Raw genomic sequence first — 57,671 nt, 5'->3', positions numbered from 1 at the left:
TGCGTAACTTCGGAGCCATCGCCCGCTCGGCCGAATGTGCCGGAGCGCACGGACTGATCGTACCGCTGAAGAATGCCGCTCCCGTCAATTCGGAGGCGATTCGTTCGTCGGCGGGTGCACTGACCGCCATTCCCGTCTGCCGCGTCGGTTCGATCCGCAACACGCTCAAAGCGCTCCAGGCAGAAGGCTACCAGGTGGTAGGTGCTACGGAAAAAAGCCGCAAGCTGCTCTACGACGCGGATTTCCGCAAGCCTACGGCACTCGTTATGGGCGCCGAGGATACGGGCATTTCGAAAGAGGTGCTGAAGCTCTGCGACGAACAGCTGGCGATCCCGATGATCGGCAAGATCGAGTCGCTCAACGTCTCGGCGGCAGCGGCAGTACTGCTGTTCGAAATCGTACGTCAGCGAATCGGTTAATCCTGCCCTCCAACCTCTCGACACGATGTCCCTGCTGCGCGACTTATTCGACCTGTTCCGCTCCGAGCCGGATCATCCGGCAACCCGGAATCCAAAATCGAAGCCCGCGACCAGAAAACCCGCCCGCAGGCAAAAGACGATCGTCCATCCGATAGTCGGAGAGGTGACCCTCTCGCAAAGCCGCCGGGCACGGCGGATCTCACTCTGCGTAAGGCCTTCCGGCCCCGTCCGGCTCTCCTACCCTTACGGCGTCTCGACCGCCCGGGCTTTGGAATTTCTGGAAAGCCGCATCGAATGGATTCAGACAGCCAGGGATCGAATAGCCGAACGGCTCGCCCAGCAACCTCCACGCCCCACCCTTTCGCCCGAAGAAGAACTCCGCCGGCGGGAACAGTTGCGGCGCGAAGCGATGGTTGTACTACCGTCCCGCGTAGCGGAACTCGCAGTGCGAACCGGTCTGCAATACCGTTCGGTAACGATCCGGGCCACCCGCTCCAAATGGGGCTCCTGCAACGGGCGCAACGACCTGTCGCTGAGCCTGTACCTGATGACGCTGCCCGAACATCTGCGCGACTTCGTCATCCTCCACGAACTCTGCCACACCGTCCACCACGACCATTCCCCCCGCTTCCATGCGCTGCTCGACCGGCTGGTCGGGGGTAAAGAAAAACTCCTCAACAAGGAGCTGAGGAGTTACAGGGCCTATTGAGTAAAAATTCACGATCGAATCTTCAACCGCTCTTTTTCTCTTCTCATCCGAAGCAGAAATTCGATATAAAGCCACTCGCACACAAATACAAAAGAAATAAGAGGAACCGCAGGCAGCTCCTCATAATGACGGGTAAAAAGCTGACAGATCATCCAACCGACAAGGTAATCTCCGAAAAGAAACAGTCCTATCCAAAATATCAGATCAAAAATCGAAGGGCTATTCTCCCGAATATACTCCCGTTTCAGCCGCAGACACTTCGCGTAATCGATCTTCAGTATTTTTACTTTCAATATCTCGCCGAAGTGCAGATAGTCGAGTTCTCTCAATTCATAATATTTTCCGGCCTTTGCCCGGCTAAATTTATATGGATGACCCGATAGGCAAACGAAAGCCCTTTCCCACAGAATTTTACAAAAACCTCGATACAGCCGATCTCTTCGGCCGCGATCCGCTTTCGGACAAAAAGCAACGGATAAGATACGGTAAAACCCGCCTCATCGAACGTGAACGTACGAATACGAAGAAATGCGAAGATAATAGCGGCCCAGAGAACGACAGGCATTAAACCAAAACACCAGTCTGCCCCCGAAAGCAGATCCTCACCTTGCGCGAGATCCGAATAACAAAGAGCGAATATAACGATCAGGCTCCAAAGCAGAGTGATATAGGCCATAAAAATATAAGACCCGATCGTTATTCTACGCAACCGGGTACGCATTCCCTTCTATAATTCAGAATAACTTCTTTTTCGACCGGGTGACGACGAAATCCTTCAGGTAGAAAGGCTCGAAGTACGCGATATCCTCCGTGCGGCCCGCATCGAGCGCCTCCTGTGCCAGCCGCGCAAGCCCTCGGGCAGAAGGCGCCACCTGGATCAGCGTCGCATCGGGCAGCAATCCGGCACATTTGGCCGCACCGTTTCCGAAAATCACGAAAGGACGTCCGTCTCCGCGCCATGCCGCGAAACTCTCCGCCGTAACGACCTCGGCGGATACGTCCGAAAGAGGAGTTCCCGCAGCATCGAATACCCGGGTATAAACCTCCATGCGGCGGGCGTCCACCATCGGGCAGAGGCACGCCTCCTCCCAGCGATCGACCGAGAGAATCCCCGCTTCGTAATCCTCTTTCGCAACTTCGGTCAGGGCATCCAGGGAACCGATCGCCACCAGCGGGATCCGCAACCCGTAGCACAGTCCCTTAGCGAACGAAACGCCGATACGCAGCCCCGTATAGGAGCCGGGCCCCTTGCCGACAGCGACGGCATCCAGCTCTTCGGGAGCGATCCCGGTCTGCGACAGCAATTCATCGACGAAAACTCCGACCTGGCGGGCGTGGTCGCGCCCCTGATCGCTCTCCCGGAGCGAGATCAACTCCCCGTCCCGGGCCAAACCGACCGAACAGATGTCCGTGCCGGTTTCGATACATAGAATAAGTGACATATCTTTTTTCTTTCGTTTTTCAATCCAAACACCTCCGGCAGACCTTCGCACCGACATTGTCGCCCCCTCCCTGAAGCGAACGGGAAGCGGAATGATCGCCGAAGTCCGCCCCTCGGGATGCGAACCGTTTCTCCGATCCGAAAAGCCGCCGCAGGGAAACCGCTCCCTGCAAAGCGTTTCGAATAGCCGTACGATCCGATTCCACCCGACAGCAGGCAGCGGCAGGACGATCGGCCCCGGGATGCTCTCCGAGGTTACGCCCGATATTTCTTCATCGCCTTGTCCATCTCGCGCTTGGCGTCGTTCTCCTTGAGGTACTCGCGCTTATCGTAGGCCTTGCGCCCCCGGGCCAGACCTACGACGACCTTGGCCAGCCCCCGCTCGTTGAGAAAGAGCCGCAAGCCCACCACGGTCAATCCCCTGTCCTGCAATGCCCGCTGAATCTTGTTCAACTCCTTGCGGTTGAGCAGCAGTTTGCGGTCGCGGCGGGGAACATGATTGTTGCAGGTCCCCCAACCGTACTCGGCGATATTCACGCCCCGAATCCAGAGTTCGCCCTTGTCGAAATAACAGTAGCTGTCCGTGATCGACGCCTTGCCCAGCCGTACGGACTTGATCTCCGTACCCACAAGCACGATGCCCGCGATCCACTCCTCGATAATTTCGTAATCGAAGGTCGCGCGTTTGTTCCGTATGTTAATATTCTTATAATCGGCCATATCCAATTTCTCTGTTTTTCCGCCGGAACCTCTGTTCGGGAACCGACGATCCGGCACCATATTTGATTAATCAACCGCAGAGGGTGTCCGGGAAAGATAACTAATTCTTTTATCTTTGTAGAAGATAGGATGCGGCTCGGCAATCTTTGCGTGCAAACGCGCATGACTGCTCTCGCCTTTGACTATCTTTGATATGTTTTACACATCTTTCTGTTTATTTTCTGTTTGCACACGGTATGCATAGTGATACGTGTACGCCCGGACCCCTCTTTTTACAGAATCAACCGATGCAATTTCCGGGCAATCGAAACCTTTCCCCTGTTCAGGTTCGACAGCCGCTGCATAATGTCCTGCATCTCGTCGTCCGTAAGATTCTCGTCCTGAAGTTTTTCACGAAGCTCCCGCGACATCCGCTCGATCACCTTCGACTTGTAGAGCGTCACGGCCTTCGGCACTCCGACAGCCAGCATCTCGGCATCGCTCTCGACATGGACCTCCTTGCGCCGCCACAATTCGCTCGGAACGTAATGATCCTCCGAAGTAAGGATATCCACCGACACGTTACACACCTCCGGATCGGAGTGATTGATAAAGTGGTGGATCGGCACCTCGACCCCCAATCCCAAAGCGCACCACTGTTCGCGGTAAACCCGCAGAATCTCATTGAAGACCCGGTTCTGGAACTCCAAACCGTCGGCGTCCAACTCCCCGAAAATTACCTCGGCGACATTATATTGAACGACATTCCGGCCCTCCTTGAAATCGAACGAACAATGACCGTACTTGAGCAGATAACGCGTCAGCTCCCGTTCGAGCGCTTCGGCACTGCTGCCCCCGGTCACCTGTCCCGCAAAAACCGTTTCAGGGCGCTGCGCAGTCTGCTCGGCACGAAAACGGGCGCTCTGACGCCGCACGAACTCCTCGGCTTCGCGGTCGCCCGTGGAAGCCATACGCTTGCGCCCCACTTCGGCAATCAGCAGGTTCTCGTCGATGTCCATGATCCGTGCGCACTCCTTGATATAGACCGAGCGCTGGATCGGGTCGGGAATCTGCACAATGGATTGCACCATGTCGTTAATCAACGCCGCCTTCTTGATCGGGTCGCCGGCAGCATCCTTCAACAGTAGCTTGGCCTTGAACGTCAGGAAATCCTCCTCGTTGGCCCGGATATACTCCTGCACCTCCGCAGCCGTATGGGTTCGGGCGAACGAATCGGGATCGTCTTCCGGCGGAAGCAGCACCACACGGACATTCATCCCCTCGCGCAGAATCATGTCGATTCCCCGCAGCGAAGCGTGAATACCCGCCGAATCACCGTCGTAGATCACCGTGATATTCCTGGTAAAACGTCCGAGCAGGCGAATCTGTTCGGTCGTAAGGGATGTACCGGACGAAGCCACCACATTCTCCACCCCCGCCTGGTGCATCGAAATCACGTCGGTATATCCCTCGACCATGATCGCGAAATCATACTGCTGGATCGCTTTCTTGGCGAAAAACAGGCCGTACAGCTCGCGTTTCTTGCTGTAAATCTCGCTTTCGGGCGAATTTTGGTACTTCGCAACCGACTTGTCTGTACGCAGCGTGCGACCTCCGAAAGCCACCACGCGGCCGGAAATGTTATGCACGGGGAACATCACCCGCTCCCGGAAACGGTCGAAGAGCGAACCGTCGTCGCGCTTGATCGAAAGTCCGGTCGAAACCAGAAACTCCTCCTTATAACCGGCAGCCAAAGCCGCCCAGCTCATTCGGTCGCCCCTGGCGGGACAGAATCCGAGCCCGAACTTCTTGATCGTCGCATCGGAAAATCCCCTCTTCTGCCGGAAATAGGTCATGCCGACACTCATCCCTTCGGTTTCATGGAGCAGGTAATTCGAAAAATACTCCGCCGCCCAACTGTTCACGACGAACATACTCTCGCGGTTGTCGTTGCGGGCGACCTCCTCGGGCGTCATCTCCTTCTCCCGCACTTCGATACCGTAACGCTTGGCCACGGCTTTCAACGCCTCGGGATAAGTCATATTCTCGTGCTCCATCAGGAAAGTGACGGCATTGCCGCCCTTGCCGCAGCCGAAACACTTGTAAACCCCCTTCGAAGGCGATACGACGAACGACGGGGTCTTCTCGTTGTGGAACGGACAACACGCCTGATAATTGACACCCTTTCGTTTGAGCGTCACGTATTCGCCGATAATATCCACGATATTCGCAGCGGCGTAAATCCTATCTATTGTTTCCCGGTCGATCATCTTTGCAAAGGTACGAATAATTCAATTATTACGGATTACATCAAGTACTTATTCGCCTCTTCGAGGCGATACTCAGGAGAACATTCGAATAGATAGTTCAGTAAATTCAGATGCCCCGCTCCGAAAATAACGAGGATCCTGTCGGACGGCCCCGTTTCGATCCGTTGAATATTCCGGAATATCCGCAAATTCCGGTTAAACCACCTTCCCGTTTCAAAATCTACACCGATATAATCGTTCGAGAAGAATTCATATTTGAAATGACCGATCAAGTAATTACCCAGACTACGCCGAATATGCTCCGGGTCGTTCAGCTCGATAAGTTCGGCAATAATTCCCTGCTCCTTGAAAACAGCTTCGGGCACAAACCTTTTAATAGAATCCGGATGGTCGTAAAAACTGGTTTCGAAACGGATATACTCCTTACTGTTTTCATCGCGTAATAACTCATCGATTTCGTCATAGTGCTTTCCCCATTCATCTACGCAGTAAATCCGGTCTATCCCCAGCCGTTTTGCCAGCCGGAATCCGATCTGCTCGTCTTCTCCTCGCTGCAAATCATAACAGTCCGCCAAATATCGACGGAACAGAGAGTCCGTCTCGAACTGCATTTTAACCGGCCGTTCGATAACGATAATCGTTGGGGCAAACTTCTCCAACAAACCGACCAATGTTTCGATCTCATTCTGGTAAACCGGGTTCAGGACATCTATTTGCTCGCTTTCGGCATACTGCACCTGATCCAGATTGGGAAAATCGAAATGAAAGGTACCTAAAGTGAGTACCGGAACAGGCTCTTGTGCAGCGGCAAAACAAGCCGACAAAACACAAACGATCAAAATAATTATTTTTTTCATGTCGTATATTTTTTCCGCCGCAGGAAAGATTGTTCGCAAAACTGAATTTATACAAAAATACATGTTTTACATAAAACATATTCTATTACACTCCTGAAAAAACAGAGGCAAAATATATTCTGTTTTTGAACGTTAATTTTCAATTATCGTTATCTTTGCCTTATGGACTTCAAATTGGTATCCGACTATGCCCCGACGGGCGATCAGCCCGAAGCGATCGCACAGCTATTGGCCTCGATCCGGCACGGCTCGAAGCACAATACGCTGCTGGGCGTGACCGGTTCGGGCAAAACTTTCACGGTGGCCAACGTCATCAGCCAGCTCAACCGGCCGACCCTCGTATTGAGTCACAACAAGACCCTCGCGGCACAGCTCTACGGGGAGTTCAAGAACTTTTTCCCGGAAAATGCGGTCGAATACTTCGTTTCCTACTACGACTATTATCAGCCCGAAGCCTACCTACCTTCGACGGATACCTATATCGAAAAGGACCTTTCGATCAACGACGAAATCGAAAAGATGCGTTTGAGTACGACCGCCACCCTGCTCTCGGGGCGGCGGGACGTCATCGTCGTTTCCAGCGTATCGTGTCTGTACGGCTGCGGCAATCCGAGCGATTTCCACTCGATGGCCATTCATATCGAAGTCGGCGAAATCCTCAACTACAAGCAGTTCCTCTACAAACTGGTCGAAGCGCTCTATACCCGGACCGAACGGGAACTGACCCCCGCGACATTCCGCGTGACGGGCGACACGATCGACATCATGGCGGCTTTCGGCGAATTCGGCAACCAGTGTTTCCGCGTCACCTTTTTCGACAACGAAGTCGAGAGCATCCAGAGCATCGACCCCGTAACCGGCCAGCGGATCCAAACGCTCGACGCACTCACCCTTTACCCAGTGAGCCTGTTTGTCACGACCAAGGAGCGCATACACACGGCCGTGCAGCAGATCTACCTCGACCTGGGCAAGCAAATCGCCTTCTTCGAGCAAGCGGGACGTCCGGCCGAAGCGCAGCGGATCAAGCAGCGGGTGGAGTACGACCTGGAGATGATCAAGGAGTTGGGTTACTGTCCCGGCATCGAGAACTACTCCCGCTATTTCGACGGACGTGCAGAAGGGACGCGACCCTTCTGCCTGCTGGACTATTTTCCGCAGGATTACCTGATGGTGATCGACGAGAGCCACGTCACGCTCCCCCAGGTGCACGCCATGTTCGGCGGCGACCGCGCCCGCAAGGAGAACCTCGTGGAGTACGGGTTCCGTCTTCCCGCAGCCAAAGACAACCGGCCGCTCCGCTTCGAGGAGTTCGAACAACTGGTCGGCACCACGATCTACGTGAGCGCCACACCGGCCGACTACGAACTGATGAAGAGCGAAGGAGTGATCGTCGAACAGTTGATCCGGCCGACAGGACTGGTTGATCCTCCACTCGAAGTGCGGATCACGGACAACCAGATCGATGACCTGCTGGAGGAGATCGACAAGCGGGTACGCAACGACGACAAGATACTCGTCACGACCATCACCAAACGCATGGCCGAGGAGCTCTCCAAATATTTCGACCGAGTGGGGGTCCGCAACCGCTACATCCATTCGGACATCGACACGCTGGAACGGGTGCAGATCCTCGAAGACCTGCGGGCCGGCATGTTCGACGTGCTGATCGGCGTCAATCTGCTGCGCGAAGGACTCGACCTGCCGGAAGTGGCCCTCGTGGCGATCCTCGATGCCGACAAGGAGGGATTCCTGCGCAACGTGCGTTCGATCACCCAGATCGCGGGCCGTGCGGCGCGGCATTCGAACGGCAACGTCATCCTCTATGCCGACCACTGCACCGACTCGATGCGCTACGCCATCGAACAGAGCAACCGCCGCCGCGAAAAACAGATGCGCTACAACATGGAGCACGAAATGCTCCCCCGACAGGCGCAGAAAAGCGGCTCGGGACAGAGCACCCTGCTGGCAAATACGGTTCAGACACCCGTCACGGATGGAATTCTCTACCCTCTGCCCGACAACCGGCAGACGCTGGCCGCAGACGTTACGTCGGCCTACTCGACCGAGAGCATCGACACGCAGATCGCCCGGGCCCGGGAAGAGATGGAGCGTGCGGCCAAGTCGTTGGACTTTCTGGCCGCTACCAAATTCCGCGACCGCATGTACGAACTGCAAAAGCTGAAAGAATCCGAGTACAAACGGTAGCGCGAAAATGCGGCATAAAATATGAAGCTTGAAACAATGCTTTCAACCCGACGAAAAGAACCTTGCGGCAATTCGTCGGGAAAACAAACAGAATAAACGAGAAACGTATGAACAACTTCACTTTCCAAAATCCGGTCAAGTTGATCTTCGGCAAAGGCTCCATCGCCAAGCTGGCGAAAGAGATTCCGGCCGACAAGAAGATCATGGTTACTTTCGGCGGCGGCTCCGTCAAGAAAAACGGCGTGTACGACCAGGTGGTCGCAGCGCTCAAAGGCCGCGACTTCGTAGAGTTCTGGGGCATCGAGCCTAATCCCAAAATCGAAACCCTGCGCAAAGCCATTGCCCAGGGCAAAGCCGAAAAGGTCGATTTTCTGCTCTCGGTGGGCGGCGGCTCGGTACTCGACGGTACCAAGCTCATCGCTGCGGGCATTCCCTACGACGGCGATGCCTGGGAGCTGGTGCTCGATGAAGACAAAATCGGCGAAGTCGTTCCGTTCGGCGACGTGATGACCCTGCCGGCCACCGGCTCCGAAATGAACGCCGGGGCGGTGATCTCCAACCTCGCCACGCAGGAGAAGTTCGCGTTCCACCACTCGTTCCCGCAATTCTCGATCCTCGATCCCGAAGCCACCTTCTCGCTGCCGCCGTTCCAGGTAGCCTGCGGTATCGCAGACACTTTCGTACACGTCATGGAGCAATACCTGACCGTCACGGGCGTTTCGCCGCTGATGGACCGCTGGGCGGAAGGTATTCTGCAAACGCTGATCGAAATCGCCCCCAAAATCCGAGCGAATCAGCACGATTACGACCAGATGGCCAACTTCATGCTCTGCGCGACGATGGGACTGAACGGCTTCATCGCCATGGGCGTGCCGCAGGACTGGGCGACCCACATGATCGGACACGAACTGACGGCCCTGCACGGCGTTACGCACGGACAGACCCTCGTGGTCGTACTCCCGGCCCTGATGAGCGTAATGCGAGAACAGAAGAAGGGAAAAATCCTGCAATACGGCGAGCGGGTGTTCGGTATCCGTGAAGGCTCGGAGGACGAGCGCATCGACCGGACGATCCGCGCCACCGAAGAGTTCTTCCGCTCGCTGGGACTGGCTACTCGCCTGCACGAATTGCAGATCGGGCAAGATACGATCGACGAGATCGTCCGTCGCTTCAACGAGCGCGGCTCCCGGCTGGGCGAAGCGGGCAACATCACGGGCGACGTGACCCGCCGTATCCTCGAACTCTGCAAATAAGGGTAGGAACCGAAACAGGCGAAGCGGGTTTGAAAACCCGCTTCGCCTGTTTACTTCGTAATCATCCCCAATCCATGCCATCTGCACCGAATTATGCTCACACCTGATTCACGAACAGCACAAAAGTATTTCCGGAAAAATCCGGACTGCAAACACCCGAAAACTGCGAGCAACGACAACTCCGAGCCAAATGTCGAAGAGCAAGGCCTATAAATCGAGTACAGATCCCTTCTATTTTACCGAAGAAATTCCCTTGAACGTATAATAACGGGCCGCCAGGTAGCTGTAAAGAGCTACGGCGAGCGATGTGATACACTTGGAAGGAGTCGGCCACAGACCGCACACCTCGACCAAAAATTTCATACAGGCGTAATTGAGCAAAATAGATCCTACGACTGTCAATAGATAGCGCCCCAACTGTTTGCCCGCCGCAACAGGCAGCGTGCGGAACGCGACATAGCGGTTCAGCCAGAAGCCGGTGAAGAACGTAATGGGAAAAACCAGTACCAAAGAGGCGATATGCGGCGACATAACCACGAATCCCAGGTCGAAATAACGGCCTGCAACCAGAAAATGATAGATCAGGGCATAGCTGACCGCATCCACGGACAGCGTGATCGCACCGCAGGCCCCGTAACGGAAAACCGTTTCGGATATCACACAAGAAAAAGGGCGCCGATAAAACCAGTCGATCGCACGCCGCAGGATCAGTGCAAAAGTCATCGTTTTTTCGTATAGGGCCACACTTCCTTCAGACCGGCCCCCGCATTTCTCATAAAGTCACGGCACTCCGCAGCAGAATCGCTTTCGAAAACGGAAACCATCCACTTCTTCCCGAAAAAGTAAATCCGGAAGTTTGTGTCCGACAGGCGGGCCCGGGCTTCGGCGACGGCTCGCCGGGCATTCTCCTCGGTGCTGTAAACGCCCCAAACCACATACGTTCTGCCGGGAATCATCCTGGCGACCTCGGGAACCGGCGCTTCGTAGTCGGCGTCAAGATCGGCGCGGCCCGCACCCGTCGCGCCCTCGGAAAGGGTTTCGACGCCAGCCGCCTCATCATCCTGCGACGTTTCGACGGGACGGCTCTCAGCAACCGGCTCGGAGTCTATCGCACCGGATTCGGCATCACCTCCGGTGGCTTCGGGAGTTCCGCTCCCGGTTCTTGCCGGGACGGATGAAACGACCTCGGCAACGGGAAGGACCTCCTGCTTTTCAGAATCGCCCACGAACGGCAGCCGCATCCACTCTCCGTACTGCCAGATTCCGTAACCGACAGCCGCCGTACAAAACAAGGCGATCCCCAGATAAAGGGGTAGCCGGGAATATCGGCGTTTCAGCGGCAGCGGATCGTGTCCGAGAGGATTGAGAACGGCATCGAGCTGCGAATCGAGCCGAAAGTAGCGGTGATTGAGCTCCCCGACTCCCGGAATGGAGATTCCGTCCTCCACCCGGGCTTTGTCGAGCCACCGGGAATAGATATCTTCGGCCGCAGCAACATCGCAAGCCCCCGCCCGAGCAATCAGGTCTATCACGGAAACGCCCCGCTGCTCGGAGAGGAGAAAGGCAATGCGCCGGGAAGGACGTTCCAACTGCCGAGCCGATGCACGCCAGGCACTCCGAAATTCGGGAACGAGCGAGCCGACTCCCGGAAACCAAATTTCCCGTCCGTCGGCCAGCGCATTGAAAACAATCTTATTTACCTCGTCCTGCATCATTTCATACGACGATGTTTACGTGGCTTGGAACTGCCGCCCTGCTGCCGGACAGTCTGCTGTCGAACCACCCGCACCGTATCGGGATCTACCGGAGAGCGGTGCATGCCCCGGTAAATCATATAAATCCCCACCAGAATGAACGGAATACTCAACAACTGTCCCATATTCAACAGCATACCCTGCTCGAAAGCCTCCTGATCCAACTTGATGAACTCGATAAAAAAACGAGTCAGGAAAATCCCGATCAGCCCCACGCCGAACATCACGCCCGGACGACGCCGGCCCAGGTCACGTCCGTAATAGAGCCAGCAAAGGATTCCGAAAATCACCAGGTAGCATAACGCTTCGTAAAGCTGGGTCGGGTGTTGCACGGGGATGGAGTCGATGGGAACATTCGGATAAAGCCGAACGAACTTGAACCCCCAGGAAACATCGGTCACCGCCCCCACGATCTCCGAATTGAACAGATTACCCAGACGGACGATGGCGCCGCCGATAGCGACCGGTAGCATAATCCGATCGAGCGACCAGATATAAGGAAGTTTATTCTTGCGCGAAAAAAGCCAAAGACCGATCAGCAGGCCGACGGCAGCGCCGTGACTGGCCATGCCGCCGTTGCGGAAATCCGTAATGATAGCCCAGGGATGGGCAAGAAAATACCCCGGTTCATAAAAAAAACAGTGTCCCAGACGGGCACCGAGGATCGTGGCCAGCGTGCCATAGACGAAAATCGACTCCGAAACCTTCTGGGGCAGCCCTTCGCGTTTACAGACCTGGTCGAAGAAAAGCATGCCGCCGAGAATCGCCAGCACCCACATCAGTCCGTAATAACGGATATCGAACGATCCGATCGAAAAAAAGACGGGATTGAAATCCCAGACAACGGTTATTGGAAGGATCATACGTTATGCAAAATTAGTGAGAATGTCCTGTTTGAGCCTTTTTGAGCGTAAACGAGAAGGTCGTTCCCACTCCCAACTCGCTGCGGACGTTGATTCGCTCGCCGTGAGCTTCGATAATATGCTTGACGATCGCCAGTCCGAGCCCCGTACCGCCCTGCTCGCGTGAACGGCCCTTGTCCGTACGGTAAAACCGCTCGAAAATACGGGGCACGTCCTCCTTGGCGATACCGACGCCGTTGTCCTCGACTTCGACGAGGATCTTATCCAGCATATCTCGGAATTTGATCCGCGTTACACCCCCCTCCTTGCCATAACGGATCGAGTTGATAATCAGATTGACCAACACCTGTCCGACGAAATGCTTGTCGGCACAGACCCAGAAAGGCGAAGGCAGGCTGTCGGCCCCCCTTACCTGAATCTTAATTCCCTTCTTATCGGCTTCGATTTCGGCCTGTTCAGCAATCTCGCGCGTCATGGCAGCGATGTCGAAAGACTCCATTTTCAGGCGCGTCATATTGCTCTCGAGCTTGGAAATGGTATCCAAATCATTGACGATGTCGATCAAACGGTCGATGCTCTTCTCGGCCCGTTCGAGGTATTTACGGTTGATCAGGTCGTCCTCCAGACCACCGTCGAGCAATGTCGAAATATACCCCTGAATATTGAAAATCGGGGTTTTCAACTCATGGGCCACATTACCCAGATACTGCTTGCGGAACGATTCCGTTTCCTTGAGCCGCGCGATCTCCTTGTCGTTGGTATCCGCCCAGGCGGTCAGCTCCTCGGAAATGTTTTCGACGTGCTTGTCCTTGAGCTCATCCAGAATCTCCTGCGTATGCACGTTACGCGAAAGTACGATCGAGTAGATCGGCTTCAGCTTATAAGCCACGTACTTGCGAATAATAAACAACGTCAGTAACGTCATACCGACAAACACGGCGCAAGCCACGCAGAGGGTCTGCCACCACACCGCTTCGAGCAGCCACATGGCCGCCGCGACGACGATCGCAGCCACCGCCGCAACCAGCAGCGAAGCGAACTCCTTGGTTTTGATAGGCATCATTTCAGGTAATTTTTCATGAGCCGGGCAATGTACTTGCCGATAATGTCGAACTCCAGATTGACCAACGTACCGGGTTTGATCCGGTTGAAGTTGGTGTGTTCATAGGTGTAGGGAATGATCGCCACCTGGAACTGTCCCTCCTGCGAATTGCAGACCGTCAGGCTGACACCGTTGACCGTAATCGACCCTTTCTCCACCGTACAATTATCCCCCGCAGGTTCGTATTTGAACGTAAAATACCAGCTGCCTTCGGCATCATCGACGGCCGTACAAACGGCCGTCTGATCCACATGGCCCTGGACGATATGGCCGTCGAGCAGCGCATCGGGCCGCATCGAACGCTCCACATTGACGATATCGCCGACCTGCAACTGGCCCAGATTGCTGCGCAGCAGCGTCTCTTTCATTGCCGTTACGGAGTAGGTATCCTCCGTAATATCCACCACGGTCAGGCATACGCCGTTGTGGGCAATGCTCTGATCGATCTTCAACTCCCCGCAAAAATCCGCACGAAAAGTGAAGGTCTTATTTTGTTGTTCGATACGGATATCGGTGAGCGTCACCGTTCTTTCCACGATTCCTGAAAACATAATTCGATTTTAGATTTTAATTTCCAACTTGCCCACGACCTGATATACCTGCTCGATATCGGAAGCCTTGACGAAAATATCGTCGAAATTTTCCCGGTCCGCAGCAACCAACCGCCATTCGGAATCCCGCTCCGAAGTGCGAACTATTCGCAAAGTTATGATTTTTTGACAGACAATCACGTATTCGAGTCCGGGAATAATCTCCTCGGGCGTCATTTTTTTCAGGAACACGATCGATCCGGACGGAATAGAACACCCCATAGCCTTTCCATTATACAGCATAGCCAGGTCGCAGCCGGTCAGTTGGGGAATCACCATCTCCCGATCGGGGGCCAACTCGTCAAGACGGGTGATATGGGATTCGACATCCACCTGATAAAACGGAATTTGCACCCCGCATAATTTCTCGTCCACAAACATCTGCCCCTCGCCGGTAAGCAACCACGCCAGGCTGACTTCCGGGAATTTGGTCACGATCTTGTAGGCCAGGTTCCGGGAAATACCATTATTTCCCTTTTTTATCTGATAGAGGTTTTCACCCCGCGGCAATCCAATATAGAGTGCAAAGTAGTTGATAGTCATATTCGCCCAGCGAATAACGCTGTCGATTCTTTGCCAATTATCCATTTTTTGTCGCATAATTCAATTTTTTTTATACCTTTGTGCCACCGGTCCCGTAGTTCAATGGATAGAATTTAAGATTCCGGTTCTTACGATATGGGTTCGAATCCCGTCGGGATCACTTCCAAGGCGCCTTCTTCAAGGCGCCTTTTTTATTGCATACCCCCATTACGACATACTAATATAATAATTTTGGACAAATATAATGATAAATTACGGTTATATAATAATCTAATTCATCTAAAATCGTTCCCACCTATATTATTAGAAAAGCATTATCGGCCCACGACCGGTAATTCTATCTGCTCGACACACCCTTGCAATTATCGGAATTGATCCATCCTTAAAAAGAACAGGATACGGTTGTCCAAACGACGCTCGCAGCGAAAACAACGTACTTTTACGTACCATGGCTCCGCAGGGAGGGGAAAAAGGAACTCAAACAAATTCGGCCCTGTCCTCTCCTCGCATCATCTTTGCAGAAGACAGGACGCTCCCGGAAATTTTTGAAAGCAAACATTCATAATTACGTCCGCCTTTTCGTATCTTTGACTTCTTCTTAGATACTTCGCCTCGGCAAAACGCAAATAAATTTGCTTTTGCACGCGGCTTATTCGTATCTTTGCAGAGGATAGGAGGCGGTTCGGCAATCTTTGCGTGCAAGCCCGCACGATTGCCTATACACCTTTCATTATAGCAGCGGTAATGGGGAACAAATTCCACCCGCTGCATTATCTTTGCCCGAAACAGAATGGACTATGAGCACCGAAAAAAACATCCGGAACATCGAAAGCGACCTGGAGTTCGAAAATCAGATCCGCCCCCGCGAACTGGACAACTTCGCCGGGCAGGAGAAGATCGTGGATAACCTCCGGATTTTCATCCAGGCGGCTCTGATGCGAGGCGATTCGCTCGACCACGTGCTGCTGCACGGTCCTCCGGGACTGGGTAAAACCACGTTGGCGAACATCATCGCCAATGAAATGCATGCACAGTTGAAAGTCACTTCCGGACCGGTGCTCGATAAACCGGGCGACCTGGCGGGACTTCTGACCAACCTCAACCCCGGCGACGTACTTTTCATCGACGAAATACACCGTTTAAGTCCCCTCGTCGAGGAGTACCTTTACTCCGCGATGGAAGACTACAAGATCGACATCGTACTGGACAAGGGGCCTTCCGCACGTTCGATACAGATCGAACTGGCTCCCTTTACTCTGATCGGCGCGACGACGCGCAGCGGCCTGCTGACCTCGCCGCTGCGGGCCCGGTTCGGCATCCAATGCCACTTGGAATACTACGATTCTTCGGTTCTGAAAGGTATCGTAAACCGCTCGGCCCGCATTCTCGACGTTTCGATCGACAGCGATGCGGCGTTGGAAATAGCCCTCCGTTCACGCGGAACGCCGCGCATCGCCAATGCCCTGCTGCGCCGTGTGCGTGACTTCGCCATGGTCAAAGGCGAAGGTCATATCGACCTCGACATCACGCGGTTCGCCCTGACAGCCCTGAATATCGACTCCCGGGGACTCGACCAGATGGATAACAAAATACTCTCGACGATTATTGAAAAATTCGGCGGCGGCCCCGTCGGACTGAACACCATCGCTACGGCAGTCAGCGAAGATGCCGGGACTATCGAAGAGGTTTACGAACCGTTCCTGATCAAAGAAGGGTTCCTCAAACGAACGCCACGCGGCCGGGAAGCGACCGAAATGGCCTATGCACATCTCGGATTCTCCCGGACGGACCATGGCGAACAGTCCCTGTTCTGACGCCAAAGACACTATAATCGAATATGTTAAATGAGGTCATAAACAACGAGTGAAGATGAGAAATTTAGTAATATGCTTTTGCACACTGATAATAGCGATATGTACGTGTGCTTGTGAAAGCAATAACGATGTGATCGAACACCAAACTGGTGTTTGGGTTAGCGACAAGGCAGAGTTGTTGCTGACCGATAAGATTATGATGTATTTTGAAAAGCAGTCGGATGATGCCGTTTTGGTGATGCTTAAAGTAGATAGCATTACAGAAGATTGCACGCTTTTCAGTAAAGATACAATCATCAGACAATCTATTCCCGAAGACTTTGCAATGAAGCACATTTCTTCCAACGAAATAATAGTCAATGGACAGAAAATGGTCAAAGCTGAAACTATCGAAATGTGCGAACCCTACGACATGACAGCAGCCAATGATTCAAATGCACTTGCCGACAGATTAACAGAGTGGCGATTGGGTGCTTGGGTTAAAGTTGATAAAACAACAAATGACATCGATGCAGCAGTGAACACCCCGAGGAATATGTTCGTATATAATATTGAAAACGGCATGTATTATTTGCGTGCTGCGAGAATTGAGAATGTGAACGAAGGTACTTTATTCTATCAGAATATCCGTTTGATGAAGAATCCAAATACGAAAGAACGGACGGTTTATTTTTCTCCGAACAACCAAAATGAAGTATTGGGAGCACTTGAAATTAACTTGGATGGATTCAAGCCAGGAACCTGTTATTTCGACCCGAACGGGGGCATATATTGGTCTTATATGTCACATACTCCGGACCAAATTATTTTGAACGGATGTGGAGGAGATACTTATTACATCAATAGAAAACTGGCCGGGGATAAAAATATGTTCGAATGGATAAAATATACAAATAAGTAACCTAACAAACACACAATACGCAGACAAAATAGATGAACGTACAAATCAATATCGACACCGCCAGCTGCATCCGATGCGGAAAATGCGTCAAGGTTTGCCCTGCCTGGATCATGACTCAGGCCAAACCCGGCGACCCGATCGGTCTGCGCAATATCGACTCCTGCATCGTCTGCGGACATTGCGCGGCCGTTTGCCCGACCGGCTCGGTCCGCCACAGTTCATTTCCTCCCGATAAAATCCATCCGATCGACCGCAACGGGCTGCCCTCGCCCGAACAGGTGCTGCTCCTCTGCAAGGCACGTCGTTCGAACCGAGCGCTCTCCGACCGTCCCGTCCCGCAGGAAGCGATCGACCGAATCCTCGAAGCCGCCCACCGGGCTCCGACGGCCAGCAACCGCCAGGAAGTGAGTTTCACGGTCATCACCGATCCCGCGATCCTGGACAAGATCATCCGTTTCACGCTGGATACTTTCGCGGGAATCGCCCGCAAATTGGAAAACCCGCTCGTCAAACCCATACTCAAACGTCTGCGGCCTGAATTTTATAACTACCTGCCTGCTTTCAAACGGCTGATTGCCGAATACGACAAAGGCAACGACCTCATCCTGCGCGAAGCCAAAACCCTGCTTCTCATTCACACTCCATACGCGAACCGTTTCGGAGCCGCAGATGCCAACCTTGCCTACCAGAACGGTTCGCTGATGGCCGAAAGCCTCGGCGTCAGCCAGATCTACACGGGCTTCGTCCTTTCGGCACTGGCACAGGACAAAAAATGCAAATTTTTGAAATCCATCGGCATACAGGGAAAGGTACATGCAGGTATGGCACTCGGAATGCCGCTGTTCCTCTATCCCAATTACATCGACAAAAAACCGATCGCAGTAAACAGGCTCTGACCCCGGCGGATCTTTTCCGGTTTTTCTCACCGGAATACCGGCTCGGGCGCGATCCTTGCGAAAAAAATAAGTTCATCAAACCCATAAAACACAATGCAAAATAAAAATATGAGAGAAGAAGCCCTTCGTTACCATGCAGAAGGGCAATCCGGCAAAATAGCGGTAGTACCCACCAAACCCCTCGCTTCGCAGCACGACTTTTCGCTGGCCTACTCGCCCGGCGTGGCGGAGCCGTGCCTCGAAATCGTGAAAAATCCGCTCGACGCCTATAAATATACGGGCAAAGGCAATCTGGTCGCCGTCATCACCAACGGCACGGCAGTCTTGGGACTGGGCAACATCGGGGCTTTGGCCGGCAAGCCGGTCATGGAGGGTAAAAGCATGCTTTTCAAGGTATTCGCAGACATCGATGCCTTCGATATCGAAGTGGATGCGACCGACACGGACCGTTTCGTGGAAACCGTCAAGGCCATCGCTCCGACCTTCGGCGGCATCAACCTCGAGGACATCAAGGCTCCCGAATGTTTCGAAATCGAAGCCCGGCTTCGTGAAGAGCTCGACATTCCCGTCATGCACGACGACCAGCACGGCACGGCCATCATCTCGGGTGCGGCCCTGCTGAACGGCCTCGAAATCGCGGGCAAGTCCATCGCCGACGCCCGTGTGGTCATCAACGGCGCAGGCGCTGCGGCGGTTTCTATCGCCCGCCTTTTCCTGAAGCTCGGCCTGAATTGCGAAAATCTCGTTCTCTGCGACAGCAAAGGCGTGGTTTCGACCCGCCGCGAAGACCTGAATCCTGTCAAGGAACAACTCGCTACGGACCGGGAAGACGTCGATACGCTGGCCGACGCCCTCCAAGGTGCCGACGTCTTCCTCGGCGTTTCAGCTCCGGGTATCCTGACGCCCGAAATGGTCCGCACGATGGCCCACGATCCGCTGGTGCTGGCCTTGGCCAACCCCACGCCGGAGATCACCTACGAAGAGGCGATGGCATCCCGTCCGGACATCATCTTCGCAACGGGCCGTTCGGACTATCCCAATCAGGTAAACAACGTGCTCGCTTTCCCGTACCTTTTCCGGGGTGCGCTCGATGTATATGCCAGTACGATCAATGACGAAATGAAGCTGGCCGTCACCCACGCACTGGCACGCCTGGCCAAGGAACCGGTTCCGCAGGAGGTCCTGAAAACATACGGTCTGAAGTCGCTCTCGTTCGGACGCGAATACCTGATTCCGAAACCGAGCGACCCGCGTCTGCTCGCGGTCGTCGCCACGGCCGTGGCGCGTGCAGCCATCGAATCGGGCGTAGCACGGCGCGAGATCGAGGATTGGGACGCCTACGCCGCGTCGCTCACCCGACGTGTAAAAAACACAAAGTAAACCCGAATCCCTGCCCATCAGGACCGGCATCAAAAAAGCGCCCCGAGATTTATTCGGGGCGCTTTTTTGTTTGAAATGGCATTTAATCCCGACTTTGACAAACCGGCTCCAGCCGGAAGAGGGGGGCAAGACCGCTATCGGAAAAGAACCCGGGTAAACCTATCGACGGCTGGATTACTTTACCCGACAAAATAAAGGACCGACCTCCACAAAACTGTATCGGGCGATAATCATATTTACCCTTTTATCGACCAACACATTGACAAAACAATCCGATAAATCCGTTTATTTCGACGAATGAACGATACGAAAAAGGAAGTCATGAGGAGGTATACGGAGCGATAATTTATCGAGAAACGATAAGGATGCAAAAAAATTATATCCAAACCGTCATTTTATTTCGTAAATATTTGGATATATATATATGAGCAATAACCGACGTCGTTTATGTCAAACTTTCTTAAATTACACCCAAAACCATGAAAAGATTAGCTCTGTTATTGCTCGCATTTACAGGCCTGATGTCTGCCTGTTCAAAAGACGATCCCGTTCCGCAGGATGGATCGCTTACCCCCGACAGCCCGGAAGGGCGCGAAGCCGTAACGATCCCCGACGAATTTCTCCGCACTTACCTACTCAAGTATTTCGATTTCGACCGCAACGGAGAACTCTCCCGCTACGAAGCATCGTTAGTGGTACGAATCGACTGCCCCGGAAATATAAATGCAGGAGAAGGGGCCTATATGTGCGATGCGACCGGCATAGAAGCCTGCACGAACCTTCGCTACCTGAATCTGTCGGGAAACGACCTGACCAAACTCGATGTAAGCAACAACAAACTGCTCGATACGCTCGATTGTTCAATCAATACTCATCTGAAAAATTTACGTGTCGCAAAACAAGAATCTCTTGCAACTGCATTGTTATGCCTGTTCTCTTGAAATTGAGAGATGGGACTTATCTGCGAATCCGGAATTGAAAGATTTGAGAATCGGAGGAGACGGATACGTTGCTTTCGATAAAGTATCCATTCTCGATTGCAGCAACAACCATAAGCTGGAAGTCCTAATGGCAAATTTAAGTCAAATGTCTGAACTCTATCTCGATTGTCCGGAATTGCAACATCTTTCCTTAGAAGGCAACAGCCTTTCTGCGCTCGATCTTAGTAATTGTACAAAACTTGTAATGCTCAATTTCAGTGGGAACAACATCTCTCATATGAATTTACAGTGTCCGGACTTGGACCTTTTGAAATGCCAAAGCAATAATCTCACCACCCTCGACGTAAGTGCATGCCCAAAACTAACAGTACTTTATTGTGACGAGAACCAACTGCAAGAATTGGATTTGACGAACAACAAGAAAATCGAATATTTACGCGTACCGGATAATAAATTACAAAATCTGGATGCAAGCAATCTTTCCAAATTGAAAGAATTTTACTGCAACAACAACGAATTGACGGACTTGATGCTAAACAGTCTAGAATTAACCTGGGTCGAATGTCAAAACAACGATCTCCAAAGTTTGGATTTGTCGAATCTTCCCGCCCTGTATCTTCTCAGATGTTATGAGAACCAGTTCGAAACGATAGACGTAAGTAACAATCCGGAACTTCGGGGCTTTTTCTGCAACCCGATGGAATCGCTCAAAACCATTTATATGAGTGAAGGACAGGACCAGCTTTTGCAAGCTTTCGAAAAGCCCGAAGCGGCGGAAGTCGTGTATAAATAAATCGCAACGTCAGACACAGCGAACCCGAACGCATCTGCGTTCGGGTTCGCTGTGTCTGACACGCTCCCGACCGGCTGTCGCTCGGACCGAAAGGCGGGAAACCGCATTTCGAGTTCCGGAACGAACGTACGAAACAGACCTGCCACGCCTCCCGCATCGAAACAGGATGGAATCGATATGCCCGCCCCTGCAAACAGAAGCGACCGGGAGACATAATCCGCAGCATGACACCCCGATACATCCACTCCTTTTGCAGAAAATCGAGAGGAATTCTATAAAAAACGAACACGGCCATCACACTCTGTTCTCATTTTCATTACCTTTGTAACCTAAAATTCCCTTTATGCAAAAACTTCGCAATATAGCCATTATCGCCCACGTCGATCACGGCAAAACCACACTGGTCGATAAGATGATCATGCAGAGCCACGTGCTGCGCGACAATGCCAAAAATTCCGGAGAACTCATCCTCGACAACAACGATCTGGAACGCGAACGCGGCATCACGATCCTCTCGAAGAATGTATCCGTCATCTACAAAGACTGTAAAATCAACATTATAGACACCCCGGGCCACGCCGACTTCGGCGGCGAGGTGGAGCGTGTGCTCAACATGTGCGACGGCGTACTGCTGCTCGTCGATGCTTTCGAAGGAACGATGCCCCAGACCCGTTTCGTCCTCCAGAAAGCCCTCTCGCTCGGCAAGAAACCCATCGTGGTAATCAATAAGGTCGATAAGCCCAACTGCCGTCCCGAAGTGGTCAACGAACAGGTTTTCGACCTGATGTTTTCGCTCGGAGCAACGGAGGAGCAGCTTGACTACAAAACCATCTACGGCTCGGCCAAACAGGGTTGGATGTCCCACGTCTGGAATCAGCCGACGGACTCGATCTCTCCGCTGCTGGACACCATCCTCGACGAAATTCCGGAACCCGCCGTCGTAGAGGGCACGCCCCAAATGCTTATCACCTCGCTCGAATACTCCTCCTACATCGGCCGTATCGCCGTGGGTAAAGTGACGCGCGGAGAGCTGAAGACCGGACAGAACGTCACCCTGGCCAAACGCGACGGAGTGACGATGCAAAAGAGCCGTATCAAGGAGTTGATGGTTTTCGAAGGTTTGGGCAAGAAAAAGGTCGATGCAGTGCCCTGCGGTGAAATCTGCGCCCTGATCGGCATCGACGGATTCGAAATCGGCGATACGATCTGCGACTACGAAAATCCGGAACCGCTGCCCCCGATCGCCATCGACGAACCTACGATGTCGATGCTCTTCACGATCAACAACTCGCCGTTCTTCGGCAAGGACGGCAAATACGTCACCTCCCGCCATATCAAGGAGCGCCTCGACCGCGAGCTGGAGAAAAACCTCGCCCTGCGCGTCGAACCGGGAGCCAACGCCGACAGTTTCATCGTATTCGGACGGGGCGTGCTGCACCTCTCGGTGCTGATCGAAACCATGCGTCGCGAAGGTTACGAACTCCAGGTAGGACAGCCCAAGGTCATCGTCAAGGAGATCGACGGCAAGAAGTGCGAACCGATCGAAGAGATGACCGTCGATTGTCCCCAGGAGTACTCGGGGACAGTGATCGAACTGGCCACCAAACGCAAGGGGACCCTGACCAACATGGAAACCAACGGCGACCGTACGCGGCTCGAATTTACGATTCCCTCGCGCGGTATCATCGGTCTGAGATCCAATATGCTCACGGCAACGGCCGGCGAAGCGATCATGACACATCGCCTGAAAGGATTCGAACCTTGGACGGGCGAAATCGAAATGCGGGTCAACGGCTCGATCATCTCGGGCGAAACGGGTACGGCCTACGCCTACTCGATCGACAAACTGCAGGACCGCGGACGCTTCTTCATCTCTCCGATGGAACAGGTGTACGAAGGCCAGGTGATCGGCGAACACACCCGCCAGAACGACATCACGGTAAACGTCACCAAGGCCAAGCAGCTCACGAACATGCGCGCTTCGGGATCGGACGAAAAAACCTCGATCGCCCCGCCCAAGGTATTCTCGCTCGAAGAGGCCCTCGAATACATCAAGGAGGACGAATACGTGGAAGTCACTCCGCACGCCATGCGCCTGCGCAAGATCCTGCTGAACGAAACAGACCGCAAACGCGCATCGAAATAGTCCATGGATCACTTCACGCTGGCTCTTATGACGGGTGCCGTGGCAGGCGCTCTGGACATCATCCCGATGATCGCCCAAAAACTCTCGTTCCGCTCCTGCCTGTCGGCCTTCCTCCAATATTTTTTTGCCGGACCGATCGTCTTTTACAGCAACCTGCCTTACCTGCCCTGGTGGGCGGACGGTATGGCCGTGACTCTCATGATGGCTCTGCCGGTCGTACTGATCCTCACGGGCAAAGACCGTAAGGCGGCTCCGGTCATCCTGCTCAATGCCCTGCTGCTGGGATTCCTCATCAGCGTCGCAGAACGATATCTGGCATAAAATGAAGAATTTCAAGGGTATCATCTATGCGGCATTGTCGTCCTCGACCTTCGGACTAGCTCCGTTGTTCTCGATTCTCCTGCTCTCGGACGGGTTCTCGTCGTTCGAAGTGCTCTCCTACCGTTGGGGAGTAGCTTCCCTGACGTTGGGAATCATCGGACTCGCCGGCGGCTGCCGGTTCCGCATCTCCCGGCAGGAGCTATGCACGGTATTCTTCTTGAGCCTGTTTCGGGCCGCGACATCATTGAGTCTGGTGATCGCCTATCAAAATATCTCGAGCGGGGTCGCTTCGATCATCCATTTCATGTACCCGCTGGCCGTCGCCCTGGCCATGGCACTCTTTTTCCGCGAACGTATCTCGTGGCGAACGGCAGCGGCCATCGGCGTTTCGCTGGCCGGTGTCGCCCTCCTCTCTACCGGAGGAATCGGCAGCCGGGGCGGAGATACCACGGCGGGGACCATTGCTGCCGCCGTTTCGGTATTCGCCTATGCCGGCTATATCATCGGCGTACGCAAGAGCCGCGCGGCGCAGGTCGAATCGACCACCCTGACCTTTTACGTCATGGCCTTCGGAGCTCTGCTGTTTCTCTGCGGAGGTATGTTCACGGGCGGTGTCCGGCTCGTGACCGACGGAAAAGAGAGGCTCGCCATTCTCGGACTGGCGCTCCCGGCCACGGCGATCTCCAACATCACGCTGGTCAGGGCGATCAAATTCATCGGGCCGACGCTCACGTCGATTTTCGGGGCACTGGAACCTCTGACGGCAGTAGCCATCGGTGCAACGGTCTTCGGAGAGCGGTTCGGCTGGACAAGCGCCCTGGGCGTGGGACTGGTCGTTGCGGCCGTCAGCATCGTCGTACTCGACACGCAACGCAAAACGTGGAAGACTACTCCTTCTTCCTCAACGTAGCGAACGAAAGGATGTGCCAACTGGTTCCGACTGCGAGCAGAAACAGCCCGAGCTGCGCCCACCACCATGCATCGACGACCCGAAAGATGCAATACCCCATCGTCAGCCAAATCAACGACACGGAAACGATCTTCGCCTGCAAAGGTATTGCTCGGTTTTCACGAAAGTTACGGATATAAGGTCCCAGATGCTTCTGGTTCAGAAGCCACGCATAGAGGCGTGGCGAAGAACGAACGTAAAGGGCTGCGGCGAGAAGCAGGAAAGGCGTCGTCGGCAGCAACGGCACGAAGACACCGACGATACCCAGTCCCAGAAAGAAGCTTCCGAGTATGGCTCCCAAAGTTTTCACGCAGTAAAATTAGCGGTTTTTGCGAAAACACGTCCGCCCGACAAGTTTTTTTCATATTCGGGTGGACCTTAAACGCTTCGTTCCGGTCATTTGCAAAAAATTCGCTTTTACATTCAGTTTTTTCGTATCTTTGACTTCGCGTTAGATACTTCGCTTCGGCAAAATGCAAAAAAATTTGCTTTTGCTCGCGGCTTATTCGTATCTTTGCGGACGTTAAAGAGAACAACGAGTAGTGTCTGAACACGTAAATCCAGTTGCGATTTATCTGTTCAGACACTTTTTTTTTGCCATAACTCAACCGAAAAAAATATGAAAGGAACAACGACACAGGATCGATTGTGGACAGGTTCTTTCTTAAGAATCTGCCTGGTGAATCTCTTTATTTTCGTAAATTTTCATGCGCTGCTGCCTACTTTCCCCTTCTTCGTCACCTACTTGGGCGGCGATGCGGTAACTATCGGACTGGCAACGGCACTGTTCAGCATCGCTTCCATCGTATCGCGACCGTTCGTGGGATGGCTCATCGACACGCGGGGACGATACGCGATATTGGTACTGGGACTTATCGGCATGACACTCATCCCGATGGGTTATTTCGTATCGGCAGGCATCGCGACGGCCGTTATACTGCGCACGGCGCACGGCGTGTTCCATGCAGCTTCGAGCAATGCCTCTTCCACTTGGGTGACGGACATCATCCCGCACAAACGCATGGGCGAAGGATTGGGAATGTACGGACTTTCGATGGCCATATCCACCGCCGTAGCTCCTGCATTAGGGCTGGCGGTAATGAACGCCTGGGGATTCCGACCGTTGTTCGCCATCGCTGCGCTGACGGCTTTGGCGGCCCTGCTGACAGGCATGGGGATTCGGTCCCGCAACTACGCGGTATCCGACGCCCCGCTGCGCATTCGGGAGCTGTTCGAGCCGATGTCCCTGCCCGCCGCCGTCACGCAGTTCTTTTTCATGATGGCGTATGGCGTAGTGGAGGTATATATGGCGATTTACGCCGCCTCCTGCCGCTTGCCCGGAGGCGGAATCTACTTTATCTTCATCGCACTGGCTACCGTAGCCACGCGTATTCTGCTGGGGCGTGCCGTCGATCGGTACGGCGAAGCGAGGCTGGTTTACACCGGCAATGCAGCCATCGTGATCGGTATTCTGCTGCTGGTGTTCGCGCACAACGTACCGTGCTACCTGTTGTCGGCTCTTCTGCTGGGTTACAGTTTCGGCGCCATCCAGCCCTCCTTACAGACGATGGCGATGCACGCCGTAGCACCCGAACGGCGCGGGGCGGCAAGCTCCACGTTTTTCGTGGCTTTCGACTTCGGTATTGCGTCGGGCGGCTTCCTGGCAGGCATACTGGTGAAGCAACTGGGTTATGACGCCATGTTCCTCTGCATGATCGTACCGTGTCTGCTGTCGTCAGGCTACTACTACGCCTTCGGACGCCGTCACGCCTCGTCGTTCAATCCGCAGAACCGCAGAACGGGCCTGAACTCCGATGACGACCGTCCCGGCCTGTCGGCCCGTAAATCTTTGCCGTTCGTCATCACTATTTCGCGTGAATACGGCAGCGGAGGACATCGCATCGGAGAACGGTTGGCGCAACGGCTGGGCGTGAAATTCTACGACAGAGAACTCATCTCGCTGACCGCGCAGCAAAGCGGATTAGGCGAAAGTACCGTACAAGAGAGCGAACAAACCGTGAGCGGACGACTGATGTACGACGACCCGGTACAGACCGCCGTATTTCGCGCACAGAGCCAGGTGATACGCAACATCGCCTGCCAAGAACCGTGCGTTATCGTCGGTCGGCTCGCCAACTTCGTACTGAAAGACCGCCCCGCCTGTTTACATCTTTTCATCTACGCCGACGAAGCGACCCGCCGGAAACGCATAGCGTCCGAATACGGCGTGGCTGACAACCGGACTCAAAGTCTGCTCAAACGTATCGACCAGGAGCGGCGGGAACACTGCCTGCACTATACCGGCTGCGAATGGGGCGAACGTCACTACTATCACATGATGCTCGACAGTTCGATCTCCGGCGATGAACAGATCGTAGAAACGATTTGCAACGTCATTCGCACCATATCGGGCCGCAAACACCCGAATGAACGGAAAAAGTAACGACAGGTCTCTCAACATGCCTTGCACCGAACGGGCTCCGTCGAAAAAGGAGTCCGTCGGCCGTACTTTACCGTCGCCGTTTTATCCCGATACGAAAGTCTGCGAAAGACAGCCGATTTCGAATTATTTTCCGTAACTTTGTAAAATATGGAGAAAATCATTCGGAATGGCACACAAGTCCGAACGGTTTTTCAGAAAACGCCCGGAACACGGGCAGCGATCGCGGCAGAAATATTGCCGTACACGAGGTATCAACTAAAAACAAATACGTTATGGAAAAGAAAATCGGTATCGCCAGCGACCACGCGGGCTATGAAATGAAAGAATTTCTGGTAGGCTATCTGGCTGCGAAGGGTTGGGATGTCCTCGACTTCGGCCCCGAATCCGAGGAGAGCGTCGATTACCCCGATTTCGCACACCCGCTGGCCAATGCCATCGAAAGCGGGGAGCTGGAGCGCGGGATCGGACTCTGCGGTTCGGGCGAAGGCATGGCCATTACCCTCAACAAGCACCAGGGCATCCGTGCGGGACTCGTATGGGACAAGCAGATCGCCCACCTGATCCGCCAGCACAACAACGCGAACGTGATCGTGCTGCCCGCCCGTTTCATCACCAACGACCAGGCAGTGGAATTCGTCGAAGAGTTCCTCGCCACCGATTTCGAAGGCGGCCGTCACCAGCGACGCATCGAGAAGATTCCCGTCAAGGCGTGCAACCGTCAATAAACCGGCAGCGGAACGGCAACGTTTTATTTATTGTAAGGGAAAGACAAAAGGCGTGAGGCTTCGGCTCCGCGCCTTTTCTTCATCATCGAAAAGCCCGAAAACGGCCGATCCGGAACCCGACATGGCGGCATAAACGGCTCCGGCATCCAGAAGCGCGGCTTTGGCTGCGGCAATCTCCGGATGGGCGGCAAAAATATGGGGTTCGAAATCGTTTTTCAGGAATGTCTGCCATTCGGTCACAGGTCGGGCGATCCGCTCCGCAAGCGGGACGGCAGGAACGCCAGGCCGAATCCCGGCATAAGCCTCGCGCGTGGAAACACCGCAATCAGGCTTTACCACAGCGATCCACAGCCCCCGCAGATCGAGTTTCACGGGAGTCATCACCTCGCCGCGTCCCGTACAAAGTTGGGGCGTATTGCGCACGAAAAAGGCCGTATCGCTTCCCAGTGCTGCGGCACAGTCGATCAACTCCCGCTCCGGAAGCTTCAACCTGAATAATTCATCGAGCGCCAAGATTACGGCGGTCGCGTCGGACGATCCGCCCCCCAGCCCGGCACCGAAAGGTATCCGCTTGTCGAGCGCAACCGAAACATCGCCCGCACCGTAACATGCCTGCATCAGCCGTACGGCCTTCATACAGAGATTATCGGCATCCGAACAATCGACTGTAAGGCCGCTCGACCGGAAGGAAGTTTGCGCTGCATGTTCCACTTCGACGACATCGTACAGTCCATACACAGGAATCATTACGGTCGCCAATTCATGATACCCGTCCTCACGACGGCACAGCACGTCCAGCCCGATGTTGATCTTACAATTTGCCTTGCGAATCATATGACAAAGATAGTGAAAGCCGGGAGAAAACGGGAACTTGTTCGCAGTTTTCTCTCGGCGCATCCCATCTAAAACTATGTCAAAGACAGGGAAAGGCGAGAGCGATCGAAAATTTATTTTCTGTTTCCCGCCCCCTCCTCTGTTTTCCGCTCGAAAAAACTCCCTGTCGGGAATTTCCGTTTTACGCCGTTTCCGTCTATCTTTACGGCATGAAATTCCGCACTGAAATACGAATCGCGCCGCTCTCCGTCCGGATCGGCTATGAAAACCGTCTGCTGGCGTTGGGATCCTGCTTCGCCGAACACATCTCGGGCCGGCTGTCCGGAGCCCGGTTTCGGATCACGAGCAATCCCTCCGGCATCCTGTTCAACCCCCTTTCGCTCGCTGCAACCCTCGAATCCTACGCCGCGCCGCAAGAGGTCGTCCCCGAAGAACTCGGCTGCCGCAACGGGCTCTGGTTCCACTACGGTTTTCACGGAGCTTTTTCGGACGGTTCGCAGAAAATGGCTCTCTCGAAAATGAATCTGGCCCGCAGGGCAGGAGCCAGCGCCCTGCGCGAAGCCGACCGCGTGATTCTTACCTTCGGGACGGCGTGGGTGTACGAGCTCCGCTCGACCGGAGAGATCGTGGCCAACTGCCACAAGCAACCTGCAGAACTCTTTCGGCGCCGGCGTCTGACCGTCGAAGAGATCGTCGCCCGTTACGACGATCTGCAGGCAGGCCCGCTCGCCGGAAAGCAAGTGATCCTCACGGTCAGTCCCGTCCGGCACCTCGGGGACGGTCTGCCCGACAACTTTTTGAGCAAAGCGACCCTTCGCCTGGCCATCGACGAAATCTGCCGCCGACATGCAGACTCGGCCTACTTCCCCGCCTACGAAATCCTCACGGACGACCTGCGCGACTACCGTTTTTATGCCGACGATCTGGTACACCCCTCGCAACAGGCACAGCAATACATCTGGGAACTCTTCACCGCAGCGACCCTCACCGAGGAGGCCCGCAGAAAACTCCCGCAAGTCGAAGCCTTGACGACCGCCGCCGGCCACCGGCCGCTACACCCCGAAAGCGACGAATACCGTCGATTCTGCCGCAAACAACTGGAAATCATTGAATCGCTTCCAGAAATAGACCTCAGCCGGGAAAAAGAATTTTTCAACCAGTTTCTATAAAAACGATATGAAGTACAAAATCGACACGACGACCTGGAAAAGACGCGAACATTATGAATTTTTCAACGGAATGGACGATCCCTTCTGGGGAACGGTCGTTCCGGTCGATTTTACGGAGTGCTACCTCGAAGCCAAGAAGAGGCGTACTTCGTTCTTCCTCTGTTCCCTGCACCGTATTCTAACGGCCGTAAACCGGATCGAGGCATTCCGATACCGGATCGAAAACGGGGAAGTGGTCTGTTACGACCGAATCCACGCGAGCCCGACTATCGGACGCGAGGACGGCAGCTTCGGCTACGGGTTCTTCGAGTACTTTTCCGACCTGCACGAATTCATCCGGGCGGCCGAGCGGGAAACGGAACGCGTAAAGGCAGCGGACGGTCTTTGTCTGGGAGCGGGAGCCGGGCGCACGGATCTGATCTATTTTTCGGCTGTTCCCTGGTTCGCCTTTACGGAAATGAAACATGCCCGGTCGGCCAATCGAGGCGACTCCATACCCCGCATCTCCACCGGGAAACTGACCCGGTCCGGCGATCGGCTTACGATGCCCGTATCGCTCGACGTACACCACGGATTCATCGACGGACGGCAGGCCGGCGAATTTTTCGCACTGCTGGAAAACCGAGAATGAAATCCGGCTCCGGCATTCGATTTCTTTTTTTGAAGGACGGCACAAAACAAATGAAGAAAATACTAAATAAATTCATAAATTTGCCGTTCGATAGTCACACGCGAAAAAATGAAGAAAATCCTGCTCGTCCTGCTCCTGCTGCCGGGTGTTCTGCCGATCCTCGCAAACACTCCGCCCCGTCTGGTCATCAATTTAGTCGTAAGCTCCATGCGTCCGGACGACATCGACCGTTACCGGAGCCAGTTCGGCACGGGCGGATTTCTGCGTCTGACAGAGGGCGGCGCCCGCTTCACGGAAGGTTCCTACGACTATCAGCAAACTTCGACCCCCGTATCGCTGGCCACGCTCACCACGGGAGCGATGCCCTCGACGCATGGCGTGATTTCGACCCGTTGGCGGGACTACATCGTCAATAAAACGGTCGGGCTCATCGACGACCCCAGCGTCCGCGATCCCGAATACTACCACGGCAACGGCGCCTACTCGCCCCGCAACCTGATCGCCCCGACCGTCGGGGAGGCCCTGCTCCGGCAATCTCCCGACAGTCGGTCGGTAACCGTAGCTCTCGACCCGATTTCGGCCGTGGTGATGGGCGGACGCGAAGGCATGACCTTCTGGATGGACAGCGTTTCCTGCAACTGGACCACCTCCACCTACTACCTGCCCGTTTTACCGGCCTGGGTCAAAAGATTCAATGCGGACAAACTCTACCTTTCTTACATCGGCGAACCGTGGCACTCCCTGCTGAACGACGACAAATACCGCAACAAACGCTGTTCGGACATCGTCTTGATGAGTTCCATGGCCAAGAAAAAGCGTTCGGCCGACACCTCGGCCGACGCCGTCAAACGGATCTCGTCGAAAGCCCCTTCCGAAAGCCGCTACGACAACATCCTGTATTCGCCGGCAGGCAACTGCCTGACGCTTCAATTCGCCAAAACGGCCCTGACACAACTCGACCTCGGCAAACGGGACCGGACCGACCTGCTGAACATCTGCCTCGACGCCCCGCGTGCGATCCGCGAGGCCTACGGCCCCGAATCGATCGAAGCCGAAGACATGTACTACCGGCTCGATCAAGATCTGGAAGAGTTCCTGACATACGTTTATACGCTGTTCAAGCCTCATGAAGTACTCGTCATACTCACGTCGGATCACGGCAGCAGCCCCTCCTACGATTTCGGCCGCGAAGCGTGCGACAGGTTCAATACGCGCCAGTTCGAAGTGATCGTAAACGGATTTCTCAGCGCCCGCTACGGACCGGGCAACTGGGTGTTGGAGTACGAAGACAAATGCCTGTACCTGAATCACAACCTCGTGTATGAGAAAGACCTCAGCCTGGCAGATATTCAGAACGAAGTGGCCACGTTCGCCATGCAGTTCCGGGGCGTTTCGCACGCTCTCTCGGCTACGGCCATGCGGACCAGCTACTTCGGCAGCGGCTATGCCCGCAAGATGCAGAACAGCTTCTATCCCCGCCGCTCGGGCGACGTCATCATCAACCTGATGCCGGGATGGATCGAAGAGCACGACCACAAACGCTCCTCGTCGGGTTCGATGTACGGCTACGACACCCGCGTTCCCCTGATCTTCTACGGCGCAGGCATCCTTCCCCGGCAGATAGACCGCCCCGTCGATATGACGGCGGTCGCCCCGACGCTCTGCCGTCTGCTCGGTATCGAGGCTCCGGCGGCTTCGGAGGGAACGGTACTCGAAGAAGTTATTTCAAGCAATATTTAACCATGGCAAACGACAAACGACAAGACGAGATCATCGAAGAATTTTCGGTATTCGATGAATGGCTCGACAAATACGAATACCTGATCGGATTGAGCGACACGCTCCCGGCCATCGCACCCGAGCACCGCACGGATCAGTACCTGATCCAGGGCTGCCAGTCGCGGGTTTGGATCGACGCCCGTTACGAAGACGGCAAAGTCTGGTTCACGGCCGACAGCGACGCGATCATCACCAAAGGAATCATCGCACTGCTTATCCGGGTGCTGGGCGGTCGGACACCGCAGGAGATACTCGACACGGACCTCTATTTCATCGACGCCATCGGCCTGAGCGCCAACCTCTCCCCCACGCGGAGCAACGGTTTGCTGGCCATGGTCAAGCAGATGCGGCTCTATGCGCTCGCTTTTTCAAAAAAATAACTCTTACGCAACATGACACCAGAAGAGATTTTACAGGTAGAAAAAGATATCGTCGCCACGCTCAAGAATATCTACGACCCCGAAATCCCGGTCAATATCTACGACCTTGGGCTGATCTACGAAATAGACTACGAACCGGACGGTGTGGCGAATATCCGCATGACCCTCACCGCCCCCAACTGTCCGATGGCGGACATGCTGGTCGAAGACGTCAATCAACAGGTCGCCAAAGTCAAGGGCGTGAAGAGCGTCAATGTCATCCTCACGTTCGATCCCGTATGGGACAAGAGCATGATGTCCGAAGAGGCGCTGCTCGAACTCAACATGTTGTAACCGGTGGAACCCCGCGCGGACCAAACGGCAGAGATCCTGGAACGGCTCCGAACCGGAGCCGCCGGCCATGCCTGCGCCGGATTCCTCACGACGCTCGATCCGCTGCACCTCGCAGACCTGCTGACCGGGCTGGTGTACGACCGGCTCCGGCGCAAATACGATGCAGCCGCAGAAATCTACCGCATTTCGGGGCAGAACTGGAACCAGACCTTCTACACGCTGCTGTTCCGCTACATCGGCGACCTCTCCAATCAGGACACCTATACGGAGCTCGCCCGGCGTGCTACTTATACGATGGTGCTTCGGGAAAGACGTTCGCTGCCTCGGATCGAAGCCCTGCTGTTCGGCACCTCGGGACTGCTCGACACCTTTCGCCCGGACGACTACATCCGTCGCCTGCGCGATGACTTCGCCTACTTCCGTGCACGATACGACATCGAACCGATAGACCCTTCGGCATGGAAAACGGCCAATATCCGACCGGGCAACCTTCCGCGGCTGCGCATCGCGCAACTGGCCTCGTTTCTCTCGCAGCATGATTTCGTTTTCGAACAACTGCTGGCCTGCCGTACCCGCCAGGAGGTGAACCGCCTGTTCCGTACCGAAGCGTCGCCCTACTGGTCCGGAGCCAGACAGACCCCGGAAGGACCGGAGGAGAACCCCAAACGGGTCGGACAGCACAAAACGGATGTCTTCGGTATCAACGTGGTCAGCATCCTGCAATACGTTTACGGCTCCTACATCCAGAACGAAGAACTCCGCGACCGGGCTATCGCCCTGCTGGAATGTATTCCCGCCGAAGAGAACAAATACACGAGGCCGTGGATCGCAGCCGGAGTCAATCCCCGCAACGCATTCGACACGCAGGGGTTGATCCAACTGTCGAGGGAATATTGCGCCGCACAACGTTGCGAATGTTGTCCCGTCGCGCGGCGGATCATCGATAAAATCACCCGATCGCAATAATCGGGAGGATACGCTTCCCACCGGCAGCCATCTGTTCCGCTTTTGCCGGCAGTCCTGATTTTTCAAAGGAAATCATTTGGGAAAAAGCCCGGCCTGCGAATAACGACGGTCGGATTTCAAAATCCGAAAAGCTGACGGCGGGGATAAAAAAACAACTGTCAAAAAAATCCGATTCGCAACGGTCCCGGGACCGGCGAATTACCGTAAAAATCATGCAGACGATCAACTGGAAAGGACATGGCGCCATGTTCGGCGCCAACGCTATTTGGGGGCTGATGTCCCCCGTCGCCAAATTCGTAATGCTCGGCGGTATCGTTACACCGCTGGCTGTCACCGACCTGCGGATCGTGGGCGCCATGATCCTGTTCTGGATCCTTTCATTCTTCCGAAAGTCCGAACACGTACCGCCGAAAGACCTGGCCAAACTCTTCGGTGCATCGCTGCTGGGCGTGGTCCTCAACCAGGGCAGCTTCATCCTGGGCGTGGGCATGACTTCGCCCGTAAACGCCTCGATCATCACCACGAGCATGCCGTTGTGGGCGATGATTCTCGCCGCAATTTTCCTCAAGGAACCGATCACCGCGAAAAAGGTACTCGGCATCGCCGCCGGAGCCTCGGGAGCCTTGCTGTTGGTCCTCGGCAGCGGAAATACGGACAGTGCCGGAGGGCACTCCGTCGCGGGCGACCTGCTGGTCCTGTTCGCGCAGTTGAGTTACGCACTCTACTTCGTGTTATACAAGAATTTCGTCACCCGTTACTCGCTCACGACCATCATGAAATGGATGTTCACTTTCGCCACGCTCTGTATCCTGCCCTTCACCGGCCGCGACCTGCTTTCGACCGATTGGCAGGCCCTTTCCGCAGCAGCGATCGGCTCCCTGGCATTCATCGTCGTCGGCAGCACGTTTCTGAGTTACATGCTGATCATCGTCGGACAAAAAAACCTGCGTCCGACCGTCGCCGGCATGTACAACTACATCCAGCCGCTGGTCGCTACATTAGTGGCCGTATGTTGGGGAATGGAAACATTCGATCCGACCAAAATCTGCTCCGTATTGCTGATTTTCAGCGGTGTCTATCTGGTGACGACAAGCCGCAGCCGGGCCGATGCGGAGAAGTCCCGCTTACAGCCGGAAAGCCCCCGGAAACGACAATAGAATCCCGCACGCCGCACACGCAGCGCCCAGGAAACGGCGAAGATTCCCGGAAATATCGGCCCTTCCGTCCGGAATATGCCGAGGCGACCCTCCCGGACGCCGATAGCGAATGAAAAATCCGCCTTATTCGAGGCAAATTCGTATTGTATTTTCCGAAATAATGAATATCTTTGACAGATTTAATTTCCACACGAAATAACAACATCGAAAATATGGACATAGCCGCCAGTTTAATCAAGCTTTTTTTCGGATCCAAAGCCGACAAAGATCGCAAAGAAGTAGAACCTTATCTCGTAAAAATCAAAGCCGTTTATCCGACGATCGAGGCGCTTTCGAACGACGAACTGCGTGCCCACAGCAGTAACCTGAAAAAACAGATCGCCAACTTCATCGCTGCGGACGAAGCCCGTATCGTCGAGCTGAAAGCCCGTCTCGAGCTGCCCGACACGTCGCTTTCCGACAAGGAGAAAATCTCCAAGGAGATCGACGAAACGGTAAAACGCATCGACGAGAAGATCGAACAGAAACTCGACGAACTCCTGCCCGAAGCTTTCGCCATCATGAAGGATACGGCCCGCCGCTTCGCCCAGAACGAAACGGTCGAAGTCACGGCCAACGATTTCGACCGGGAGCTGGCCGCCACCAAGGACTTCGTCAAAATCGAGGGCGACAAGGCGATCTATGCGACGCACTGGCTCGCCGGCGGCAACGACGTCCGCTGGGATATGATCCATTACGATGTGCAGCTCTTCGGCGGCGTGGTGCTCCACAAAGGCAAGATCGCCGAGATGGCGACGGGCGAAGGCAAAACCCTGGTGGCTACCCTCCCCGTGTTCCTGAACGCACTCGCCGGCAAAGGCGTCCACATGGTGACCGTGAACGACTATCTGGCACGCCGCGACTCCGAATGGATGGGGCCGATGTACCAGTTCCACGGTCTGACGGTCGATTGCATCGACCGCCATCAGCCCAACTCGGACGCCCGACGCAAGGCTTACATGGCCGACATCACCTTCGGCACCAACAACGAATACGGCTTCGACTACCTGCGCGACAACATGGCTTCGTCGCCCAAGGACCTGGTGCAGCGCAAGCACCACTACGCCATCGTCGATGAGGTCGATTCCGTGCTAATCGACGACGCCCGCACCCCGCTGATCATTTCGGGTCCCGTCCCCAAAGGCGACGACCAGCTCTTCGAACAGTATCGCCCGGCCATCGAGCACCTCTACAACCTCCAGAAAAACCTGGTGACCAACCTGCTCGCGGAATCCCGCCAGCTGCTCGGCGAAGGCAAGAACGAAGAGGGCGGCATCAAGCTCTACCGCAGCCACAAAGGTCTTCCCAAGTACAAACCGCTGATCAAGTTCCTCTCCGAACAGGGTATCAAGGCCCAGATGCAAAAGACCGAAAATATCTACATGCAGGACAACAACCGCCGCATGCCGGAGATTACCGACGACCTCTACTTCGTCATCGACGAGAAGATGAACTCGGTGGAACTCACCGACAAAGGCCACGAAGCCCTGTCGAAATATTTCAACGAGGAGGGCTTCTTCGTCCTGCCCGACATCGGGGCCCGCATCGCCGAGATCGAGAAGGAGGAGATTACTCCGGAGGAAAAGGCCCAGAAGCGCGATGCCGTAATCAACGACTACGCCGTCAAAGCCGAGCGCGTGCATACGGTCATCCAGTTGCTGAAAGCATACGCGATGTTCGAGAAAGATGTCGAATACGTGGTGATGGACAACAAGGTGAAGATCGTCGATGAGCAGACGGGCCGTATTTTGGACGGCCGGCGCTATTCGGACGGGCTGCATCAGGCCATCGAAGCCAAGGAGCGCGTCAAGGTCGAAGCCGCGACGCAGACCTTCGCTACCATCACGCTGCAGAACTACTTCCGCATGTACCACAAGCTGGCCGGTATGACCGGTACGGCCGAAACCGAGGCATCGGAGTTCTGGAGTATCTACAAGTTGGATGTCGTGGTCATCCCGACCAACCGCAAGGTCATCCGCGACGACCGTCAGGACCTGGTTTACAAGACCAAGCGCGAGAAATACAACGCCGTGATCGAGGAGATCGTCAAACTCGTCGAACAGGGCCGTCCGGTGCTCGTGGGTACCACCTCGGTCGAAATATCGGAACTTTTGAGCCGCATGCTCAAGCTGCGCGGCATCAAACATAACGTACTGAACGCCAAACAGCACCAGTTGGAAGCGCAGATCGTCGCCGAGGCCGGACGTTCGGGCCAGGTGACCATCGCCACCAACATGGCCGGCCGCGGTACCGACATCAAGCTGACACCCGAAGTGAAACAGGCGGGCGGTCTTGCCATCATCGGCACCGAGCGGCACGAAAGCCGCCGCGTGGACCGTCAGTTGCGCGGACGTGCCGGGCGTCAGGGCGACCCCGGATCGTCGCAATTCTTCGTATCGCTCGAAGACGACCTGATGCGTCTGTTCGGCTCGGGCCGTATCGCCTCGATGATGGACCGCATGGGCCTCAAGGAGGGCGAAGTGATCCAGGCAGGCCTGATGACCAAAGCCATCGAACGCGCACAGAAGAAGGTCGAGGAGAACAACTTCGGCATCCGCAAACGCCTGCTGGAATACGACGACGTGATGAACTCGCAACGCGAGGTGATCTACACGCGCCGCCGCCATGCCCTCTACGGCGAACGGATCGAGATCGACCTGAACAACATCATGTACGACTTCGCCACGACGTTCGTGGAGAATCACGAAGGCGTCGAATTCGACGATTTCCGTATCGAAATGATCCGCGAAGCGGCCATCCAGCCTTCGTTCGACGAGGCGGCGTACGAAAAAGCCAAGCCCCGCGAGCTGATCGAACTGATCGTTGCCGACCTGCAGGGCGCCTATACTCGCCGGATGAAGGCGATCGCCGATATGGTACGCCCCGTTATGGAGCGTGTTTATGAAGACCGCAAAGGCCAGCTGGACACCAATATCTACTTCCCCATCACGGACGGACACCTGGGCTACAACGTCCCGGTGAACCTGCAGCGCTGCAAGGATTCGGACGGGGAGGAGATCTTCAAGGTATTCTCCAAGGTGGTGATGTTCACCACGATCGACGACGCATGGCGCGAGCACCTGCGCGAAATGGACGACCTGCGCCAGAGCGTGCAGAACGCCACCTACGAACAGAAAGACCCGCTGCTGATCTACAAACTCGAGTCGTTCCAACTCTTCTCGAAAATGCTCAACAAAGTCAATGCCGACGTATTGAGCACCCTCAACAAGGCCTACATCCCGGTACGGGAGAATACGGCCGAGAACGTACAGCGCGAACGCCAGGAGCGAGCCAAAGTCGATGTCAATAAGTTGCAGGCTTCGCGCATGCAGGCTGCGGCACAGGCGGGACAGGCCGAAAAACAGAAGCCGATGCCCGTGCATGTCGAGAAAAAAGCCGGCCGCAACGATCCCTGTCCCTGCGGCAGCGGCAAAAAATACAAGAACTGTCACGGCAAAGGTTTATAACCGCAAAAACGGACCGACGATGGGTTACAAGGAAGAGAAACAACACCAGCTCGACATGCGCTACCTGCGCATGGCACGCATCTGGGCGGAAAACTCCTACTGCGTGCGCCGCAAGGTCGGGGCGCTGATCGTCAAAGACAAGATGATCATCTCGGACGGCTACAACGGCACGCCGGCCGGCTTCGAGAATATCTGCGAGGACGAAACGGGTAAGACCAAATCCTATGTCCTGCACGCCGAAGCCAACGCCATTACCAAGGTGGCCAAAAGCGCCAACAACTGCGACGGCTCGACGCTCTACATCACCGCCGCCCCTTGTATCGAATGTTCGAAACTGATTATTCAGGCCGGTATCCGACGGGTGGTTTACAGCGACGATTACCGCTCCGAAGAGGGACTCGACCTGCTGCGCCGGGTCGGCATCGAATGCGTACAGATCGAATTCGAAGCATAGGTCCGAATCGTTACGAAAAAAGGAGCGCAATAATCATTGCGCTCCTTTTTCATAGACACTTTCACATCATGGGAATCGTATCTTCGAGAATCTCCCGAAGCGCCGCTCGGCCAATCGACTATTTCCAAAACAAGCGGGTCGCCGTTCCGTCGGCATCGGCCAACATCCCAGGAACGAACGCCGTGCATCTACCCTACAGCACCCCGAACAAAAATGGGATGTGTCCGATGAAATAACAGGACACCTCCCATTTAAGATACAGAACGATTCAGAGTAAGAAGAGCGAATCCGAAACAAACGCCCGAACCACAATACCGGGAATAACAAGGCGGCTTACCTGTTCGAATATCCCGTTCCGCCCCTTACTCCATGCAGACTACTCCGCATAAAGAACTTCGTAACGGCTACGATAGGAGGTAGTACGCACCAGGGTACGTTCGCCCGTCACTTTGTGTTCCTTATAAACCCGCAGCTCATAGGTGGCATCGGCCCGAACGGGATAACCCTCGCCGTCGCAGGTCCAGACCATCGGCAGCGCACTGCCTTCGGAAACATAACGGTACTCGCTTTGGGGATCATCCGGCATCCCCGGTACGTCGTACTCATCGGCCGAGGAGGTGGTCAAAAACGCACTCCGCTCCCCCATCAGTCCCGCGAGCGCCAAGATACCGCAGACACCGTCGTCCTCGGGATCGGTAGGCACGGCTCCGAAGAACGCATTGAGGTCTATGCTCAACCGCTCCGGATCGTTCGAGAGGTCGGAGTAGGCGAAATCGTACACATAGTCCTCCATCCCGCTCCCAGCAACGGCCGGTACGACCGTCTGCATCAGATTACCGCCGCTCCAGGTGAAATCGGCCCGGGGGCGGAAATCGTAGGAGGTTTTCGTCGGGTCCTCTATCACGCACGATTGGGCATAACCCGCCGCATCGTAAGAAGTAGTCCAGACTACCGACTCGCCCTCGCTCACCACCTTTACGGCCCGACCCGCCGCATCGAGCGTAACGGTATAAACCTCTTCGAAATCGTCGTCACGGGCCACGACCTTCATCGTCGTCGCATCCAGGTAAGTAAACTCGATCGGCGTTTCCATCTCGCCGGCACCGGTTTCCGGCGAATCGTCGATCACGACACGGGCAACACGCCCCTCGGTGTCGTACTCGATATTACAGCGGAAATCATGATGCAGCTCCCCGCCGGGTTCGTCCCCATTATCGGAGAACGAATCGAACGCCACGATCCGTCGCCCCGGTTTCGGTTCAGGCGACGGATCGGGTTCGGGCGACGGGTCCTCCCCGCCTGCCGCCTGCTGCCGGACCGAAACCTCGACACGATTCTCTCCACAGCGGATGACGATCGAAGCCGAGCGCTCCTCACCCGTATCGTTAGGGGTCAATGCAATCTCGACAGTCACGCGTCCCGCCCCGCCGTGATCGGGCGAAAGACTTACCCACCCGGTCGTCTCGTCAGCACGCGAATCGCCGTACACAACCTCCGAGGTCCACGCCTCCGCCACTTCGAAAGTCAGCCTGCTACTCGTCTGATCGGCCTTAAAAGTCTGATCCAACTCCCCGGTATCGGGAAATTTCAAATTTCCGAAATCGCCGCTACCGTCCTCATCGTTACACCCGGCCGACAGAAAAGCCGCCGCTGCACAGAACAAAAATTTCAGTTTCATCTTCGACTAAATTAAAAAATACCCCATTTCCAAAATTCACACAAAGATAGCATTTTTTTTAAATTTCAAGGAGGGTAATTTTTCAAAAAAAACTTGTATAAAAGAAAAAATAGATGTATTTTTACTTTATAAAGATTGTACTATTAGTGAAAATGTGCTGCGGAAAATTTTCAGGAGGTGTGGAAAATACGATACAACACCTAATCATTAGAACCTTATTTACAAACCTTAACCAAAACACGTATGAAAAAATTTAATTTGTTGATGGCGCTTATGATGGTATTCGCACTATCGTTTGCCGCTTGTAATGATGAAGAGCGAATTTCCCCCCCCCCACGATGGTGGTAATTTGACTTTCGAGGTAACGGTTGGCGAGATTACCTCATCCTCCATTGCCTACACTGTAACTCCCTCCGACCTTAAGGCCGAGTACCTGTGCATATTGGCCGATGCCAAAACAGTCGAGTCGTTTACTCGCGATGAATTTCTCGTGGAGGCCATCTTGGAGGAGCTTAAGGCTGAAGCCGGCGCACAGGGCAAGACTTTAGCAGAGTATATGCCGGAAATCGTTGATAAGGGGGCTATCACCGATGGCAAGTTCTCGAATCTGTCCCCGGCGTCCAAATACTACATCATCCTGTTCGGAGTAGATCCGGCCAACGGATATAAGGCTAACTCTGACGTAGTTAAGAAAGACGTTACGACTGAAGAGTTCCAGGATCTCAACATAACATTCGAGGTTAAGACGACTGTGGACGGCAACTCTGCAACATTCAAAATCATCCCTTCGAACAACGATGACGTGTGGTACTTCACCACTCTTCCCAAAGCCACTTACGACACATACACCGATCCTGCCGGTCAATACAAGATGGAAACACGGCAATTCATGCTCTTCTGTCTCCAGCAGGAAATCGAAGCCCGGCGTCAGCAAGGCATGTCGGATACTGAAATTATGAATGCGATCTTCCACAAGGGGGCTTTGGAACTCGAAGGCAAGGGACTTACCGCCAACACGGAGTATATCAACCAAATCGCAGGCTTTATCATAACTCCGGAAGGTCAGGTGACCATCGCTACCGATGTTACTACAACCACCTATACCACCGGTAATGCCCAGGCCCAAGATTTTACTTTCGAAATTACCGTTGGTGAGGTCGAGGCTATGAATGCCGCTATCAAGATCGTTCCGACAGATGAAACCGCTACCTTCTGCTGGATGGTGGCTCCGTGGGATGGGAAGAAGACAGCTACGGAGGTTATGAACGACATCGTAGCACAGTATGGCAACTTTATGAACAACGGAGCCATGCTATATAAAGGCGTTCAGGATTACACGGGCGGCCCCGGCAGCCCGTATAAATACAAACTCGATGCTGCCGACACCTACTACTACGTCATTGCCTTCGGCTATGCCGGCGGTGTAACTACAGAGCCTGTGATGGAGACTTTCCGCTCCCTTGCGGCTCCGGATCCGGAATCGACCACCTTCCAGATAACTGCTTCCGACATTTCCCCTTATGGTTTCTCTGCAGAGGTAACACCATCCGAGACTACCACATACTATACGGTGAAATTCATGCCAACAGAAGAGTTTAAGACTCTTGATTTTGACCAACTTACCGCAGATATAAACGCAGGTTTCGATGAGATGTTCGCAACGTCACAGATGTTTGATCCTAACACTACTGTTGCTCAAGTTCTTAGTACATATTACTATAAAGGTGTTTTCCTTGCCGATGCTTCAGGATTGACTCCTGAAACTGCTTGCTCCGGCTTTGTAGCAGCGCTCTCTGTTGAAACAGGCCATGTTGTCAAAATTCACAAGTTCGAAAACATCACAACTACCGGCAAACTCGGCAACATCAATCCTTCCGTCGAGCTTATCGGCTACTGGTCAGGTGACGACGAGGCCGGTCAAATCTTCGGACAACCAGACGCAACGAGAGGTAAGGCTATCACTGTCGTCAAGTATAGCGGTTTCGATGGTGCACGGAAACTATCTGCTGTAATGTGGTGGGGCGAAATGACAGATGTCGATCAATACCCCGATGCATCCCTTTGGAGTCAGTTGAAAGCAAGTTGGCTGGAGATCGATCAGTCACAGCCGTACTCATTCTATGTTGTTAATTGGGAGGAGCCGCAGACAGCATTTGTCTATGCAGAAGACAACGATGGCAACCCGGGTACTTTTGGTCGTCTCTCCACTCTCGCAACCGCAGAGAACAAGGGTGACATTCAGGATTTGATCGATCTTGTTGAGCAGATCAACGCAACATCAAAGAGTTCTTTCGCACTCCCCAAGTCCGATGTGATCGGCAAGAATACGGGTCTTACACTCAATGCCAAGAGTTTTGAAGCAAAGGTTCCTGTCGCAAAGACTGTCAAGGCCGAAGTGAAGGTTGCCGAACCCAAGCCATACGCACCGTCTTACAATGTATCATACGTTCGGCCTTTCTATATGTAATTGTTGTATAGAACATAATATTGGACAGTTCGTCTGGCGGGTTCGCCAGACGAACTGTTTTATTTTCTGTATTAACGATCAATACATATACAATATATATTTATATAAAATCGCAAAATCCGACGAATCGTACTATCTTTGTAAAGGATAAGAACACGCCCCTGAAAACTGCAAATCCCCCGTTTTCTTCTCGGCTCACACTGTCTTTAATTGTAAAAATTCATCGATTATCCCCATGAATCGAATCGTCATCCTCGGGGCCACTTCCGGCATCGGACTGGAGATCGCCAAACTGTATATCGCCGCCGGCTGGCAAGTCGGGGCCGCAGGTCGCCGCACGGAAAACCTCGAAGCACTTCGGGCTGCGGCGCCGGACCGGGTAAAAATACGTTCGATCGACATCACGGCCCCGGAAGCGGAAGAGCTGCTGCTGCGGCTGATTGCCGATCTGGGCGGCTGCGACCTGCTGCTGCATTGCGCGGGCATCGGCTACAACAACCCGCAGCTCGACGCCGCACGGGAAATCGCAACGGCGGAAACTAATACCGTAGGGTTCACGCGCATCATGGACACGGCTTTCGACTATTTCCGCAAGCAGGGCGGAGGACATCTGGCAGCGATCAGTTCGATCGCCGGGACCAAAGGCCTCGGCGCAGCGGCGGCTTACTCCGCCAGCAAACGCTACCAGAACACCTATCTCGACGCATTGGCACAACTCTCACGGATGCAGCGGCTCGACATCCGAATCACCGACATCCGGCCCGGATTCGTGGACACACCCCTGCTGCGCGAAGGGAAATACCCGATGCTGATGCGCCCCGAAAAAGTCGCCACACGAATCGTCCGGGCGCTGGAACAACGGAAACGGCGCATCGTCATCGACCGCCGTTACGCCGTGCTGGTATTTTTCTGGAGGCTGATTCCCGAATGGCTCTGGGAGCGGCTGCCGATCCGCACGAAATAAGGCCCGTCAGCAAGATTTCTCCCGACACCCCATGCTCCCGCCACAGCTATCCACCTCTAAAATTTCCCCAATGACATCCCAACAAATCGCTGCCATCGCCGCCCGCAACACAGAGAAAGCCCGACGGATCATCCGAGATACCGGCATCATCGACATCTGGGAATCCGCCGGAGCCGAAATAAACCTGGTCGGCTCGCTCAGCACCGGTCTTTTCATGAAGCACCGGGACATCGACTTCCATATCTATTCGGCTGTCCTCCGGCCAGAAGATGATTTTACCGCTTTAGCGAAGCTTGCCGCCAATCCTGCCGTCAAACGAATCGAATACGGCAACTTGCTGGCGACGGAAGAGCGGTGCCTCGAATGGCACGCTTGGTACGAAGACCAGGAAGGCGAACTCTGGCAGTTGGATATGATCCATATCGAGAAAGGCTCCCGCTACGACGGCTACTTCGAAGAGGTGGCCCGACGCATTTCGGCGGCCCTGACCGATGAAACGCGCGAGGCGATCCTGCGGCTCAAGTGGGAAACGCCCGATACGGAAAAAATCGCAGGCATCGAATACTACATGGCCGTCCTGCGGGACGGCATCCGCAGCTACCCCGATTTCGTTCGCTGGCGCGAAGCACATCCCCTGACGGGTGTAGCGGAGTGGATGCCCTGAAAGCCGGAATCCATGCCGGAGGTCAGGTCTTGCACCGGATATAAAAGAATTTTCCTCGTTCGATTTCGACCAACTCTACGCTATCGAATCCCGCGCGACGATCTATTTCGACAAGTTCGCCGCATGTATATTTGGCAAATCCGTAACGGGTATATCTCAGCTTGTCGAGCCACTGTTCGAAAACCCGGAGTAACGGGTTGCATACCGTACGATTTCCATTCGAAAAAACGGTTAAGACTGCATCAGCACAAGGGTTATCATAAACACCGCAGGCACATTGTTCAGGGCATGCGCCCCGACCGCCCACAAGAAACCCAGGTTGACCCGCAGGTAAACCATGACGCTACCGGCGAAGAAAAGCATCAGACATATCAGTAACGCATAGGGCACCAGGAACCAGGTAAGACCCTGCATGGCGAAAAGATGCACCAAGGCAAAGAGTCCGGCCGAGCACCACATCATCGGACGCAGCCACCCCTTCTTAGCCTGCCAGAAAGCATCTGTAGTAAATCCATATAGCAGCCCCGCTACAACGATACCTGCCGGAAGCCCCCACCAGAAAGAATGCTGCGCCCCGGCTATCGCTAAAAACCGCGAGACGAAAAAGAGCGTCAGTGCCCCCAATCCAACCGCTACCTGCCACCGCCGGAACGAAAGTCCCAGCCGAAAACAACACTCTTCGAAAAAAGGTGCTACGAGCAGCACGTACGGCAATGCCCACCATCCCATGCCGGCAGCCGCTACGGACGGATTTCCGAAAAATGAAAGCCCCTGCATCGGGTTGATTCCCGTATTGGCCATGTAAATCGCCGTACACCCCGTAAGCATCAACATCACGGCGATACGGGTTACGATAAAGAACAACAGCGCGTACAGCAAAATGCGGCCGACACTCTTGGTCTGCCGTTCATTCGTACGATTCAAAATAAAAAGCTGCATATATTCACTTTTTAAGTTTACACTCAATAAAAATCCGCCGGACAGAACGATACGATTTTCGCAGGGACTGTCTCGGCGGATATTCAATTGTAATAGTATGGAAAATCAGAACGGGAGATCGTCCGGATCGTCCGCAGCAGGCGTAACGGGAGTCTGGGCCGCAGGCTGCTGGTACGAAGGCTGCGCCGGCTGCTGATAGGACGGCTGTCCCTGCGGCTGGGCATACCCGCCTGCCGGAGCTCCCGCCGACTGGTTATCCCCACGGCGTCCCAACAACTTCATATCGTCGGCCAGAATTTCGGTCGTATAACGCTTGTTGTTATCCTTGTCCGTCCACTCGCGGGTACGCAGGCGCCCCTCGATGTAAATCTGCGATCCTTTATTGACGTAGCGATCCACTACGTCGGCCAAACCGCGCCACAAAGTGATCGTATGCCACTCGGTATGTTCCTTGGTTTCGTTGGCCTGGCGGTCGAACAGCCGTTCGGTCGTCGCCAGACGAACCCGGGCGACTTTCGCTCCGCTTTCGAGCGTGCGGACCTCGGGATCCACACCTACATTGCCGATCAAAATCACTTTATTTACCATATCGCCTCGTTATAAGTTTTTTATCATCTCCATAAAGAGCTCGGCCATCTTCACGCCGGCTTTGGCCCCCTGACGCTGCACATCCTCGTGGTCGCCGACCTCATCGCTCAACCCGCAGTTCGTAATGACCGATACCCCGAAAACGGGAATCGACATGTGCCGGGCCACGATCACTTCGGGCACGGTGGACATACCGGCGGCATCGCCGCCGATCGCCTTGAAATAACGGTATTCGGCCTGCGTTTCGAACGTCGGACCCGTACCGCCCACGTAAACGCCGTACTGCAACTTGATTCCCTTCTCCTCGGCAATACGGGTCGCACGGATAATCAAGTGCTGATCGTAACAGTTGTGCATATCTGGGAAACGGGGGCCGAACTCGGCCATGTTGGGGCCGATCAGCGGATTGGGCATCAGGTTGATGTGGTCGGTGATGACCATCAGATCGCCTACCCGAAACGAAGGATTCACGCCGCCGCTGGCGTTCGATACGAACAGGTAGCGGATCCCGAGCAGCTTGAGCACCCGCACGGGGAACGTCACCTGCTGCATGGTGTAACCTTCGTAATAGTGGAACCGCCCCTGCATGGCCACTACGCGGCGCCCTTCGAGCAAACCGAAAATCAATTTTCCCTTATGTCCCTCGACCGTCGAAACGGGAAAATTGGGAATCTCCTTATAGTCGATCGAATATTTCTCATCGATACGGTCGGCGAAATCGCCCAATCCGGTACCGAGAATAATGCCTACTTCCGGTTGGAAGTTTTCGATGCGTGCCTGAATGAAGGCCGCAGTCTCTTTAATTCTCTCTAACATCGCACTCTAATTTTTGGAGAAAATCCGTTTCCGAATCATCTATGAATGAAATATTGATGGGCAGGAAATACATTCTCTTGCGTACTTCCGCCGGTATCTTTTCGGGATGGCTCATCTTGACCGCGTCCTTTTCGGTCATGATGATCGCCGCCTTCGGGTGTTTTGCCAGCAAATTCGCTACCAATTTCATATCTTTCACCCGGTAAACATGGTGGTCGTCGAAACGAACGTCCTCGATCACCTTGTAATTGTTTCTCAATCCCTCCACGAAAGGTCCCGGATTGCCGATACCCGACATGGCGATCACCTGCTGGCCGTAATTCAGTTCCTCATCCACGAACTCAGGGAAGAGCGGCCGAGGCCGGAAACTTTCGAAACGGGTAAAGTAAACACGCTGATAGGCGACCTGAACCAGAACCTTGCGCAGAATGCGCCGGTCGATCGGAGCCATATTCTCGGGGCATTTGGTCACGATGAAATAATGCGCCCGGTGCAACTGTTCGGGCAAATCCCGCAGATTGCCCGCAGGCAACATCCGATCATGCTGCACGGGCCGTGTCGCATCGATCATGACGATATTGACTTTAGGCTCTACGTAACGGTGCTGGAAGCCGTCGTCCATCACGACGAGATCGACCTCCGGATGCTCCTGCCGAAGACGGCGGATCCCCTCTGCCCGTTTCTCGCACACGACCACGACCGTATCGGGAAATTTGCGCTTGATCTGCAACGGCTCGTCCCCCACTTCGCGGTAGTGCGATTCGGGAGTGACCTCAATATATCCTTTCGTTCGCCGCCCGTATCCTCTGGAAATCAACGCTACGTGATGCCTTTGAGCCATGTAGGCGATCACCATCTCGGCCATCGGGGTTTTGCCCGTACCGCCTACGGTGATATTGCCGATGCAGACGACCGGAATATCGAACTTCTCCTGTTTCAGAATCCCCCAATCGAAAAGCCGGTGGCGCAACAAGACCCCCAACTTATAAAGGAAAGAAACAGGCATCAAAAAAAAATTCGACATTCTCAATACTGGTTTATAGCAATCAAAGATAGCAACAATTCAATGAATTACAAAAGAAACACCCCAAAACTTGGATAATCCGACCGCAGAGCAGCGGAAATTTTGTTTTTTTTCTTATCTTTACCGGAAGAAAACTTCCGTTAAAAATCAGGATACATCCCGACCGGACTCCAAAAAATTTGACCCGGTTCGCAGTTTTATACCTTAATTATTAACATGATCAAACAACTGAAACCAGCTGCCGCATTGTTAGCAGGCCTGCTCTTTTTAGCAGGATGCGGCCGCACGGCAACGGATGCCGAAGAAAATTCCGATGAAATCATAGAACCCAACCTTTTATACGGCATTCCCGCCGACAACTACCGGCTCGAACAGCAGATCATCGACCGTGGCGAAACCCTCGGTCAGATTCTGAACCGATACGGTGTTTCCGCCGCCCAGATCGATCAGCTCGACAAAGCGTCCAAAGACGTATTCCCGCTCCGCAACATCCGGGCCGGGCGCAGCTACACGGCTTTCATCCACGAAGATTCGCTCAACGCCCCCCATCTGGACTATCTGGTGTACGAACAGAGCATCTCCCAGTATGTCGTTTTCAGCCTGGCCGACGACTCGATCAGTGTCACCAAAGGCGAAAAAGAGTATGAAATACGTCGCCAGAAAAAGACTGCCACGATCGATTCCTCGCTCTGGGAGGCGATCGTAGGCGCCGGCATGCCGGCCTCTCTCGCCGCCGAAATGGAGGACATCTATCAATCGACGATCAGTTTCTTCAGCATCCAGAAAGGAGATAACTTCACGGTCATCTACGACGAGCGTTACATCGACACCCTACCGGCCGGCATCGGGCGTATATGGGGAGCCAAATTCAACTACGGCGGCAAGACCTATTACGCCATTCCGTTCCGCCAGGGCAATAAAATCGCCTATTGGGACCAGGACGGCAACAGCCTGCGCAAGCTGATGCTTATCACGCCGCTCAAATATACACGCATCAGCTCCCGGTTCACCTATTCGCGGCTCCACCCCATCTACAAAACCTACCGAGCCCATACGGGCGTCGATTTCGCAGCTCCGAAAGGCACTCCGGTACATGCCGTAGCGGATGGCACGGTCATCTTCAAAGGCTGGGGCGGCGGAGGCGGCAATACCCTCAAGATCAAACACAACAACGGGTTTATGACCGGTTATCTGCACTTGAGCGGCTACGCCAAAGGGATTCGCCAGGGCAGCCGCGTATCGCAGGGGCAGTTGATCGGCTATGTCGGCAGCACCGGAGCATCGACGGGTCCGCATCTGGACTATCGCGTCTGGCGCAACGGCAAACCGATCGACCCGCTGAAAATTCCGCAGGAACCGGGCGAACCGATTCACAAAGCCAACCGTGCCGCTTACGAATATGTCCGCGACCGAATTATGGCCGAACTGGACGGCGAGGTAAAGGAAGAAGACAAGATCAAACAACTCGACTCGATCGTACTCACCCCGTCGAAAACGGCAGACAGCCTGGTTTTCAGCAGTAAATTATGATCGACCCGCGCATTGTCCGCTTCATCGGCCGACACCACGTCCTGACACTGGCGACCGTCGCCGGAGAACAGCCCTATTGCTCGCACGCGTTTTACGCCTACGACCCAGAGCGCAATCTGCTCGTATTCGCGGCCGATAAGACGACGCGCCATGCGGAGGAGATGCAGGCGAACCGGCAGGTAGCGCTGGGCATCGCGCTCGAAAGCAAGGCAGTGGGCAAACTTCAGGGGCTCCAGCTTTGCGGAACGGTGCGGGAAGCGGACGAAGAGGCACGAAAAACATATATCCGCCGCTTCCCGTTCGCAGCACTCGCCGAGCTGACGTTGTGGGTTGTAGAGATTTCCTACATGAAATTCACGGACAATACCCTCGGATTCGGAAAGAAACTGATATGGAACAGCAAGGAACAGGAGTAATCATCGTCGCCGGCGGGAGCGGCAGCCGCCTGGGAGGTCCGCTTCCCAAACAATTCCGCATGCTGGGATCGCTGCCGGTATTGGGCCATGCGATAAACGCCTTTGCAAGAACGCTGCACAGCACGCAGATCGTCGTCGTCCTTCCCGAAGGACAGATCGATTTCTGGAAGAATCTGGCAGCCCGTTTCGACATAGCCAAGCACACCTGCACGGCGGGCGGGCCGCAACGGTTCCACTCGGTACGCAACGGCCTGTCCGCTCTGCCCCGAACCGTCGCACTGATCGCGGTCCACGACGGCGTACGTCCGCTGGTATCGTCCGACTTGATTTTGAAAGCCGTGGAGTGTGCGGCGGCCCACGGGACGGCCATTCCGGTCGTCGAAGCCGTCGATTCCCTGCGGCAGCTCACACCCGACGGATCGCACCCGATCGACCGCAATACGCTGCGAATCGTACAAACGCCCCAGGTCTTCGACGCGGAATTGCTCCGTCGTGCCTATGAACTCGACTACTCCCCCGACTTCACCGACGACGCCTCGGTCGTCGAACGGGCGGGACATGCGGTCACGCTCTGCCACGGAGAGCGCGGCAACCTGAAAATCACGACAGCGGACGATCTTCCGATCGCTGAAGCAATTCTTTTATCCAGAGCATCCCGTGAAGAAAATCTATAAATACAGCTTCAGCCGCCACACGCTTTCGCTCACGACGATCTACCTCACGATCTTCCTCGCACTGGGGATCGGGCTCTACTTTCTATATGAAGGAGGCTATCTTTCGGCCTGGTTCTTTTCGTTCATCGTGGCGCTCGTCGCCCTGATGTCACTCTCCATTCCGCGTCGCATCCTCGTGGACGACGAAGGACTGCATATCCTCTGTCTGCTCGACATCACGGAGCTTCATCCCGAAGAGATCGCCTCCGTACGGCAAGTCGAGAAGCAGGAACTCCGAGGCTACGTGCCCTATTTCGGCGGTTACGGATTTTTCGGGTTCTACGGACACTATTTCGACCTGAAAAATCTCGAAAGGGTCAAAATCTACGCTTCCGAATGGCGGAATTTCGTCGAAATCACCGATATATATGAAAATCGGATCTATGTCTCCTGTACCCAGGGAGAAGAACTCGTAAACGACTTACGGGAACTCATCTCGCACGCCCGAGAACGACGAGCACAGGAGCTACAGTCCCAGGAAACGACGGAAACACGATAGTTTTCACCTTCCGACGTCAAAACAAAAGACACCGGCCTCTACACTTCTCCCCCCCTCTCCCAAATTCTCTTCCCGAAGGGGATCTCGATTCATTACCTTCCCCAAAAGGATGCTATGTTGTGTATATCAGTATCTGCATGTTAAGGGATGATAAACGCACGAATTCCGAATTCGAAATACGATACACGACAATCCGGCCTACATTAACGCATCTTACGATTTTCCATTCGCCGCAGAAAAACAATCAGGGGAAACTGTGTACCAGTTTCCCCTGATTTCAATGTATCGTTCAATCTTAATTCAGATTCGGCAGGAAGGAGTAATCCCGGCTGTATTCGAGCATCTGCTTCACGTAGTCGTTCGGATAAGAAACCTTCACATCCACGACCTTGCCGTTCTTCTCCACCAGCTCGTACTGCGGATTCACAAAACCGCTGTAAGGCTCGATATCGAGGGCTTTGTAACGGGTCAGCACTTCGGCGTGCAGCTTCGGATCGACCGTCACGGCATATTTCTCGACCAGTGCTTTGCCGGCCTCGAAATCGCCTTCGGACTTGATACGCTGCACCTCGCGGAGCATACGACCCAACAGCTCGCGCAGCTTCGTATAATCGTTCACCACGACATACGTTTTACCATCCTGCTCGACCCACTCGATCACGTTGTCGGGCTTCCCCTGCTCGTAGCACCATTCGGCGATCAGCTTGCGGTTGCGCATGTGCGCCTCCTCGACATTCTTGCCCGGCTCGATACGTGCGAGCTGCGTCATCATACCGTTCATGATATACCGGGCATATTCCGCATACGCCACATCCAGCGACGGAATCAGCCCCAATTCAACCATTTTCGGATCGCCCAGGTAGTAGAGCCCGAAAAGATCGGCACGGGCCTCCTCGAGCGTCGAGGTATAGTTCTTCAACTCACCGCCCTTCACACCCGGAGCCAACTGCCCGGAACCGTGTCCCAAACATTCATGCAGGTCGGTATGCAGATCGTCGGCCAACTTGCCGTACTTGTCGATACGTTCACGGTCTTCAGGACGCAGCATGAACTCCTCGAGGAATCCGTCGCCATGCGCCGCCTGAGCATAAGCGTAGGTAATGTTGTCGATGGTCACCGACTTCGAACCGTGCTCCTTGCGGATCCAATCCGCATTGGGCAGATTGATACCGATCGGTGTCGCAGGATAACAGTCGCCGCCCAGCATCGCTGCCGTAATCACCTTGGCCGAAACCCCTTTGACCACCTTCTTCCGGTAGGCGGAATCTACAGGCGAATGATCCTCGAACCACTGCGCATTCTCGGAGATAACCTCCGTACGGCGACAGGCCTCCTTGTCCATGAAGTTGACCAGCGACTCCCACGACGCCTTGCGTCCCAGCGGATCGCCGTAATCTTCGATAAATCCGTTCACGAAATCGACGTTGGATACGGTATCCCGCACCCACAGGATGTTATAACGGTCGAAATCGTGCAGGTTACCCGTCTTATAATAGTCAATCAGGGCTGCGATGGTCGCCTTCTGCGGCTCCTGGGCAACGCCTTGCGCCTTCTCCAGCCAGTAAACGATCTTCTCAATCGCCGGCGAATACATACCGCCTACTTTCCACACCCGCTCGCGGATCGTTCCGTCCTCATCCTTCACGAGCTTCGAATTCAACCCGTAGGAGACCGGTTCGGGGTCGGCAGGATCGGCCATGGCACGATAGAAATCTTCGGCCTCGGCCTGTGTCACGCCTTCGTAATAGTTGTTGGCGGAAGTGGCCACCAAATCCTGACCTTCAGCCTGATTGAGTTGAGTCTTATAAAGTTCGGGGTTGAAAATCGCCTCGCAGACCACAGCCCGCAGCGCATTGAGCTCGTCGCCGAACTTCTCGACGGGGATCGACTCGGCAACCGCGAGGAAATACTCCTTCGGAAATTCGGGTACGAACTTGTCGTTGGAATAGTGGTGATGAATTCCGTTGGCGAACCACACTTTTTTGAGGTATTTCTCCAGCGCTTTCCATTCGGGCGTCGTACGGTCACCGTCGTAATTCTCATAAATCACCTCCAACGTGCGGCGCACGGGAAGGTTGTATTTGAAATTCTGGTCGAACATGATGTCGCGGCCGCACTTGGCGGCTTCGGCCAGGTAGTAGATCAACTCTTTCTCCCGGAGAGGCAGCTCGGCAAAGCCCGGCACCTCGTAGCGGAGAATTTTAATATCGTCGAAGCGGTCCAGGATCCAGGGAGCATCCTCCGTCTTCTTTTCATGGCAGGAAATCATCGTCGTTGCGGTTAAAGTCAAACAAATTGCACTCAATCGGGTCTTCATAGGCACCAGGTCGTCGGTTTAACGGGATTTTACAAAACAGCACGAACGAAACACACGGCCTCGATTCGCGCATCTTTGCAAAGATACGAATAAGCCGGGTACAAAAGCAAATTTATTTGCATTTTGTCGCAATGAAATATCCAATTATCCGATCCAAATCGAAGACAGAGAAAAATGAGAACAATCGTACAGACTTATACACAAAAATCGCCCAACCGCTTCCTATCTTCGACAAGGATAAACAAATATTCATCCCCGGCAAACACGGAACATCGGTCCCCCAACAGTCCGACCAGCTCCGATAAAACCGACCGCAACTGGTTCAATCCGACACACAACCCTTTCGGGTTATTTCGTTTTTCAGACAAAATACGTTCCACACCACATATCGTCCACAACCGAACAAAAAAGTCCCGGTCGGTATTTTCCGACCGGGACTCCAATTAGCGTTCCGCATATCTGGACATCGATGCCCGACACGGCTTCAATTATCTAACGACCGATGCGGACGGCATTTCATCGTTACTATGCCAAGTACCGGTCCACTTGTAATTTGTCTCAAAATACTTCTGGAATGCTTCGATCTGCGCCGAAGTAGCCCAAATATCGACCAGATTAGCCGCAGGAATGAAATTAGCAGGATCTGTCAACTTTGTATTGGTATAGATATTTATCGAAGGATAGATCCATTTACCACTATTAGGTTCACTCTCCCACTTCTCCAAATAAGAGCCGGAAAGATTCAGAGAAGTCAATTCCGTACAACCAGTTACGGTCACAGCAACAATCGCCCGACAATCCTTTACCGTCACGGATTCGATCTTCGGACATTTATCCAGTTCGACACGCTTCGGCCCAACCTCCGTACCGGCCGCACCTGTCACCACCAAGGAGAAAGTCGTCAGGCTCTGAAGACCGTTGCAATCGATTGCCGTCAAACCTTTCACCAACGAAATATCAACCGAAGTCAAATTGATATTACCAACAGCCAAATTCGTATCATCCAAAGACTCCAACCCAGACACCTTCAGCGTCTTCAAATTCCGAAAATATTCGATACCAGCCAAAGACTTCACTTCCGCCGCATTGTCGGCATTAAGCTCCAAATCCGTAACCCGATCAGCTTCCTCCTGCGTAATACCCCCATTGGAACCATAGGTCTCAATCAGGAACTCACGGAATGCATTATCTTTGATCGCATCGACAATCGTACTCGTTTCGATAATCGTATAGCTCTCCTTCTCGATATTGATAGCTTCCACGTCGAGAGTTCCGGCAAATATCTTGGTCAGCGTCGCACACCCCATTACATTCAGAGACTGCAACGACATATTACCCGAAATATCCAGACTCGACAATGCAGTATTGCTCGCATCGAGCGTCTTCAAAGCTGTCCCGTAACCGGCACCAAACAAAGTAAGTTCCACAAGCGGATTTCCGCTGACATTATAATTCTCCAACATCGGAGTCGAATGGAGATAAACATACTTGAGATTGTTATTACTTACGTTCCAATCCGTAAGAACCGCATTGTCGGAACAACTGAAACCGGAAGACTCGCTCAACAAATTATTCGCCACATTTACGCTTTTCAAAGTACTCGTATTATACGAACACTGGAAGCGGGTCAGTTGGTTGTTACTCAAATCGACAGACTCCAATACCGAGTTTTCGAAAGCAACCTCCTCGAGCATATTGCCGCTACCTTTCAGAATACGCAACTTCTTACATTTATTCAGTTCGATTCGCCCGGTCAGTTGATTGTTCGAAAAATCAATCTCCTCGAGATTGGTGAAGAATCCGGCAACAGGAAGCTCAGTCAGCTCGTTGTCCGAGCAATCCAGTTTCCGCACATTCGTGAAATTGACATATTCCACACCTTTAAGGGACTTAATACCCAAACCTTTGATATTGATCTCGGTGATCGCCTCGACCTCGGTTTTGTCGAGCTTACCGTCCCCGTTCTTATCGAAAGTCAGCAGATAAGTCTTATACGCTTCGTCTTCGATGTTAGCGATAGCATCCGGCCCTGCCTCATAATCCTTGTATTGGATAAAGCTCTCGATATTCGACGTGCTCTCGATCGTCTGCCCCTTACTCAACCAAACCGTTTTCAGGGAGTTCGCCATATATGCCAATGCCGAAGTCAGCAGCAGGTTTCTCGAAAGGTCGATCTCGACGATCGGGGTGCTGCCGAAGTCGATCGAACGCAGATAAGGACAGTTCGTTACGTCGATCTCTGAAATCTTGGTGTTGCTGATATTCAGAACTTCCAACTGTGCGCTTTTCGTAAGATCGAGCGTTGTAATTGTACCCGTTACCGCCAAATTTGTCAATTTTGTATTGTTCGTAACATCCAAACTGTTGAACACGTCGCCGCCGACATTCAGCGACTTCAGTTCCGTGTTCTTCGAAACGTCGATCGTACTGAATTTAGCCGAACTGAAGCCGATGATTTCCAGCTTGGTGTTCTTGCTCAAATCGGGAGCGACCACGAAACCAGCACTCGAAGCATAGAGATTTTTCAAATTAGGTGCAACCGAAAGATCGATCTTTTTGAGCTTATTACACGACATAACGGAGAGTTCTTCCAAGCTGGCAGGAAGCACGACCGACGAAAGGCCGGCGCCGCTGCTCAGGTTAAGCTCCTTCAAAGCATAACACTGCGAGAAATCGGCCTTTAACAAACGGTGCGTAGTGAAATCGACCGTTTCCAAATTCGGGAAATATTCCAGACCGTCGATCGATGCGATCTCCGACCCCGTAAGCTCGATCGCCTTTACCGCTTCGGCTTCTTCCTTCGAAATCTCACCGTCCTTATTCGTATCGAAGTTCGTCATGATGTAGGTCTTCAGCACCTTATCGGGAATCACGGCAGGATAGGTCAGTTCCTTGCCCGCCTGCTTGATTACGATATGCTCCGAAGCATCTGCATTCTTGAAGATAATCGTCGCGTCACGCGGGCCACCCTCCGTATTCGCCAACACCTTGAACGAGAACTCCTTGTCGATCATAGCGCGGGTATCCACAGCCTCGATCCAATCGACTCCCTCCTCGATCGTAGCCGTCACAGGCTCGATGTTCGTCTGAAGTTTCACCGTTACATTCTGCTCCGTATTGGACACAGATATCGTTTTCGAATCCTCGTCGATAATGAGCTTCCCCTCCTGATTCTGCTGGATTTTGAGAGGGGCCTTCTCACTGCCACTTACGAAATTGAATGTCACCTCCTTGGCCGCATCTGTCTCATTGGTCGTAGAAACCGTAAACTTCACGACGCTCTCGCCAGATTCGCCTTCCGTCTTGTCCGCCTCAACCCAATCTGCGCTACCTTCCAGCGTCCAGGATTTCGAACTGGTAACGGTAACAGTCTCCTCGCCGCCCTTGTACGAGAACGACAAGGTCTTCGGACTGATCGAAATAGACTCCGAAGCAGACATCTGACGAACCGTCAATTCCACACTCGTTGCCTCCGGGTAAGTCAGCGTGAGTTTAGCTTCCCGCGCAGCACCCGGATTGGCGTCTGCCTGAAGAGTGAATTTATCTGCACTGACCGACAGATCGTGCAGCCAAGTCGCATCCCACGTCACATCGAGAGAACAACCATCTACGGCATAATCCACGGTGTAAGGTACTGTTACCTTACCCGCAACGGCTGCGATGTCTGCGGGATTCGAGGCCTTAATGACTGGTGTCTCCTGTTTCACATCCGGGTCGTCGCTACAACCCGTGAGGCCCAAAGCGAAAACCGCGAAAAAAGACACCAACAAAAGCGTTAGTTTTTTCATACTGGTTAATGATTTTTTGTGAAAGCACTTCCGGTATCGCTACCG

At 54.0% G+C, this 57,671-nt stretch carries 51 protein-coding genes and 1 tRNA gene (1 of these 52 running past the window's edge); 32 read left to right on the top strand and 20 right to left on the bottom strand.

Features of this window, described 5'->3' with window-relative positions:
• Positions 1–419 carry the 3' portion of a 23S rRNA (guanosine(2251)-2'-O)-methyltransferase RlmB gene (rlmB, locus tag ALIPUT_RS00365; RefSeq protein ID WP_004327551.1) on the top strand. The gene continues 313 nt to the left of window position 1, outside the view, so 419 of the gene's 732 nt are visible here — the last part of the coding sequence; the start codon falls outside the window, past its left edge; the stop codon is at positions 417–419.
• 25 nt (positions 420–444) lie between these two features.
• A complete protein-coding gene (locus ALIPUT_RS00360) occupies positions 445–1,128 on the top strand; it encodes a M48 family metallopeptidase (RefSeq protein ID WP_004327550.1) in 684 nt (227 codons plus the stop codon).
• Between the two features lie 325 nt (positions 1,129–1,453).
• On the opposite strand, the gene ALIPUT_RS00350 is transcribed toward ALIPUT_RS00360, so the two are convergent.
• The 5 genes from ALIPUT_RS00350 to ALIPUT_RS00330 form a co-directional block, all read right to left on the bottom strand.
• Positions 1,454–1,804, bottom strand: a complete 351-nt coding sequence (locus ALIPUT_RS00350; RefSeq protein WP_004327548.1) for a hypothetical protein — start codon at positions 1,802–1,804, stop codon at positions 1,454–1,456.
• 58 nt (positions 1,805–1,862) lie between these two features.
• Complete coding sequence (gene tsaB, locus ALIPUT_RS00345) at positions 1,863–2,570, bottom strand: tRNA (adenosine(37)-N6)-threonylcarbamoyltransferase complex dimerization subunit type 1 TsaB (protein ID WP_022460687.1); 708 nt, start codon at positions 2,568–2,570, stop codon at positions 1,863–1,865.
• 254 nt (positions 2,571–2,824) lie between these two features.
• Positions 2,825–3,289: an SsrA-binding protein SmpB gene (gene smpB, locus ALIPUT_RS00340; protein WP_022460686.1), complete on the bottom strand. Its 465-nt coding sequence runs from the start codon at positions 3,287–3,289 to the stop codon at positions 2,825–2,827.
• Between the two features lie 272 nt (positions 3,290–3,561).
• Entirely contained in the window at positions 3,562–5,538 is a 1,977-nt protein-coding gene (dnaG, locus tag ALIPUT_RS00335) for a DNA primase (RefSeq protein WP_004327544.1), read from the bottom strand.
• A gap of 35 nt (positions 5,539–5,573) precedes the next feature.
• Complete coding sequence (locus ALIPUT_RS00330; protein WP_040293009.1) at positions 5,574–6,395, bottom strand: DUF5694 domain-containing protein; 822 nt, start codon at positions 6,393–6,395, stop codon at positions 5,574–5,576.
• A gap of 162 nt (positions 6,396–6,557) precedes the next feature.
• Here ALIPUT_RS00330 and uvrB point away from each other — a divergent pair, with 162 nt between their 5' ends.
• Both uvrB and ALIPUT_RS00320 read left to right on the top strand, forming a co-directional pair.
• Positions 6,558–8,600 carry an excinuclease ABC subunit UvrB gene (uvrB, locus tag ALIPUT_RS00325; protein ID WP_004327542.1) on the top strand — a complete coding sequence of 681 codons (2,043 nt, stop codon included), beginning with the start codon at positions 6,558–6,560 and terminating at the stop codon, positions 8,598–8,600.
• Between the two features lie 107 nt (positions 8,601–8,707).
• On the top strand, positions 8,708–9,853 hold the full coding sequence (locus tag ALIPUT_RS00320; protein ID WP_004327541.1) for an iron-containing alcohol dehydrogenase: 1,146 nt from the start codon (positions 8,708–8,710) through the stop codon (positions 9,851–9,853).
• Between the two features lie 231 nt (positions 9,854–10,084).
• On the opposite strand, the gene ALIPUT_RS00315 is transcribed toward ALIPUT_RS00320, so the two are convergent.
• The 6 genes from ALIPUT_RS00315 to ALIPUT_RS00290 are packed head-to-tail and all read right to left on the bottom strand — an operon-like array spanning position 10,085 to position 14,762.
• Positions 10,085–10,576, bottom strand: coding sequence for a GtrA family protein (locus ALIPUT_RS00315; protein ID WP_004327540.1), 492 nt, complete (start codon positions 10,574–10,576; stop codon positions 10,085–10,087).
• Positions 10,573–11,568 (bottom strand): hypothetical protein, encoded by a 996-nt coding sequence (locus ALIPUT_RS00310; RefSeq protein ID WP_004327539.1) that lies wholly within the window; start codon positions 11,566–11,568, stop codon positions 10,573–10,575. Before ALIPUT_RS00310 ends, ALIPUT_RS00315 begins: the two co-directional genes overlap by 4 nt.
• Entirely contained in the window at positions 11,565–12,470 is a 906-nt protein-coding gene (gene lgt / locus ALIPUT_RS00305) for a prolipoprotein diacylglyceryl transferase (protein ID WP_004327538.1), read from the bottom strand. Before lgt ends, ALIPUT_RS00310 begins: the two co-directional genes overlap by 4 nt.
• 13 nt (positions 12,471–12,483) lie before the next feature.
• Complete coding sequence (locus tag ALIPUT_RS00300; RefSeq protein ID WP_004327537.1) at positions 12,484–13,533, bottom strand: sensor histidine kinase; 1,050 nt, start codon at positions 13,531–13,533, stop codon at positions 12,484–12,486.
• Entirely contained in the window at positions 13,530–14,123 is a 594-nt protein-coding gene (locus ALIPUT_RS00295) for a riboflavin synthase (protein WP_004327536.1), read from the bottom strand. The genes ALIPUT_RS00300 and ALIPUT_RS00295 overlap by 4 nt, the downstream gene beginning before the upstream one ends.
• Positions 14,124–14,132: 9 nt before the next feature.
• Entirely contained in the window at positions 14,133–14,762 is a 630-nt protein-coding gene (locus tag ALIPUT_RS00290) for a S24 family peptidase (protein WP_004327535.1), read from the bottom strand.
• Positions 14,763–14,793: 31 nt separating this feature from the next.
• Between ALIPUT_RS00290 and ALIPUT_RS00285 the strand changes: the two genes are divergently transcribed.
• The 10 genes from ALIPUT_RS00285 (at position 14,794) to ALIPUT_RS00240 (ending at position 24,807) form a co-directional block, all read left to right on the top strand.
• A tRNA-Arg gene (locus ALIPUT_RS00285) sits at positions 14,794–14,865 on the top strand.
• 637 nt (positions 14,866–15,502) lie between these two features.
• Complete coding sequence (ruvB, locus tag ALIPUT_RS00280) at positions 15,503–16,519, top strand: Holliday junction branch migration DNA helicase RuvB (protein WP_004327531.1); 1,017 nt, start codon at positions 15,503–15,505, stop codon at positions 16,517–16,519.
• A gap of 55 nt (positions 16,520–16,574) precedes the next feature.
• A complete protein-coding gene (locus tag ALIPUT_RS00275; protein WP_040293008.1) occupies positions 16,575–17,420 on the top strand; it encodes a hypothetical protein in 846 nt (281 codons plus the stop codon).
• Between the two features lie 32 nt (positions 17,421–17,452).
• Positions 17,453–18,316 (top strand): nitroreductase family protein, encoded by an 864-nt coding sequence (locus ALIPUT_RS00270; RefSeq protein ID WP_004327529.1) that lies wholly within the window; start codon positions 17,453–17,455, stop codon positions 18,314–18,316.
• A 108-nt stretch (positions 18,317–18,424) separates the two neighbouring features.
• Entirely contained in the window at positions 18,425–19,696 is a 1,272-nt protein-coding gene (locus ALIPUT_RS00265; protein ID WP_147554489.1) for a malic enzyme-like NAD(P)-binding protein, read from the top strand.
• A 479-nt stretch (positions 19,697–20,175) separates the two neighbouring features.
• Positions 20,176–20,637, top strand: coding sequence for a leucine-rich repeat domain-containing protein (locus ALIPUT_RS11925; protein WP_004327527.1), 462 nt, complete (start codon positions 20,176–20,178; stop codon positions 20,635–20,637).
• Positions 20,606–21,430: a leucine-rich repeat domain-containing protein gene (locus ALIPUT_RS00255; RefSeq protein ID WP_187117654.1), complete on the top strand. Its 825-nt coding sequence runs from the start codon at positions 20,606–20,608 to the stop codon at positions 21,428–21,430. The genes ALIPUT_RS11925 and ALIPUT_RS00255 overlap by 32 nt, the downstream gene beginning before the upstream one ends.
• Positions 21,431–21,773: 343 nt before the next feature.
• Positions 21,774–23,576, top strand: a complete 1,803-nt coding sequence (typA, locus tag ALIPUT_RS00250; protein WP_004327525.1) for a translational GTPase TypA — start codon at positions 21,774–21,776, stop codon at positions 23,574–23,576.
• Between the two features lie 3 nt (positions 23,577–23,579).
• Positions 23,580–23,897, top strand: coding sequence for a hypothetical protein (locus tag ALIPUT_RS00245; RefSeq protein WP_004327524.1), 318 nt, complete (start codon positions 23,580–23,582; stop codon positions 23,895–23,897).
• Position 23,898: 1 nt separating this feature from the next.
• Positions 23,899–24,807: a DMT family transporter gene (locus tag ALIPUT_RS00240; RefSeq protein ID WP_004327523.1), complete on the top strand. Its 909-nt coding sequence runs from the start codon at positions 23,899–23,901 to the stop codon at positions 24,805–24,807.
• Here the strand turns inward: ALIPUT_RS00240 and ALIPUT_RS00235 are convergent.
• Positions 24,785–25,156, bottom strand: coding sequence for a YbaN family protein (locus ALIPUT_RS00235; protein ID WP_004327522.1), 372 nt, complete (start codon positions 25,154–25,156; stop codon positions 24,785–24,787). The two genes, ALIPUT_RS00240 and ALIPUT_RS00235, sit on opposite strands and share 23 nt — an antisense overlap.
• Before the next feature lie 309 nt (positions 25,157–25,465).
• Here ALIPUT_RS00235 and ALIPUT_RS00230 point away from each other — a divergent pair, with 309 nt between their 5' ends.
• Entirely contained in the window at positions 25,466–27,289 is a 1,824-nt protein-coding gene (locus ALIPUT_RS00230) for an MFS transporter (RefSeq protein ID WP_004327520.1), read from the top strand.
• A 272-nt stretch (positions 27,290–27,561) separates the two neighbouring features.
• Complete coding sequence (rpiB, locus tag ALIPUT_RS00225; RefSeq protein ID WP_004327518.1) at positions 27,562–28,014, top strand: ribose 5-phosphate isomerase B; 453 nt, start codon at positions 27,562–27,564, stop codon at positions 28,012–28,014.
• Positions 28,015–28,041: 27 nt separating this feature from the next.
• On the opposite strand, the gene ispE is transcribed toward rpiB, so the two are convergent.
• Positions 28,042–28,848 (bottom strand): 4-(cytidine 5'-diphospho)-2-C-methyl-D-erythritol kinase, encoded by an 807-nt coding sequence (ispE, locus tag ALIPUT_RS00220; RefSeq protein ID WP_004327517.1) that lies wholly within the window; start codon positions 28,846–28,848, stop codon positions 28,042–28,044.
• A gap of 209 nt (positions 28,849–29,057) precedes the next feature.
• Here ispE and ALIPUT_RS00215 point away from each other — a divergent pair, with 209 nt between their 5' ends.
• From ALIPUT_RS00215 to ALIPUT_RS00170, 9 genes are all read left to right on the top strand, one after another.
• Positions 29,058–30,017 (top strand): GSCFA domain-containing protein, encoded by a 960-nt coding sequence (locus ALIPUT_RS00215; RefSeq protein ID WP_040293005.1) that lies wholly within the window; start codon positions 29,058–29,060, stop codon positions 30,015–30,017.
• A 7-nt stretch (positions 30,018–30,024) separates the two neighbouring features.
• On the top strand, positions 30,025–30,648 hold the full coding sequence (locus ALIPUT_RS00210) for a chloramphenicol acetyltransferase (RefSeq protein WP_004327514.1): 624 nt from the start codon (positions 30,025–30,027) through the stop codon (positions 30,646–30,648).
• Positions 30,649–30,756: 108 nt separating this feature from the next.
• Positions 30,757–32,388 (top strand): alkaline phosphatase family protein, encoded by a 1,632-nt coding sequence (locus ALIPUT_RS00205; RefSeq protein WP_004327513.1) that lies wholly within the window; start codon positions 30,757–30,759, stop codon positions 32,386–32,388.
• 2 nt (positions 32,389–32,390) lie between these two features.
• A complete protein-coding gene (locus tag ALIPUT_RS00200; protein ID WP_004327512.1) occupies positions 32,391–32,807 on the top strand; it encodes a SufE family protein in 417 nt (138 codons plus the stop codon).
• Between the two features lie 12 nt (positions 32,808–32,819).
• Positions 32,820–33,140, top strand: coding sequence for a metal-sulfur cluster assembly factor (locus ALIPUT_RS00195; RefSeq protein WP_004327511.1), 321 nt, complete (start codon positions 32,820–32,822; stop codon positions 33,138–33,140).
• A 3-nt stretch (positions 33,141–33,143) separates the two neighbouring features.
• Complete coding sequence (locus ALIPUT_RS00190; RefSeq protein WP_004327510.1) at positions 33,144–34,106, top strand: DUF2851 family protein; 963 nt, start codon at positions 33,144–33,146, stop codon at positions 34,104–34,106.
• Positions 34,107–34,318: 212 nt separating this feature from the next.
• A complete protein-coding gene (locus ALIPUT_RS00180) occupies positions 34,319–35,263 on the top strand; it encodes a DMT family transporter (protein ID WP_004327508.1) in 945 nt (314 codons plus the stop codon).
• Between the two features lie 212 nt (positions 35,264–35,475).
• Complete coding sequence (secA, locus tag ALIPUT_RS00175; protein WP_004327507.1) at positions 35,476–38,769, top strand: preprotein translocase subunit SecA; 3,294 nt, start codon at positions 35,476–35,478, stop codon at positions 38,767–38,769.
• A 19-nt stretch (positions 38,770–38,788) separates the two neighbouring features.
• Entirely contained in the window at positions 38,789–39,223 is a 435-nt protein-coding gene (locus ALIPUT_RS00170; RefSeq protein ID WP_004327506.1) for a deoxycytidylate deaminase, read from the top strand.
• Positions 39,224–39,599: 376 nt separating this feature from the next.
• Here ALIPUT_RS00170 and ALIPUT_RS00165 read toward each other — a convergent pair whose 3' ends face one another.
• Positions 39,600–40,901: a BACON domain-containing protein gene (locus ALIPUT_RS00165; RefSeq protein ID WP_004327505.1), complete on the bottom strand. Its 1,302-nt coding sequence runs from the start codon at positions 40,899–40,901 to the stop codon at positions 39,600–39,602.
• A gap of 307 nt (positions 40,902–41,208) precedes the next feature.
• Here ALIPUT_RS00165 and ALIPUT_RS00160 point away from each other — a divergent pair, with 307 nt between their 5' ends.
• The 3 genes from ALIPUT_RS00160 (at position 41,209) to ALIPUT_RS00150 (ending at position 44,996) form a co-directional block, all read left to right on the top strand.
• A complete protein-coding gene (locus ALIPUT_RS00160; RefSeq protein WP_004327504.1) occupies positions 41,209–43,368 on the top strand; it encodes a hypothetical protein in 2,160 nt (719 codons plus the stop codon).
• 235 nt (positions 43,369–43,603) lie between these two features.
• Positions 43,604–44,332: an SDR family NAD(P)-dependent oxidoreductase gene (locus tag ALIPUT_RS00155; protein ID WP_004327503.1), complete on the top strand. Its 729-nt coding sequence runs from the start codon at positions 43,604–43,606 to the stop codon at positions 44,330–44,332.
• A gap of 70 nt (positions 44,333–44,402) precedes the next feature.
• Positions 44,403–44,996: a hypothetical protein gene (locus ALIPUT_RS00150; RefSeq protein WP_004327502.1), complete on the top strand. Its 594-nt coding sequence runs from the start codon at positions 44,403–44,405 to the stop codon at positions 44,994–44,996.
• Between the two features lie 231 nt (positions 44,997–45,227).
• Here ALIPUT_RS00150 and ALIPUT_RS00145 read toward each other — a convergent pair whose 3' ends face one another.
• From ALIPUT_RS00145 to lpxK, 4 genes are all read right to left on the bottom strand, one after another.
• Positions 45,228–45,935: a CPBP family intramembrane metalloprotease gene (locus ALIPUT_RS00145; RefSeq protein ID WP_004327501.1), complete on the bottom strand. Its 708-nt coding sequence runs from the start codon at positions 45,933–45,935 to the stop codon at positions 45,228–45,230.
• A 105-nt stretch (positions 45,936–46,040) separates the two neighbouring features.
• Positions 46,041–46,523, bottom strand: a complete 483-nt coding sequence (locus ALIPUT_RS00140) for a single-stranded DNA-binding protein (RefSeq protein ID WP_004327500.1) — start codon at positions 46,521–46,523, stop codon at positions 46,041–46,043.
• Positions 46,524–46,532: 9 nt separating this feature from the next.
• Positions 46,533–47,339 carry a purine-nucleoside phosphorylase gene (locus tag ALIPUT_RS00135; protein ID WP_004327499.1) on the bottom strand — a complete coding sequence of 269 codons (807 nt, stop codon included), beginning with the start codon at positions 47,337–47,339 and terminating at the stop codon, positions 46,533–46,535.
• Positions 47,323–48,363, bottom strand: a complete 1,041-nt coding sequence (gene lpxK / locus ALIPUT_RS00130; protein ID WP_004327498.1) for a tetraacyldisaccharide 4'-kinase — start codon at positions 48,361–48,363, stop codon at positions 47,323–47,325. The genes ALIPUT_RS00135 and lpxK overlap by 17 nt, the downstream gene beginning before the upstream one ends.
• Before the next feature lie 216 nt (positions 48,364–48,579).
• Here lpxK and ALIPUT_RS00125 point away from each other — a divergent pair, with 216 nt between their 5' ends.
• From ALIPUT_RS00125 to ALIPUT_RS00110, 4 genes are read left to right on the top strand one after another with little or no spacing between them, the layout of a single operon-like run.
• The gene (locus ALIPUT_RS00125; RefSeq protein ID WP_004327496.1) at positions 48,580–49,893 is read left to right on the top strand and encodes a M23 family metallopeptidase; all 1,314 of its coding nucleotides are present in this window, start codon (positions 48,580–48,582) and stop codon (positions 49,891–49,893) included.
• The gene (locus tag ALIPUT_RS00120) at positions 49,890–50,309 is read left to right on the top strand and encodes a pyridoxamine 5'-phosphate oxidase family protein (protein WP_004327495.1); all 420 of its coding nucleotides are present in this window, start codon (positions 49,890–49,892) and stop codon (positions 50,307–50,309) included. Before ALIPUT_RS00125 ends, ALIPUT_RS00120 begins: the two co-directional genes overlap by 4 nt.
• Positions 50,285–50,983: a 2-C-methyl-D-erythritol 4-phosphate cytidylyltransferase gene (locus ALIPUT_RS00115; RefSeq protein ID WP_004327494.1), complete on the top strand. Its 699-nt coding sequence runs from the start codon at positions 50,285–50,287 to the stop codon at positions 50,981–50,983. Before ALIPUT_RS00120 ends, ALIPUT_RS00115 begins: the two co-directional genes overlap by 25 nt.
• Positions 50,967–51,521 (top strand): PH domain-containing protein, encoded by a 555-nt coding sequence (locus ALIPUT_RS00110; RefSeq protein WP_004327491.1) that lies wholly within the window; start codon positions 50,967–50,969, stop codon positions 51,519–51,521. Before ALIPUT_RS00115 ends, ALIPUT_RS00110 begins: the two co-directional genes overlap by 17 nt.
• 295 nt (positions 51,522–51,816) lie before the next feature.
• Here ALIPUT_RS00110 and ALIPUT_RS00105 read toward each other — a convergent pair whose 3' ends face one another.
• Positions 51,817–53,838, bottom strand: a complete 2,022-nt coding sequence (locus ALIPUT_RS00105; RefSeq protein WP_147554487.1) for a dipeptidyl-peptidase 3 family protein — start codon at positions 53,836–53,838, stop codon at positions 51,817–51,819.
• A 488-nt stretch (positions 53,839–54,326) separates the two neighbouring features.
• Complete coding sequence (locus ALIPUT_RS00095; RefSeq protein ID WP_004327484.1) at positions 54,327–57,626, bottom strand: BACON domain-containing protein; 3,300 nt, start codon at positions 57,624–57,626, stop codon at positions 54,327–54,329.
• Between the last annotated feature and the right edge of the window lie 45 nt (positions 57,627–57,671).

The organism is Alistipes putredinis DSM 17216 (genome assembly GCF_000154465.1).
GTDB classification, from domain to species: Bacteria; Bacteroidota; Bacteroidia; order Bacteroidales; family Rikenellaceae; genus Alistipes; species Alistipes putredinis.
This window is presented reverse-complemented; position numbering and strand designations above follow the sequence as displayed.

Coding starts and splice junctions, on each gene's coding strand:
- ALIPUT_RS00095 (WP_004327484.1), bottom strand. CDS start 57,626: ATGAAAAAACTAACGCTTTTGTTGGTGTCTTTTTTCGCGGTTTTCGCT.
- lgt (WP_004327538.1), bottom strand. CDS start 12,470: ATGATCCTTCCAATAACCGTTGTCTGGGATTTCAATCCCGTCTTTTTT.
- ALIPUT_RS00215 (WP_040293005.1), top strand. CDS start 29,058: ATGAAATTCCGCACTGAAATACGAATCGCGCCGCTCTCCGTCCGGATC.
- ALIPUT_RS00205 (WP_004327513.1), top strand. CDS start 30,757: ATGAAGAAAATCCTGCTCGTCCTGCTCCTGCTGCCGGGTGTTCTGCCG.
- ALIPUT_RS00195 (WP_004327511.1), top strand. CDS start 32,820: ATGACACCAGAAGAGATTTTACAGGTAGAAAAAGATATCGTCGCCACG.
- smpB (WP_022460686.1), bottom strand. CDS start 3,289: ATGGCCGATTATAAGAATATTAACATACGGAACAAACGCGCGACCTTC.
- ALIPUT_RS00135 (WP_004327499.1), bottom strand. CDS start 47,339: ATGTTAGAGAGAATTAAAGAGACTGCGGCCTTCATTCAGGCACGCATC.
- ALIPUT_RS00270 (WP_004327529.1), top strand. CDS start 17,453: ATGAACGTACAAATCAATATCGACACCGCCAGCTGCATCCGATGCGGA.
- ALIPUT_RS00150 (WP_004327502.1), top strand. CDS start 44,403: ATGACATCCCAACAAATCGCTGCCATCGCCGCCCGCAACACAGAGAAA.
- ALIPUT_RS00120 (WP_004327495.1), top strand. CDS start 49,890: ATGATCGACCCGCGCATTGTCCGCTTCATCGGCCGACACCACGTCCTG.
- ALIPUT_RS00245 (WP_004327524.1), top strand. CDS start 23,580: ATGGATCACTTCACGCTGGCTCTTATGACGGGTGCCGTGGCAGGCGCT.
- ALIPUT_RS11925 (WP_004327527.1), top strand. CDS start 20,176: ATGAAAAGATTAGCTCTGTTATTGCTCGCATTTACAGGCCTGATGTCT.
- secA (WP_004327507.1), top strand. CDS start 35,476: ATGGACATAGCCGCCAGTTTAATCAAGCTTTTTTTCGGATCCAAAGCC.
- ALIPUT_RS00165 (WP_004327505.1), bottom strand. CDS start 40,901: ATGAAACTGAAATTTTTGTTCTGTGCAGCGGCGGCTTTTCTGTCGGCC.
- uvrB (WP_004327542.1), top strand. CDS start 6,558: ATGGACTTCAAATTGGTATCCGACTATGCCCCGACGGGCGATCAGCCC.
- ALIPUT_RS00210 (WP_004327514.1), top strand. CDS start 30,025: ATGAAGTACAAAATCGACACGACGACCTGGAAAAGACGCGAACATTAT.
- tsaB (WP_022460687.1), bottom strand. CDS start 2,570: ATGTCACTTATTCTATGTATCGAAACCGGCACGGACATCTGTTCGGTC.
- ALIPUT_RS00230 (WP_004327520.1), top strand. CDS start 25,466: ATGAAAGGAACAACGACACAGGATCGATTGTGGACAGGTTCTTTCTTA.
- ALIPUT_RS00300 (WP_004327537.1), bottom strand. CDS start 13,533: ATGATGCCTATCAAAACCAAGGAGTTCGCTTCGCTGCTGGTTGCGGCG.
- rpiB (WP_004327518.1), top strand. CDS start 27,562: ATGGAAAAGAAAATCGGTATCGCCAGCGACCACGCGGGCTATGAAATG.
- dnaG (WP_004327544.1), bottom strand. CDS start 5,538: ATGATCGACCGGGAAACAATAGATAGGATTTACGCCGCTGCGAATATC.
- ALIPUT_RS00275 (WP_040293008.1), top strand. CDS start 16,575: ATGAGAAATTTAGTAATATGCTTTTGCACACTGATAATAGCGATATGT.
- ALIPUT_RS00155 (WP_004327503.1), top strand. CDS start 43,604: ATGAATCGAATCGTCATCCTCGGGGCCACTTCCGGCATCGGACTGGAG.
- ALIPUT_RS00160 (WP_004327504.1), top strand. CDS start 41,209: ATGATGAAGAGCGAATTTCCCCCCCCCCACGATGGTGGTAATTTGACT.
- ALIPUT_RS00180 (WP_004327508.1), top strand. CDS start 34,319: ATGCAGACGATCAACTGGAAAGGACATGGCGCCATGTTCGGCGCCAAC.
- ALIPUT_RS00240 (WP_004327523.1), top strand. CDS start 23,899: ATGAAGAATTTCAAGGGTATCATCTATGCGGCATTGTCGTCCTCGACC.
- typA (WP_004327525.1), top strand. CDS start 21,774: ATGCAAAAACTTCGCAATATAGCCATTATCGCCCACGTCGATCACGGC.
- ruvB (WP_004327531.1), top strand. CDS start 15,503: ATGAGCACCGAAAAAAACATCCGGAACATCGAAAGCGACCTGGAGTTC.
- ALIPUT_RS00265 (WP_147554489.1), top strand. CDS start 18,425: ATGAGAGAAGAAGCCCTTCGTTACCATGCAGAAGGGCAATCCGGCAAA.
- ALIPUT_RS00315 (WP_004327540.1), bottom strand. CDS start 10,576: ATGACTTTTGCACTGATCCTGCGGCGTGCGATCGACTGGTTTTATCGG.
- ALIPUT_RS00145 (WP_004327501.1), bottom strand. CDS start 45,935: ATGCAGCTTTTTATTTTGAATCGTACGAATGAACGGCAGACCAAGAGT.
- ALIPUT_RS00360 (WP_004327550.1), top strand. CDS start 445: ATGTCCCTGCTGCGCGACTTATTCGACCTGTTCCGCTCCGAGCCGGAT.
- ALIPUT_RS00125 (WP_004327496.1), top strand. CDS start 48,580: ATGATCAAACAACTGAAACCAGCTGCCGCATTGTTAGCAGGCCTGCTC.
- ALIPUT_RS00200 (WP_004327512.1), top strand. CDS start 32,391: ATGGCAAACGACAAACGACAAGACGAGATCATCGAAGAATTTTCGGTA.
- ALIPUT_RS00170 (WP_004327506.1), top strand. CDS start 38,789: ATGGGTTACAAGGAAGAGAAACAACACCAGCTCGACATGCGCTACCTG.
- lpxK (WP_004327498.1), bottom strand. CDS start 48,363: ATGTCGAATTTTTTTTTGATGCCTGTTTCTTTCCTTTATAAGTTGGGG.
- ALIPUT_RS00320 (WP_004327541.1), top strand. CDS start 8,708: ATGAACAACTTCACTTTCCAAAATCCGGTCAAGTTGATCTTCGGCAAA.
- ALIPUT_RS00330 (WP_040293009.1), bottom strand. CDS start 6,395: ATGAAAAAAATAATTATTTTGATCGTTTGTGTTTTGTCGGCTTGTTTT.
- ALIPUT_RS00295 (WP_004327536.1), bottom strand. CDS start 14,123: ATGTTTTCAGGAATCGTGGAAAGAACGGTGACGCTCACCGATATCCGT.
- ALIPUT_RS00140 (WP_004327500.1), bottom strand. CDS start 46,523: ATGGTAAATAAAGTGATTTTGATCGGCAATGTAGGTGTGGATCCCGAG.
- ALIPUT_RS00290 (WP_004327535.1), bottom strand. CDS start 14,762: ATGCGACAAAAAATGGATAATTGGCAAAGAATCGACAGCGTTATTCGC.
- ALIPUT_RS00310 (WP_004327539.1), bottom strand. CDS start 11,568: ATGATGCAGGACGAGGTAAATAAGATTGTTTTCAATGCGCTGGCCGAC.
- ALIPUT_RS00115 (WP_004327494.1), top strand. CDS start 50,285: ATGGAACAGCAAGGAACAGGAGTAATCATCGTCGCCGGCGGGAGCGGC.
- ALIPUT_RS00350 (WP_004327548.1), bottom strand. CDS start 1,804: ATGGCCTATATCACTCTGCTTTGGAGCCTGATCGTTATATTCGCTCTT.
- ALIPUT_RS00105 (WP_147554487.1), bottom strand. CDS start 53,838: ATGAAGACCCGATTGAGTGCAATTTGTTTGACTTTAACCGCAACGACG.
- ispE (WP_004327517.1), bottom strand. CDS start 28,848: ATGATTCGCAAGGCAAATTGTAAGATCAACATCGGGCTGGACGTGCTG.